This is a genomic window from Sphingobium sp. FG58 (assembly GCF_057809055.1).
Genome location: NZ_JBMDJF010000001.1, coordinates 279006 through 333643 on the forward strand (window position 1 = coordinate 279006; position 54638 = coordinate 333643).

The window sequence follows — 54638 nt, forward strand, 5'->3', positions numbered from 1 at the left end:
TCACGGGGCTTGAGAAGAACATGCTGATCGCGCAAGAGGCGGTTCAAGAATGACGCTCTTTTTTCCGTCATTCCCGCGCAGGCGGGAATCCATCTCCCAACCGCAGCGCTTAATGCTATGCCGGGAGATGGATCCCCGCCTTCGCGGGGATGACGATGATGGATGACTATGACTGAAACATCCTGGCGCGATCGCCTGTTCGGCGGGCTTCGGCGCACATCCGACAAGCTTGGCGAAAATCTCACCGGCCTGTTCGGCAAGGCGGCGCTCGACAACCAGACGCTGGACGAGATTGAGGAAGCGCTGATCGTGTCCGATCTTGGCCCGGCCATGGCGGGTCGGGTGCGCGAACGGCTGGCCGAAGGGCGGTTCAACAAGGAACTGACCGAGGAATATCTGCGCGAGATCATCGCGGAGGAGATCGAGAAGGTGCTGGCCCCGGTCGCCCGCCCGCTGGAGATCGAGGCCTTTCCGCGCCCGCAGGTCATCCTCGTCATCGGCGTCAACGGGTCCGGCAAGACCACCACCATCGCCAAGCTGGCGCATAATTTCCTGGAGCAGGATTATGGCGTGATGCTGGCGGCGGGCGACACGTTCCGCGCGGCAGCCATCGGCCAGCTCAAGGTCTGGGCCGACCGCCTTGGCATCCCCATCGTCGCGGGCAAGGAAGGCGGCGACGCGGCGGGCATCGTGTTCGACGCGGTCAAGCAGGCGACCGCCACCGGCATCGACGTGCTGATCGTCGACACCGCAGGCCGCCTTCAGAACAAGAGCGAGCTGATGGACGAGCTGGCGAAGATCCGGCGCATCCTTGGCCGATTGAACCCGGCGTCCCCCCACGACGTTGTGCTGGTGCTGGATGCCACCACGGGACAGAATGCGTTGAGCCAGATCGAGGTTTTCAAGGAAGTCGCCCATGTCACCGGCCTGGTCATGACCAAGCTGGACGGCACCGCGCGCGGCGGCGTGCTGGTCGCGGCGGCGGAAAAATATCGCCTGCCGATCCATGCCATTGGCGTTGGCGAAAAGATCGAGGATCTGCGCCCCTTCGATCCGGGCGACATGGCGCGCGCGATCGCCGGGACCGCTTATGCGCGGTGAAATCGCCGTCATGCCGGACTTGATCCGGCATCCAGAGTCCCCCACGCAGCGCTTCGACGCCCTGGATCCTGACTTTCGTCAGGATGACGATAGGAAAAACAGCCATGGCTGACGCCAAACCCGCCGCAAGCCCCGCCCACAGCGGAACGCTCAGCCTGGCGCTCGATTTCGGGCCGCTGCTGGTGTTCTTCCTGGGTTACAAATTCCTGGGCATGATCGTCGGCACCGGCGCCTTCATGGCGGCCATCATCGTCGCGGTGATCGTGTCGAAATGGAAGCTGGGCAAAGTGTCGCCGATGCTGTGGCTGTCCGCCGCGCTGGTGCTGTTTTTCGGTGGCCTCACCATCTATTTCCACGACCAGAGCTTCATCCAGATCAAGCCGACGATCATCTACAGCTTCTTCGCGCTGATGCTGTTTGGCGGGCTGCTGCGTGGCAAGCCTTTGCTCAAATATCTGCTCCAGGCCGCCTATGATGGTCTGTCCGAAACCGGCTGGCGCAAGCTGTCGCGCAACTGGGCGATCTTCTTCGTCGCCATGGCGATCGCCAATGAAGTGATGCGCCGCACGATGAGCTTCGACAGCTGGCTGGCGGTCAAGGTGTGGGGCGTGACCATCGTGTCGGTGGTCTTTGCCGCCGCCAATATCCCGATGCTGATGCGCCACGGCCTCAATCTGGGCGACAAGCTCGACAGCGACGAGATTGGCGGCACCTCCCCGCCACAGGGTTGACGGACATGCCGGGGCGGAAACCCCGGCAGCCATCATTCCATCAACCGCCGTTGAAGTTGATCATGCAATAGAGCATCGCCAGCGACAGCAATGTGTTGGTGCGCGAGACGATCATCGCGGTGGTCGCGGCCTTCGCCTTCACCGCATCTTCGGCAGGGACCAGTCCCAGCGCCTTCTTCTGGTTCGGCCAGATCACGAACCACACATTGAACGCCATGATCAGCGCCAGCCACATGCCGATGCCGATCAGCACGAAGCCCGGCTTGAAGGTCAGCGCCTCGACCAGATAGAAGCTGCGCCAGGCGATGACCAGGCCGGTCAGCACGGTGAACGCAGCGGACCAGCGGAAGAAGAACAGCGCAGACGGCGCGATATATTTGGACACGCCCGGTTTCAGCTCGGCCGGCACTTTGGGCATGGTCGGGATCTGCACGAAGTTGAAATAATAGAGCAGGCCGATCCAGGTGATGCCGAAAAACAGATGGAGCCAGCGAAGGATCGCCTGCTCTGGTATCGTGTTCGCGGGAACCGCGAGAATGACCAGCAGCGCAAGGACAAGCCCCGCCGCCAGAACGAGATGCAGATTGCCGAAAAACTTCGCCATGACCCTACCCCCATTTTCCGGCCGCCGCATGTACCGGGCGACCTGACCCGAAAGTCTATGCCATCGTTACGGGGATGTCACATGGATATTTCCTCAATATAGAACGAAAATATCCTGTTTTCCGCAGCGCAATAAGCCTGCTAGGGCCGCGGAGCCTTAAGGTCGCAGCTTCGTTATGCGACCACCCCCATCAACGAACCGAGGAGTTCTTTCATGGCTTTCACCCTGCCTGCCCTGCCCTATGCCAAGGATGCTTTTGGCGAGATTTTGTCGGCCGAAACCTTCGACTATCATCATGGCAAACATCACAACGCCTATGTCGTAAAGGCCAATGAACTGGTCGCCGCCGACCCCGCCCTTCAGGGCAAGTCACTGGTCGAACTGATCAAATCGTCCAAGGGCGGTCTGTTCAACCAGGTCGGCCAGATCTGGAACCACAGCTTCTACTGGCTGTGCCTGTCGCCTGAAAAGAAGGCTCCCTCGGGCAAGCTGCTCGACCTGATCAACGAAGCCTTCGGGTCGGTCGATGCTCTGGTCGAAAAGCTTAAAGCCGAAGCCGTCGGCCATTTCGCCAGCGGCTGGGCCGCGCTGGTGCTCAAGGACGGCAAGCTGGAAGTCACCTCCTATCATGACGCCGACACGCCAGTCGCGCATGAAGGCCATGCGCCGCTGCTGATCCTCGATGTGTGGGAACATGCCTATTATATCGACTATCGCAACCTGCGCCCGGCCTATGCCGAAAAGCTGCTGAAGGAAGCGATCGACTGGGACTTCGTGGCGCTCAACCTCGACGGCGAAGGCGTCAGCCGCGCCGACCAGCCGGGCTGATCCCAGGGCTGTGGCCCTGCGTCATTGCGGCGCAGGGCCACGGCTTCGTTTCTCTACCGAAATAGCATCGGTCGCAACGCTTTATTAAGTCGCCTCCCGCATCATTGGCGCTCCGTAGGAACGGAAGGGTGAAGCGATGGACATGGCCGAATTGCGCCGGCAGCATGACGAGATCAGCCACACGGCGCACAGGCTGGCGCAAGCAACGGCTGACCGCGCCAACCCGCGCAGCGTCGGCGCCATACGCTGGCAGCTTGCGCGCCAGTTGATGGCCCATCTCGCCCTGGAGGACCGCATCCTCTATCCCGCGATGCAACGCGCCGCTGATGAGCGCACCCGCACCACCGCCGCCACGCTCCAGACCGAAACCGGCGCGCTCGCCGAAAGTTTTTCCCGCTACATGACCGCGTGGAGCGACGATCGCGTCGCGCGCGAATGGGCCGATTTCTGCGTCGAGACACAGGCCATCATCCGCGCGCTGAGCGAACGGGTCGACCGCGAAAATCGCACCCTCTATCCCCTCGCCGACAAGGTTGACGACAGCGCCGCACGGATCGCCCGCGCCGGCTAAACCGATCAGGCAGCTTCCAGCTGCGCCACGAACATGTCGGTGGCCCGCTGCAACTCCTGCGCCGTGCGGGACAGGCCGGTCGCCGCGCTCGACACCCGACCAGACAGGCTTTCGGTATCACGGGCAACGTCAGCCACCCCCTCCATCTGCCGCGTCATGATCGTGGCGTCGCGTGCCGTATCGCGGGCAGCCTGCTCGATCGCGCTGGTTGCGTCGCGCTGATCGGCGACGGCGCGCTGGATCGCATCGGCGGCCTCCGCCAGCTGTTCGACCGCGCCTGCCACGTCCGACAAAGCGCCCTGCGCTATTCCTGCGCCCTCGCGCGCGGACCAGGCCAGCGACTCGATCTCGCCGGTCGCGCTGGCCGTCTGGCTGGCCAGTTGCTTGACCTCGCCTGCCACGACCGCAAAGCCGCGTCCGACCTCACCCGCACGGGCCGCCTCGATCGTCGCATTGAGCGCCAGCAGGTTGGTGCGCGCAGCAATGCCGGTAATGGAGCCAGCAAAGCTGGTGATCGACGCCGTCCGTTCCTCCAAATCGCGCACGGCCTCATGCCCGGCGGTCGACACGCGCTGCGCCTCTCCGCCCAGCACCGCCTGCTGCTGCGCGGCCGATGCAATGGCGGTAATCGATGCAGACAAGGTCTCGATCCGGCGCGCCAGCAGCGCGGCACTGGCGGACGATTGTTCAGCGGCCGCCGCCGTTTCAAGCGTGCCGGTGCTGGCGTCTCGCGCCAGACCGTTCAGCAATCGCGCCGATTCTTCCAGATCATGGGTCGCGGCACCGACCGCCTCGACAATGCCGAACACAGACCTGCGGAAATCCTGCACCAGCGCCAGCGTCGCCGCGCGCCGATCGGTCGCCATGCGCGCCTTGTCCTGTTCCTGTGCATGACGTAGCGCCGCTTCGCGCAAATCCGCGTCCCGGCTGGCGGCCATCGCCGCCTCCGCCGCAGTCCGCCCGCTTTCCGCCGCGTCTGCCAGCTGCGCGGATTGCGCGATCTGGCCGTCCAGCGCCAGCAGCAGGGCGCGCAGCCGGATGGTAAGATAGCAAAGCACGGCGGTCAGCAGGACCACCGCGACCGCATGGATCGCGACCCGCTCCAGATCACCGCTGCCCGGGAAAACCCAGGCAGGCAGCAGGCTGTTGAGCAGAATATGGTGCGCCGCCGTCAGCACCGCCCCCAGCACGATCGGCCGCCAGTCATACAGCAGCACCAGCCCGGCCAGCGCCACGAAGAAGAACATATGCCCGTCCATCTGCCAGACATGGCCCGACAACAGATAGAGGCCGATGGCAGGCTGCACCGCCGCCAGCGTTCCCATGGCCAGCCGCGTTTCGATATCCAGCCTTTTGCGCAGGACCATGATCGTCGGCAGGGCATTGACCAGCACAGACAGCGCCATCGCCTGCCCGCCGCGCTCTACCCCCAGCAGCAGGGACATCGAACCCAGCGCAATCGTCCACAGCCAGCTGGCAAACAGCAGGACACGCAGCCCTTGGAGGCGCAAGCGCCCAAGGCTCGATTCGGCCTGCATCACGCGGCTCCTCCGCAACCGGTGCGGTTCGTCGCGACCGCGATGACGCCATGGCCCAGCATCGGCAGCGCCAGCCGGTCACGCCGTCCCTCGATCAGCAGCGATCCCGCCCATGGTCCCGCCGCCACCAGTCGCGCACCATGCGCGATGGCGACAGGCGCCAGCGCCACGCGGGCATGCGCCGTCAATGGCACCAGCAGCATCCGCCCGCTAACCGGCGGCGACAGGGTCAGCGCAATCAGGCCAAACAGGATCAGGCCGCACTGGCCCGCGATCGGCAGGACACGTCGCAAGGATGGGAAATCTATCATTCCAACCGATTAGGCTGGAATTGGTAAGGATTGCTTTAACGATGTTCCGTCGGCGCAAGCCCCAGCGCCTGCGCCAGTGCGTCCAGATCCGCGCCGGGCTGCACCAGCAGCCACTCCCGGCTGGCCGCACCGTTCACCACCGTCACCGCGCCCTTGGGACAGACGCCCAGGCAACTGACCTCGACAATCCCCGCCGCCGCCTTGCGCCCCTTCTTCAGCGACAAATGCCGCTTCAGCGCCTTGGCCAGCCGCGTGTCGCCATCGGGACCAAAGCCGCCATCCAGCTTCTTCTCACATTTGCGGCAGACGAGGACGGTATTCTGCCAGTTGGATCGGACCAGCGACTTCAATCCACTGCCCCGCGCGGCTTCCACGTTCGCCGCTCTTCGGCGGCGCGCAGCACTTCATAGGCGGCCTGGATCGTCTGGAAACGGGCGGCGGCCTGTGCGTCGCCGGGCTTGACGTCGGGATGATATTCCTTGGCCAGCGTGCGCCAGCTTTTCTTCACCGCCTCGAAATCGGCATCATCCTCCAGGTCCAGTGCCTTCAACGCATGAAGTTCGTCGCGCGACCGGCTGCCATCACCCGGCCCGCCCCAGCTATGATAGGCGCTGCCCTGATAGCCGCCAGCGTCGCGCCGCTCGTCCCGCTCGCGCTGTTCGCGTTCTTCCTGGTCCAGCCCCTGAAAATAGTCCCAGTTGCGGTTATATTCGCCCGCATGATCGGAGCAGAAATACCAGCGTTCCGGGCTGTTGGGGGATTTGGGCGCGGGGCAGTCGCCCGGCTTGTCGCAGCCAAAACGGTCGCACATGCGCACGCGCTGCGCCTCACGCGATGCACCATAGGCACGCCAGCGGGGAAAGCCCCAGTCATTGGATCGGCTGTTTCGTGCCATTTGCCCGAATTAGGGAAGGTGCGGGCGGAAAGCCACCCCATCGCGCCATATTTTGAAAATGCGCGAAGAGCGCATTTTGAAGCCCGCACCGGCCCGCTCCCCCACCCGGCCACCCACAGAATATCCTGAATGGGCGGCCGGGTGGGGGAGCGGGCCGGTGCGGAAAATATCTCAAATAAATGCCAGAGGGCCTGTAAGCCGGGTTCTGTCCACCCCGTCTCCAGGGATAGGCGACCATTCCTCTAGGGAACGGATTGCTCCGTTCCTCAAGCAACCAACCCGGACGGTCTCGGTCGAAACAGACCTAGCAGCATGACACTGCGCGCCGCCCCTATTCGGTCTTGCTCCCGGTGGGGTTTACCATGCCGCCTTGCGTTGCCGCAGACGCGGTGCGCTCTTACCGCACCCTTTCAATGTCACTGGGCCGAAGCCTTAGCGACCTGCTTTCTGTTGCACTGTCCCTTGGATCACTCCAGCCGGTCGTTAACCGGCACCGTCATTTCGTGGAGCCCGGACTTTCCTCGCCGTGGAAGTTACCCGCCACGCCGCGGCCGCCCGGCCCTCTGGCGGAACGGTCCCTAGCCAGCTTCGGGCCTTCCGTCACGCCCTTATTCATCACCGCGCGGCTTGGGCAGCAGCAACGCCAGCAGGATGGCGCGACATTCGCCGCAAATCACCCCGTCGATCAGTTCGGGGCGAAAGCGCCGCTGGAACGCCACCACCGCCGCCTGCGGATCGGCAATATCATAGCCAAACCGTTCGAGCGCCAGCATGAAGCCGCCGTCGGTCCAGTGCGGGTCCATCAGATTCTTGGTCGGGCGCGGCAGGGCCAGCCGCAACCGCGCCAGTTGCGCCCAGGGAAACAGCTCCCCCGGATCCTGCTTGCGCGCGGGCGCGATGTCGCTGTGGCCGACGATATTGCCGCGCGTGATGCGATGCCGCTGAACGATGTCATGCACCAGCGGGATCAGCGAACTCATCTGGGTTTGCGGAAAGGGCCGATAGCCCCATTCATGCCCCGGATTGACGATTTCTATGCCGATGCTGGCGCTGTTGATGTCATCCACCCCGCGCCAGTGGGATCGCCCCGCGTGCCAGGCGCGCTTGGCTTCATCGACCATGCGGATGATCTGGCCATCCTCGGTCACGACATAATGGGCAGAGACTTTGGATTCCGGGTTGGCCAGCCAGTTGATCGCACTCGCCGCGTCCGGCATCCCGGTATAATGCAACACCAGCATCGAGACCGGCAGGCTGCGCTCGTCGAAATTGGGCGACGGCGTTTCGATCATCGGCAGCTCGTTCATCATGCCCTTTCGGCCCGCCCGTGCAATCGCGCGGCCTGGGCGCGACAATGGCGCAGCCGGGCGCGGCAATCAAGCATGGTTAAGGATTGGCCCGAACCCTCAGCCCGTCCGCCGCACCCGTCCGATCGCGCCTTCGGGTAGTGCCGCCTGCCGCGCATAGCCGCCGCGAAATTCGGGATGGGCGGTGAAATCGTCGCCCTGCCCGATCACCGTTTCGCCCGCACCCAGCAGCAAAATCGACCCGGCATGACTGTGCCGGGCGAGCAGCGACAGCACCGCCTGCCGCCGTTCGGGTGTGAAATAAAGCAGGACATTACGGCACAGCAACAGGTCGTAGGCACCGGTCGGCACCTTGGCATCGAACAGATTGTCGTGGCGGAAATCGATCATGCGCCGCAATTCGGGGCTGGCGCGCCAATCCTCGCCCGACGGCTCGAACCATTTGAGCAGGTCGCCGACCGCCAGCCCGCGCTGCACATCCATTTGCGAAAATATGCCCGATCGCGCCTGGTCGATCGCGGCGGTCGAAATGTCGGTCGCCAATATCTCGATCCGCCATCCGCTCCAGCGCGCCGCGTCGTTGCGCAGGCGGATCGCCAGCGAATAGGCTTCCTGTCCGGTCGAACAGCCCGCGCTCCAGATGCGCAGCGTCCGGTCGGACTTGTCGGCATGAATGGCGGGCAATATCTGCCGGTGGATCATGTCGAAAATCTGAAGGTCGCGAAAGAAGCTGCTTTCATTGTTGAGCAGCGCATCGACCACTTCCTGCTCCAGCCGTGCGTCGCCCTTGCGAAGCAGCTTGGCGGCCAGTTCGTCCATGTCGGTCAGGCCATGATCGCGCAGCACGGGTCGCAGCGCGGTTTCCATCCGCCACGCTCGGCCTTCAGACAGGACTTGCCCGGTGCGCGCTTCCAGCAGCCCGGACAGGATGCGCGCCGCGCCCTGTAATGTCGATGCGGGCGAAGGGGGCATGACCATCAAACAAGCACCTTTCCGCGCCGGGACACGAAGTCCATAATAGCTAGCGGCTCCATCACGGCGCAGGTCAGCCCTGCCCCCGCGACCGATCCGGGCATCCCCCACACGACGCTGCTGGCTTCATCCTGCGCGACGATCCAGCCGCCCGCTGCGACAATGTCGCGCGCACCGACCGTGCCGTCGCGGCCCATGCCGGTCAGGACGATACCCACCGCGCCCGCGCCATAGACGTCCGCCATGCTGGCGAACATCGGATCGACACCGGGCAGGTTGCCGGCCGGTGTCCGCTCCGGGTTCAGCGTTATCGTCACCCGGCCATGCAGGCCACGGCGCAGTTGCAGATTGGCGTCGCCGGGCGCGACATAGACGGTGTCGGCCATCAACAGATCGCCGGTCTCGGCGACCTTGACCCGCAGGCTGGTCATGCGCGCCAGTTGCTGCGCGAAATAGACGGTGAAGCTGGCGGGCAGATGCTGGGTCAGCAGCACCGGCACGCCCAGCGGCGCGGCCAGACCTTCAAATAACTGCCCCAGCGCATGGATGCCGCCGGTCGACGCGCCGATACCCAGGCAGGCGAGCGGCTGCGCGGCAGGCTGGACCATGGGTGGCGCAAGCGGGCGCTGCGGCGGCGATGGCGCGGGACGATCGGTGAACAGGCGGTTCAAACGTTCGATCAGCGTCTGGGGAAAATGCTCGCCAAAACTGCCGCTGCCCGGCTTCGACAATATGTCGCTGGCGCCCAGCGCCAATGCCTCGATGGCAGCCGCGCTGCCCTCCTCGCACTTGCCAGACAGGATCGCGACCTTGACGTCGGGATTGGCGTGCAGGATGGCAGGCAGCGCCGCCAGCCCGCTCTGCCCCGGCAATTCGATGTCGAGCAATACCAGATCAACATCATGCCCCGTCAGATAGTGCAGCGCCTGTTCGGCACTGTTCGTCTTATGCACCACGGCATAGGCCGGGTCGGCATTGAGGATGCGTTCGATAACGGTGCGGACGACAACCGAATCGTCAACGACCAGCGTGCGAACCGACTTGGGCTCGCTCCTGTGACTGGTCATGATCGGCGCGATGAAGGTCATCACGGGACTTTCTGCACGAAAGATGAAGGAAAGGTCGGAATTCTCCCAAGGATGAGGACTATGTCCCGCCCGCTAGATAACCCCGACGATGACCAGCTTGCTTTCCAACGTTTCCCGGTCAAACGGCTTCATCACATATTCGTCGGCCCCGGCCTCCACGGCCGCCTTGATATGGCCAATGCCATTTTCGGTGGTGCAGAAGATGATCTTGGGCCGTGCCGTCATCTTCGCGCTCGACAGCGCCTGAAGAAACTCCATCCCGCTCATCACCGGCATGTTCCAGTCGAGCAGGACGACATCGGGCGCAGAGGCTTCGCACTGGGTCAGGGCATCCTGACCGTCCACCGCTTCGCTGACCGTCAGGTCCAGCGATTCGAGGATATGGCGCGCCACCTTGCGGATGACCTTCGAGTCGTCAACGACCAGGCAATTCTTCATGAGGCGTCCCTTTGGTTTTGCGTCCCGGCTGACGGTGTAACCGGCAAAGCCAAGCAATTGGTAAACAAGACGAGGATGATTTTTCGGTTGGTCGCAAATTCTGCCCGCCCGTCCTTACGCCGCCTGCGCCAGCGCCCCACCCTCGATAAACGCAGCAAGCGACACCAGCAGCCAGGGATGCCCTTCATGCTCCACAATCGCGCGCGCATAGGGCGCCCAGGCCGGGCCGATCTGGCCGCGCAGGGGCAGTTCGCCTTCCGGCACGCGGCAAATGTCGGTGACGCCATCGACCATCAGGCCATAGCTGTGGCCGCTAATGTCGGCGATGATGGCCAGCCCCCGCTCCACGCGCGGACTGGCGACGCCATGGATCAGCGCCGCGACGTCGATGATGGTCAGCACCCGGCTGCGCAAAGCGGAAAGCCCGGCAATATGCGCGCCCATGCCCGGCACGGGCGACACGTCGGTCAGGCGGACGACGGCCTCGACCTCGCCCGTCTCGACCGCGATGCGCGTGCCTGCCAGCGTGGCGAAAAGATAGAGTCTGTCCATGGCCTTACCCTTTTCCTCCGGCCATCTGGCCCCAGGCGATCGCCGCCATCAGCGCGTCCCGATCATAGCGATAGATGCTGCTGTCCTGCGGTCCCGCCGCGCGGGGCGAGGCACGCAGATGGACGATGCGGCATCCGATCATCCCGGCCATGACGCCCGCCGTCTGCGCGGCGTCATGGCCGGTCAGCAGCAGCACGTCGCGCGGATCGACCGCGGCATCATCGGGCAGGCCCATCACCACCTCTTGCCCCGCCTGGCGCAGCAGCGGCGCCAATATGTCGCGGGTCCAGCCATCGTCGCTGTCGGCCAGCAGGCAGCGACCCCGCGCGCGTTCGACAATGCCGCCATCGGGCAGGCCGGCAAACAGCGCAAAGGGATTGATCACTTCCAGATGCTCGCCGTCGATCACCGCGACGCCGCTGATATGGCCATGCATCGCCACCATGTCCGGCACCATCGGCATCTGGACAATGTCCAGCACGGCCGCGACCGGATAGCAGGCTTCCACCGAACCATCGCGCAGGCGCAGCGCGGAAATCTTGTCACGCCCGAAATCGGTCAGGCCATTGGCCACCGGCACCAGCCGACCGTCGAGCCGGACGAAGGCGTTGCCGCCCGACCGGCCGAACAGCGACGCATCGATATCCTCGACCCGCTCGATCAGCGAAAGTTGCAGCAGGCGGCGTTCGCCCGAACATTCCTCGAACCGCAGCGCCGCGACCATCTCGACCCCGCTTTGCGCATCGGCATCCTGGTCCGATTGCCGCGCGGCGCGGTCGTCGATCATCGTCGGCAGCCTGGCCGCGCTGGCGATGCCTGCCGCGTCGAGCAGCAGCATCGGCTTGCCATTGTCGGGCAGGGTCATGCCTGCATAGACGCCCGACGCCATCACCAGTGGCGAAGCGGGACGGATCACCAGTTCCTCATGATTGTCCACCGCCGACACCCCCATGGCAAAGGGTACGCCGGTCGCCGAACGCACCACCATGATGGCGCGCGGCCCGGTCTCGACCGGCTTGTCCATGCCCAGCACATCTTCCAGATCGATCATCGAATGGCGCAGGCCACGGATCGTCGCGATCTTCGCCCCGCCCACTTCGCTGATCTGGAGCGTGTCATTATTGTCGTGCAGAATCTCGACCACCGCCGCGCGCGGGATCGCAAAATGCAGGCCGCCTGCGCGGATGATCAGGCCGGGAATGATGGTCAGCGTCAACGGCACCCGCAAAGTGATGCACAGGCCGCGCCCCGGATGATTGTCCAGCGCGATCAGCCCCCCGATCCGCTCCACATTGGCGCGCACCACGTCCATGCCGACACCGCGCCCGGAAATCGCCGTCACCTGATTGGCGGTGGACAGACCGGCCTGGAAAATCAGCTCCAGCCTGTCCGCCTCGTTCATGCGGGCGGCGCCTTCCGGGGTCAGGCGGCCAGCGGCGATCGCCTTTTCGACCAGCCGCACCGTGTCGATGCCCGCGCCGTCGTCGGTGACGACGATAACGATCTGGTTGCCCGACTGGCGCGCTTCCAGACGCAACTGACCCGTTTCCGGCTTGCCCGCCGCGCGACGCTTTTCGGGGGTTTCGATGCCATGGTCGATGCTGTTGCGCACGATATGGGTGAGCGGGTCGACGACCATCTCCACCATCTCGCGGTCCATCTCGACGTCGCCGCCTTCCAGGGTCAGGTCGATCCGCTTGCCCAGATCCCGGCCCAGGTCGCGCACCATGCGCGGGATCGCGGCAAACAGCCGTTCGACCCGCTGCATCCGCGTCTTGCTGATCACGTCGCGCATGTCCGCGACGCAGGTCGACAGCCGCTCGAACACTGTGTCCAACTCAGCGTCGACCGAGCGTTCGCGCAGCTTGCGCGATAATTCGTTGCGCGCCAGCACCATGTCCGACACGCCGTTCATCAACTGGTCGATCAGGCTAAGCGGCAGGCGAATGGTGCGCGGCCCTGAATGGCTGCCTTGCCGAGCAACCGCGACGGGCGCGGCGGCCTTGCCATACTCCACCTCCACCGTCAGCGATGGGTCGGATGGGGTTGTCAGCGCGGCGATCAGAAATTCGTCATTCTCATTGGGCAACGCTGCGCCCATCGCCACCGCCTCGGCCAGTTCGCCGATCCGGTCCATCAGGCCCAGCACCGCGCTGACCGTCGAGGGATCAGCGACTCGCTTGCCTGCGCGAATGTCGGACAGCACATCTTCGGCCGCGTGGCTCAGCCGCTCGAACCGGGGCAGGTTCAGAAAGCCGCAGCTGCCCTTGACCGTATGGAAAAAGCGGAAGATCGCATCGAGCCGGTCCCGGTCCGACGGATCGGCTTCCCAGGCGACGACTTCGCCTGCCAGCGCCTCCAGCGTTTCCTGGGTCTCGGAAATGAATTCTTGTAACAGTTCGTCCATGCCCATGGTCCCACGGATGCGCGCAAACGGCACCATGGCGGGACGTGGTTAAGAGCGGGTTAAAGCGCAAACAAAAGGGACGCCGCGATCCAATCGCGACGCCCCTTTCGATATTGGTCGGCGAAAAGCGCTTACTGCTGCTTTTCGACCGCATCCTCGGCCTTGTCGCCCGCTTCGCGCGTGGCTTCAGCCTTGTTTTCCAGCGCGTCGGCGGCGTTTTCAGCCGCGTTTTCGGCGCTGCCGGTCAGATTGTCTGCCATGGCTTCCATATTGTCAGCCTGATTGTCGATCGCATCCGCCTTGTTTTCGTACGCATTCTCGACCTGATTTTCCTTGGCCGAATCGCACGCGGCGAGGGCGACAAGGCTGGCAAGGCCAAGGATTTTGACGAAGGTTTTCACGGCGTTTTCTCCTGTTGCGCCCCCTGGGGCAGACGGCATTGTTCAACGGGCGGAAACGGCCTCAGCCGCTCCCTACCCTGACCGCGATCAACCGGTCACGCCGCCGATGGTTCCCGCAAACCGCTCCGTTCGTCGCATAGCGCCTTATTTTTGCAGCGAATCGCGAATCTCGCGCAGCAGGATGATGTCCTCCGGCGTCGCCGCTGGCGCCTCCGGCTCCGGCTTGACCGTCAGCCGGTTGACCGCCTTGACCAGCAGGAAAATGATGAACGCCAATATGACGAAATTGACCATGACCGTCAGAAACTGGCCCCAGCCGAACATGGCGACGCCTGCGGCCTTCAGGTCGGCATAGCTTTGCGGGTTGCCTTTATAGTCGGCAGGCAGGTCGCCCAGCCGGATAAAATAGCCCGAAAAATCCGCCCCGCCGAACAGATAGCCCACCACCGGCATGATCAGGTCATCGGTCAGCGACTTGGTGATGGTGGCAAACGCCCCGCCGATGATGACGCCGACCGCCAGGTCGATCACATTGCCGCGATTGATGAAGGTCTTGAATTCGCTGATCAGTCCCATGTCCGCCTCTTGTCCAGCCAAAGATAATCACTGGATGGCCCGTTGCGCGGGGCAGGACAACCGCCTATTTCGTGACGCAGATAATAGCTTGAGGATCTTCCATGACGCTCCTGCGCCGCTTTGCCCCGTTCCTGCTGCCGCTGCTGGGGGTTTTCGCCCTGTCCGCCTGCGGCATCAACAGCGTCCCCACGGCCGAGGAAGAGGCCAAGGCCAAATGGGCCGACGTTCAGGCGCAATATCAGCGCAGGGCAAACCTGACCGACAACCTTGTAGCCACAGTGAAAGCTGCGGGGAAATTGGAGCAAGGTACGCTTATTGGTGTTGCCGAAGCGCGCGCCAAGGCAACCTCGGTGCAGATTAGCGCTGATGACCTTTCCGATCCGGCAAAGGTGGCACAATTCAAGGAATCACAAGCCCAATTGAGCCAGGGCTTAGGGAGACTGATTGCGTCGGTCGAAGCCTATCCTGAAATCAAGAGCAACGAGAATTTCAAAAACCTGCAATCGCAGCTGGAAGGCACGGAAAACCGCATAGCCGTCGCCATCCGCGATTATAATGAAGCGGTGCGCGCCTATAACACCCGCATCCGCACCTTCCCCGACGCGATCGGCGCCAAAATCATCCACGGCGCCAAGCCCATGACCCCGTTCCAGGCAACGACGCCCGGCGCGGAAGAAGCGCCGAAGGTCGATTTCGGCAATTGATCGGCCAGGACGATGGTCAGACTGTCCTTTCTGGCCATCCTGCTGCTGTGTGGGTGCGCGCGCGCTCAGCAGCCGAAGGCCGCGCTGGAACTGACAGGCAGGGTCGTTGACAAAGCAGGGTTAATCGACCCTGCGACTGAAATCGCCCTGACCGCGCGCCTCGTCCGGCTTGAGCGCGAAACCGGCGCGCAACTGGTCATCGCGACGACGCGGAGCCTGAACGGCAAGGATATCGCCGCTTATTCCCTGGAACTCGCGCGCGCATGGGGAATTGGCGACAAGGATCGCAATGACGGACTGTTGTTGCTGGTTGCCCCCAGCGAGCGAAAGGTCCGCATAGAAGTGGGTACGGGCCTGGAGAGCGTGATGAAAGATGAAATCTGCGCTGGCATCATTCAGCGTCTAATGCTCCCGCACCTTCGGGCAGGTGATGCGCAAGAGGCCATCCTTGCGGGAACCGGCGGCATATTGCGGGTGATGAATCACCGTCCCGCCAAGCGATCGGCTGCATGAAAATCATCCAAGCCTTGATCCTCCTCGCGCTGCTGGCCTTTGCGCCGGCAGCGCAGGCCCAATCCTTTCCCAAGCTGACCGGCCGGGTAGTGGATGCTGCCGCCCTGCTGTCCCCGGCGCAGGAACAGGCGCTGACCGACAAGCTCGCCGCACTGGAAACCCAAAGCGGGCGGCAACTGGTGGTCGCGACCATCCCCGATCTTCAGGGCTATGACATAGCCGACTATGGCTATCGGCTGGGGCGCGAATGGGGGATTGGCGACAAGGCGAAGAATGACGGCGCACTGCTGATCGTCGCGCCCAATGAGCGCAAGATACGGATCGAGGTCGGCTATGGCATGGAAGGCCTGCTGACCGACGCCCAGTCGTCCCAGATCATCCGCGACGCCATCACCCCGCGCTTCAAGGCAGGCGACATGCCCGGCGGCATCGACGCTGGCGTGGCGGAAATCGGCGCGATCATGACCCTGCCGCCCGAAGAGGCCAAGGCCCGCGCAGCGGCGGCGCAGGCCGCCGCGCGCAAGGGACCGGGCGGCCATGTCGGCGGCATGGCGATGATCTGGGTCATCATCATGGTCGTTGCCTTCATCGCGCTGGCATCGCGTCGGCGCGGCACGGGCAAACGCTATCGCAGCGGTTCTGGCATGCCGATCATCCTGTGGGGGCCGGGCGATTCCGACTGGGGCGGCGGTGGCTCCGGCTGGAGCGGCGGTGGAGGCTTTGGCGGCGGTGGTGGTGGATTTTCGGGTGGCGGCGGCAGCTTCGGCGGCGGCGGCGCGTCGGGGGACTGGTGATGCAGCTTCATCTTTCAGCAGCCGACCACGCCCTTGTGTCCGCCGCCGTGGCGGAGGCGGAGGCCCACACATCGGGCGAAATCGTGACGATCGTCACCCGCCGGTCGGACGCCTATCATGATGTCGGACTGCACTGGGCGATCGCGGCAGTGTTCATCGCTCTATCTGTGGCAGCGGCCTTTCCAGAGCATCTGCGCCATGTCCTGTCCGCCCTGCTGCGCGACTGGGACCATGAGCTGGCGGACTGGAAATTGCTGACCGGGCTGCTCGGCCTGCTGATCCTGAAATTCCTGGTCGTACGCTATCTGCTCGCCATCCCGGCGCTGCGCATATGGATGACGCCGCGCGCGACACGGGCGCGGCGGGTGCGGCGGCGCGCGATCCTGCTGTTCCGCACCGCTGCCGAAGCGCGCACCCAGGGCCGCACCGGCGTATTGATCTACCTCTCGCTCGACGAGCATCGCGCCGAAATCGTCGCCGACGCCGCGATCAATGGCAAGGTCGCGCCCGAAGAATGGGGCGCGGCGATGGCGGCGCTGATCGACGCCATTCGCGACGGTCGCGCGGGCGAAGGGCTGGCGCAGGCGGTGCGGCAAGTCGGACTGGTGCTGGCCGCCCATTTCCCGCGCGCCGATGACGATATCAACGAACTTCCCGACAGGCTGATCGAATTATGAGCGACCCGGATGCGTCTGCGCCTGAAGAAGTGATGTGGGCCGGACGCTTCATCACCGCCAAGCGGCGCGGCAAATGGGAATATGTCGGCCGCGCGCGCGGCATCAAGGCTGCGGTGATATTGGCGGTCGATGACGGGCATGTGCTGCTGGTCGATCAATATCGCGTGCCGCTGGGCAAGCGCTGCATCGAATTGCCCGCAGGGCTGGTCGGCGATCATGACGCGGACGAGGATGCCAGCATCGCCGCCAGCCGCGAACTGGAGGAGGAAACCGGCTATCGCGCCGCCCGCCTCGAATCGCTGGGCGAATTTTTCAGCTCGCCCGGCATGGTCGCGGAAAGCTTCACCCTGTTCCGCGCCCATGATCTGCAAAAAACCGGCGACGGCGGCGGCGTGGATGGCGAAGATATCCACGTCCACCGCGTGCCGCTTGCCGGGCTGGAGCGCCAAGTCACCGCCTGGCGCGAGCAAGGCTATGCCATCGACGTCAAGCTGCTGTTGCTGCTCGGCGCTGGCATGATCGGCTGACGAGTCACGCCCGATTTGGAGATACAGTCGAGCAGGTCGAAGGGTGGGCGACTCTCCCCTTGCCGACGATTTTTGCAAAATGGACAATTTAAGGATTTTCACGTCATCCCCGCGAAGGCGGGGATCCATCTCCTGAGCCAAAATCAAAACGATAAGGTGGGAGATGGATTCCCGCCTTCGCGGGAATGACGGCATTTTATAGGAGCATCCGACTTTCGCACTGATCCTCGTAAGCGCATGCTCGCCTCACCCGACCCGATACCAGCCCGCCACCCGATCGAGCGCCAGTGTCAACACCAGCTTGCCCGCGCGGCTCGGCCAGCCCAGCGCCCGCTCCGCCGCGACCAGCCCCTCGCCAGCACACACCACCCGCCATAATATATCCGCCAGTCCCGGACCCGCCGCGCGTATCGCCCCGTCGAAGCGTTCGCGCGCCGACAATTGCAGCAGCGTCGGGTCCGGCTGCCACCCCGGCATGGCCCGCCCACCCGCGCGCGGGGCCGCGTCCCAACGCATCGTGACCCGCGCGCCCAGCCCCGCTTTCTCCCAGTCAGTACGCAACCGGTCGCCCGCGACATAATGCCGTTCGCTTAAGTGGCCGCGCGCATGGAGCCAGGCGAGAGGCGATTCGCCGATATGGACCAACACGGTCTGATGGCGGCCATGGGGGTCCTCGATCGTCTGTTCGATATGGGTGGCGGTCATGCGGCCTTCTCCTTTTGACGATGGGAATCGGGAAATCAGCCTTGCCATGGCGGATAGTTTGTAGGAAAGAGAAAACCAAATAGGTTATTCAGCGAGGCAGATATGATCACCCGCATCCGCGAAGTCCGCAAGGTAAAGGGGCTGACGCTGGAACAGGTCGGCGCGCTGTGCGATCCGCCCACAACCGCTCAGACGATCGGCCGTCTGGAAACCGGCACCCGCACCGTGTCGATCAAATGGCTCAACCGCATCGCGCTGGCGCTCGGCGTCACCAGCGCCGAACTCGTCGCCATGCCGGGGCAGAGCGAGGTGCCGGTCGCCGCGCTGCTGGGGCCGGACGGCGCGCGCGCGCCCACCCGCCCGCTGGCCTTCCCCTCCCCCGTCGCCGCCGATGGCATGGTCGGCGTCCATGTCAGCGCCAGCATCGGCGACTATCGCAGCGGCGACGCCATCTGGTGCCGCCGCATCGCGCCGGAGGATTTCGCCAGCGCGCTCAACCGCGACATTCTCTTGCCCCGCCCCGCAGGACGCTTCCTGTTCGGACGCCTGATCGGGCGGGAGGGCGACCGTTTGCAACTGCTGCCGCTGGGTTCCGGTGCGCGCCAACTGGTGCTGACCGACCCGCCATGGGCCGCAGTCGCGGAACAGCTCGTCCGACGGCTCTAGTGGTCCGATTCTGACATTTGCTACCCTATGAGATAAGGCGTGTTCAAATGTCAGAATCTTTTCGGACCACTAGCATTCTTTTGATTCTAGTGGATTTTACGATTTTGACATTTGCAGACCCATCCCAGCCGCCAGGGGATGCAAATGTCAAAATCAATCCACTAGCCAAAAGGTTGGCCGCCTCTTAACCACTTGGCAAAGGCTCCTGCGCGAAAGAGAGACCATGACGCTCAACGTCCTCATGCTATCGACCCTCTTTCCCGACATCAGCCGTCCGACCTTTGGCGTGTTCGTGGAACGGCAGGCGCGCGAACTGGCGAGCCGCCCGGAAGCGAGCGTTACCGTCATCGCGCCGGTCGGCCTGCCGCCATGGCCCCTCTCGCTCGCCCCGCGCTACGCCCCGCTACGCGCGCTGCCGCGCCGTGAGAAATGGCGCGAACTGACCGTCTATCGCCCGACCTTCCCGATCATCCCCAAATTTGGCGGGCGGACCAATGTGTGGACCATGACCCGCGCCATCCTGCCGCTGGTCAAGCGGCTGCACGCGGAAAAGCCGTTCGACGTGATCGACGCCAGCTTCTTCTTTCCCGACGGTCCGGTAGCGCAGCGCCTGTCGCGCGCGCTCGGCATCCCCTATTCGGTCAAGGCGCGCGGCGCGGACATCCACCATTGGGGCAGCCAGCGCGGCACCCGCAAGCTGGTGCAGCGGGCTGGCGACGGCGCGGCGGGCCTGCTCGCCGTATCGGACGCCATGCGCCGCTCCATGGTCCGCATGGGCATGGATCAGGACAGGATCCGGGTCCATTATACCGGGGTCGATCTCGACACGTTCGAAATCGCCGATCGAGCGGAGGCCAAGGCGGCGCTCGATTTTAACGGGCCGGTCGTGCTGTGCGTGGGTGCCTTGATCCCGCGCAAAGGACAGGATTTGCTCGTCCGCGCCTTGCCTTTGCTGCCTGACGTCACCTTGCTGCTGGCCGGACAGGGGCAATATCGGCGAACGCTTGAAAATCTGGCGCAGGAACTGGGTGTCGACCGGCGGCTCGGCTTTCTCGGCTCCGTCCCCCACCATAAATTGCCACGCATCTTTGCCGCTGCCGATGTGATGGCTTTGCCGTCGGCCTCCGAAGGGCTGGCCAATGCCTGGGTCGAGGCGCTGGCCTGCGGCACCCCGATCGTGATCAGCGATGTCGGCGGCGCACGCGAATTGCTCGACCGGCCGGAAGCGGGGCAGATTGTCGATCGTGACCCCGAAGCGATCGCCAACGCCATTCGCGCGATATTGGACAATCCGCCCGACCGCGAAGCCGTGCGCGCCGCCGCGCTGCGTTTCACCTGGGCGGCCAATGGCGACGCCCTGCTCGCCCATCTTCAGGACATCGCAGCAATGCCCCGCTGACGGGCTGTCCTACATCGGCCCAAGGCGATAAGATCGCATGCCGGCATTCCGATAGGATCAGGGACGCGTAACAAAATGTCGCATTTACCGGGAAAAGTGCGAAGTTAAGCGAATCTCGCCCGTCCGTCCGGGGTCGGGAAATGCCCGCCATCGAACGGCACCTCGCCCCAGCGCCACGGCGTCAGCTCGTCATAGGCCGGGTTGGAAATCGGCGCGTGCCGCCGCAGGTTGAGCAGGCGCGCACCATCATTGCCATAAGCAGTCAACCGCGCATGTTCGCGATAAATGTCGGCGGGCCGCTCATAATGGAAAGCATCGCTCCATCCCATCGCCTGCGCCACTTTGGTCAGCATCCACCAGTCCGGCCGCGCCTCTCCGGCCAAGGGGAACAGCCGCCGCTGGCGACTGACCAGCCGGTCCATACCGGTCAGCGTCCCGTCCTTTTCGACCCAGGCGGCAGAGGGCAGCAGGACCGACCAGCCATCGCCCTGCTCCGCCAGCATGTCGGTCGACCGGATCGCCAGCGGGACCAGGCCTCGCGCCTCGCCCAACCAGGCCGCCGCCGCCGGGTCCGCGCCGATGCTCCACAGCGCCTTGACCTGCCCGTCGCGCATCGCCCGCAGCAGCGCCTCCCCCTCCAGCCCCGGCCCGTCCGCCAGCAGTCGCGCGCCCCAAAAGCGGGCAGTGCTGGCGCGGGCATCAGCCGTGAAATCGCGATGGGCGGCCAGACTGTCCGCCACGCAACCGGTTTCGTGCGCCCCCATGCCATTGGCCGCACCGGTCATGGCAAAGGGTGTCGCGCCGGGCCGCCCGATCCGTCCGCTGGCGAGATGAAGGTTGATGACCGCAGCGGCCAGATCGGAAGATTGGCTACCATCAAACAGGGTGACGACCCGCTCGGTCGCCGCCCATTCCTCGCAAAAAGCCCGGATCGCCGTCGGCGTCAGCCCCGTGGCGCGGGCGACCGACCAGATATCATGCCCCGGCCGCAACCCGTCCCAGAAGCCTTCCGGCACCGCGACGCTCCGCGCCAGAAAATCCGCATCATGCCGCCCCTTGTCATGACCATGCAACAGCGCGCCAGCCAGCAAGGACGCAGCACTGCCTGGCTTCACGTTCAGATGCAGGTCCGCCTCGATCGCAGCCCCCTCGCCCGCCAGCAGGACCAGCCGCACACCCGCCAGCCGCGCCGCCTGCACCCGTTCCAGCAAGACCGGATGCGCCATGATCCCGTCGCCCACCAGCAGGATCGTCGCCGCGCGATCAATATCCTCATAGGCGGCAGGCATCACATCTTCGCCGAACGTCGCCCGTTGCGCCGCGCTGTTTCCGCCTCGCCACGGCGTATGGATATGGGCCGACCCGAAAAAGCCCTTCATCAGCTTGTTGGCGACATAATAATCCTCGGTCAGCAGGCCGCCGCCGACATGCAGCGCAAGGCTGCCCGGACCATGGCGGGTCAGGATGGCAGACAGCCGCCGCGCAACCTGCGCGATCGCCCGCTCCCATCCGACGGGCCGCCCATCAACCAAAGGCTGGAGCAACCGCCCCTCCAGCGTCATCGCGGCATCGCCCAGCGCCTGCCCCCGATCGCACAGCAGCCCGCCATTGGCGGGGTGCAGTCGATCGCCCTCTATAATGACGCGACAATCCGTGTCGGTGATCGCGCGGATACCGCAGCCGACGCCGCACTGGCCGCACTGGCTTCTGACGATCGCCATGTCAGCGCGGGTTCCTGATCATGCGACCTCCTCTAGCCGATTGATCCGCGCGACAAAAGCATGGTGCGACGCTTGCATAGCCAATGGGCCGAGGGCAGACAGACGGCATGATCCAACGCTTCCTCTGCGCCATCGCGCTGCTCCTGCTTCTGGCGCCGACGGCACAGGCCGCCCCGGGCGATCGTGGCCCGCTGGTGCTGGCGGCGGCCAGCATGCAGGAGGCGATGACCGCCGCCGCCGACGCATGGGCCAGGCAAGGCCATGCCCGACCCGTCCTGTCCTTCGCCGGTTCCTCCGCGCTGGCGCGGCAGATCCGGGCAGGCGCGCCCGCCGACCTCTTCCTGTCGGCGGACGAGGACTGGATGCGCGATGTGGAGCAGGCCGGGTTCGTCGTGCGCGGCACCCGCACCAATATGGTCGGCAACCGGCTGGTGCTGGTGACGCCCAAGGCCAGGCCAGTGCGCCTGCGGATCGGTCGCGCCATGCCGATCACGCGGGCGCTCGGCAACGGGCGGCTGGCCATGGCAGACCCCGACAGCGTGCCGGCGGGCAAATATGGCAAGGCGGCGCTTACCAGCCTTGGCGTATGGCCCAGCGTCGCTGGCAGGATCGCGCGCGGCGACAATGTCCGCGCGGCGCTCGCGCTGGTGGAACGGGGCGAGGTGCCGCTGGGGATCGTCTACGCCACCGACGCGCGGGTTGCCAGCGGCGTTGCGATCGTCGGCGCTTTTCCGGCGCGCAGCCATCCGCCGATCCGCTACCCGATCGCGCGCCTGACCGGCAGCCGCCACAAGGAGGCCGAAGCGTTCCGCCGCTTCCTGCTCTCGTCAACCGGCAAGGCCATCTTCACCCGCTACGGCTTTACCGTCCCTTGAAATCAGGGTGCTGTGTTCGACGCGATGAAATCGCTGACCTTGGGCGTAACCAGTTTCAGATGGCCGCGAGTTGACCGCTTAACCGGCGCCAGCCGATCCGCCGCATTATCGACCAGCATCTGCAACCCTTCGTCGCTCAACAACCCGCCACGAATCAGGCAGCGATCGGCCAATACCTGCCGGAAGGCCGAATAGAGCGCCATGTCGGGTGGGGAGGGATCGGTCCAAAAAGCGTCCAGACCCTTCACACTGACCATGCCCGGCACCTTGTAGACCGCATGACCAAGGACCACGACCGGCTTGCCGCTGTTAAGCGCCAGCGTGCCGACCGTGCTGTTGACCGTGACCACGCCGATCGCCTTTTCAACGACCTCGGCAATGTCCCAGTCCGACAAATAATGAATGCGATCCGCGACGCCATAATCGGTCGCCAGACGCCGGATCAGCCGATCCCAGGCGACCAGGCCGGAATCGAGCGGATGTTGCTTGATGACCAGCAGCACGTCGGCGGGGGCATGATGGGCAAAGCTTTTGATGACGAAGCGCAACGCCGCGCGCATGTCACCAAAGGGCGAGTGGATGCGCAGTTGATAATCCGAATTGAGCTGCAACGGCAGGGTGAAATAGCGCTTCCCTTCGACCTTGGCCCAGGCTTTCGCCGACTGATGCATGTCGCGGCGGCGCATCATCAGTTTGCGCCCCCAGGACAGCGATTCCATCAGGAAGCTGTGCGGCCGGTGCGTGCGGTAGAAGGGGAACAAAGGCCGCAACACCGCCGCAGCGAGACCAGTGCGCATGGTATTGCGGGCGCGGGTGCTGAAGTTGGACGGGATCGTCGGTTGATTCTCGTCCAGCGGGGGCAGGCCGCGCGCCTGGTCGCGATACCATTGCGGGTCGAGCGGCAGGGTGGAATTGCCATTCACGCCATCGGCCTGAAGCGTCAGGAAATCGGGGCGGATATAGCCTTCCTCCACCACATGGACGCGCAGGTCGCGCAGCCGGGCCATGCCATGCGCGCTGGCATGATAGGGGCGGCAATCGCCGTAGAGGATCAGGTCGGTGACGCCATGGGTGACGACGAAATCATCGAAGAAGAGCGGCCAGTTGCGAAATGTGCCGCGATAGTCGGTCGCATCGTCGGGCCAGTCGACCTTGTCGCCACCATTGATGTTGATTCGCAGCGCAGCATGGCCGCGCGCCCGCAATGCGTCGGCCAGCATCGCGAAATAGGGACCATGCGGTCCTTGCAGGAATAGAAACGTCTTGGATGGGCGGTTAGCCATGTAGAAACTCAGCGGACAAGGTCATAAAACGTCGAAACTTCCCCTGTAGCGCCCGCAACGCGATGAGCCATGTCATCGGCGGCGTCGATCCATCCGCCATGCGATCCACCATGATTTCTGGACCGCACGGCAACCGCGTTACCGGATCTAGATAGCGAGGATAGAGAATGAGAGCGGCCGCGACAAGCTGATCCACGCTGAGTTGACGCCCCCGCCGCGCACTGGGCTGGGCCAGATCGCGCGTCAGCCCCCACCCGGCATAGAAGGGCATACCGTGAACCGTTACGGAACGGCCGCGCATCAGCGCCTCGAAACCGGTGAGGGAGGAGAGGACATGCAGCTCATCAATTGCCTGGACCAGCTCCATCAAAGGCGCGCCCGTGTCGATCGCATCGGCATGGGTGAGAACGACAGCGTCAGGCAAATGCCCCTTGCGATGCCCCGCCTGCACGTCGGGATGGGGCCGATAGACTATCCACGCGTCCGGTTCGGCACGACGCACCCGCATCAGAAAATCGAGATTGCCATCGACCCCGGCTCCACCCAGCCGCACCGACAGGTCGTCATCGACCTGGCCGATCGCCAATACCGTGCGCCTGCCCGCTGGCAGGTCGATCATCCGCCCCGCTTCCGGCCCATATTTGGTCACACCGGTCGCGCAAACCCTTTCACGCAGGCGGCGGGCGCGATCGACCAGCGCGGGCAGAAAGTCGTGCGTTGCCAGTAGCGTTTCCAGGTCATTGGCAGCGCGTGAATTATAATAGATGCCGGTCCGATCGACCACGACGGAGCCGGGCGGATGCAGCCCCGCCCCCAGTCCGCGCGATCGCAGAAATCCATCCTCCACTCGCGCCAGTGCGACGCCCTGATCGGCTGCATCCTGCGGTATGGTGACCGGGACGCGCGATGGCCAGACCGCCAGCGCACCCTTGTCCCGCCGGGCGCGGCGCAGGCCCCGCTCGGCGGACAGGAAGGGGGGAGACGACTTGCCATCCCACAAAAAATGACGGATCGCGTCGCGCTTCCAGAAGGCCATGCCGCTGGCCGCGACGATGCCGCGATTGCCGTCGAGATGCCGTCGCCAGTCGGCAAGCTGCGTCACAGCCTGCATGGCATCGACCGGCTGGCCGGTGAAACAGTCGCGATAGCGGGCAGCAGCGATTCGCGCCTTGAGGATAGCGCGCAGCTGATCGGGGTCGATGGCCGCGCTATCGGGACCGATGACAGGAACGCCCAGCAGACCCGCGATCAATGCCAGTTCGTCATCGGCCTGCGCCTGGATAGACTGCGCCTGCGCGACCAGCGCCCAGGGATCGCACTCGCCTCCATGGGACTGGCCTTGCTCATCAGGTCGCGCGCCCCAGAATGTGCCGCCAACCCGCGCCGCAACGATCGCGTCCAGCACCGCGTCGTCAACCGGCGCACCCACCTCGCCCGCGTCGCGCAACAGGCTGACAGCGGCGAGAGACGTGTCGATTCCGGGAAAGGGCGGGGACCGCAGGAATGGCGTGGACATCATGATGGCAATCAGTTCATGGGCTTGGGCCGATGCAAGGTCAAGAAACAGAGCTTGTCACATCTTCCAGCAGATCGGTCACGATGTCGAAATAGTCGCGCCAGGTGGGCGCACGCCAGACCGACAGCCGGGCAAGTTGGGCCGCGCGATCAGGCGAAACCGGCTGACTATAGTTGCGAATCGCCTTCATCCAGCCCAGCCCGTCGAGCGGATCGAGATAATCGGGCGCGTCGCCGCCCACTTCGCGATGGGCCATGATGTCGCTGCATATCACCGGCACGCCAGCGGCCAGCGCCTCGACCACCGGCATCCCGAAGCCCTCGGCAAAGGAGGGCATCAGCATCGCGCGCGCATTGGCGACCAGCGCCTGCATCCGCGTATCGGACACTTCACCCGCTTCGATCACATGGCCGCGCAACGCTTCGGCACGATCGAGCAGGTCGACGACATTCTCATTTTCCCAGCCGCGCCGGCCGATCAGCACCAGCACCGGGGCTGCATCGCCCAATTGCTCGACCAGCCGCCGCCAGATGGTGAGCAGCAGCAGGTGATTCTTGCGCGGTTCGATGGTCGAAATATAGACGAAATAAGGGCGGTCGGGCAGCACTTCGCCCCGGCCGCCAAATATGTCCGGGGCATCCGCGCCGAAATGGGCGACGCGGACCACCCGCCCCGCCAGGCCGTGCGCCATGTGCGGTTCCAGTGCATCGATCGTCGCCTGGCTGTTGCCGATGATGCCGCTGGCGAAGCGGTCGATCGTGCCTACCCGCCGTCGATGTTCGTCCGCACCCTGCGGCCGGGCATATTCGGGGTGACTAAGCGGGATCACATCATGCACCAGCGTCACGAATTTCGCGCCCTCGGCACGCAGGATCGCCCCGACCTGATCGGCATCGTCCAGATGGTGCGGCGACACCTGCAAATAGAGGCGCGGCCCGGTCGCGCGTGGGACTGGGCGGGGGCGCAGCGCGAACATGTGCCGCACCGTCGCCGCCCGGCTCTCCCGCGCGTCGGCAACCCCGGCATTGCGCCATTTGGCCGCCGTGAAGGCCAAAAACTGCCGCACCGCCGCACTATCGAGCCGGCCATAATAGCCGCCAGCCGGGTGGACCGCGGCAAAAGACAGCCGATCGGGAATCCGCTCCAGCAATTCGCGGGCATAGACATATTCGACCCGGTCGATGCCAGTCGGCGCGGGGTGGAAGGAACGCGACAGCAGGCGCGACAGGTCGAGAATGACCTCGCTTTCGCCGCGCTGGCCCTGAAACAGCGGGCTGGCCCGCTTGGTGCGGAGCGCCAGCCGCGCGCCGGGCACATTGAAGGGACGCAGGCCCATATCAACGTCCGCCGGCAAAAAAGGGCGCGCGCCCCGCAAAGCGATGGAGGCGCATCAGAGGTGCGCGCGAATCTCTTGCGCCAGCGCTTTGAGCGCATCGGCGTCCGCGAACCCGCCCTGCCCGTGCGCGGCAAAGCCGGGCGCCTGCCCTGCCCAGCGCGGCACGATATGGACGTGGAGATGGAACACGGTCTGCCCTGCCGCCGCGCCGTTAAACTGGGCGATATGCAGGCCGTCGGGGTTGAGCGCGGCGCGGATGGCAGTCGCGACCTTGCGGGTCGTCGCCATCACCTGCGCCAGCGCATCATCCTCAATCTCCAATATGTTACGCGCCTTCGACCATTTGGAAATGACCAGCGCATGCCCCTTCGACTGGGGCTGGATATCCAGGAAGCAGAGCGTATCGGCATCCTCATACAGGGTGACCGAGGGGATCTTGCCCGCAAGGATGAGGGCAAAGACATTGCCCTCATCATAGACGCCGTCGAGGCTCATGACGCTGTCAGACCAGATAATGAGCGGTGGTCTTGGCGGCGACTTCCTCCGCCGTGACGCCGGGCGCCATTTCGACCAGCGTGAAGGGGCTGTCATGGTCGGGGCGCTGGAACACGCACAGGTCGGTGATGATCATGTCGACCACATTCTTGCCGGTCAGCGGCAGGGTGCAGGCCGGGATGAATTTGGGATCGCCGTTCTTGGACGTATGTTCCATCACGACGATGATCTTCTTCACACCCGCGACCAGATCCATCGCGCCGCCCATGCCCTTGATCATCTTGCCGGGGATCATCCAGTTGGCGATGTCGCCATTTTCGGCAATCTCCATCGCGCCCAGGACGGTGAGGTCGATATGCCCGCCGCGGATCATCGCAAAACTGTCGGCCGAACTGAAATAAGCGGTCTGCGGCAATTCGCTGATCGTCTGCTTGCCCGCATTGATGAGGTCAGCATCCTCTTCGCCCTCATAGGGGAAAGGACCGATGCCCAGCATCCCGTTTTCCGACTGAAGCGTCACTTCAACCCCAGCCGGAATATGGTTCGCGACCAGCGTCGGGATGCCGATACCGAGGTTGACGTAGAAACCGTCTTTCAGTTCCTTGGCCGCGCGCGCAGCCATCTCATCACGGGTCCAGCCCTTGGCGATGCCATCATGCGATGTCATTATGCGGCTTCCTTCTGACGAACGGTGCGGAATTCGATCTTCTTGTCATAGGGCGCGCCAATGATCATGCGCTTGACGTAAATGCCGGGCAGGTGGATCGCGTCCGGGTCCAGGCTGCCGGTCGGCACCACTTCCTCGACCTCGGCGACGCAGATTTTGGCAGCGGTCGCCATCGGCTGGTTGAAGTTGCGCGCAGTCTTGCGGAAGATCAGGTTGCCGCTCTCATCGGCCTTCCACCCCTTGATGACGGCCACGTCGGCAAAGATGCCCCGCTCCAATATATAGTCCTGTCCGTCGAAATTCTTGACTTCCTTGCCTTCGGCCACGGCAGTCCCAACGCCAGTCTTGGTATAGAAGCCAGGAATGCCCGCCCCGCCAGCACGGCAGCGTTCGGCCAGCGTTCCCTGCGGACTGAACTCCACCTCCAGCTCGCCCGCCAGATATTGGCGTTCAAATTCCTTATTCTCGCCGACGTAGGAGGAGATCATTTTCTTGACCTGCCGCGTGCGCAGCAGCTTGCCCAGCCCCTCGCCGTCGATACCGGCATTGTTGGACGCGATGGTCAGATCCTTGACGCCCGAATCGCGGATCGCATCGATCAGCCGTTCGGGAATACCGCACAGGCCAAAGCCACCCGCGCATAAATGCATACCGTCAAAGAGGAGTCCCTCCAGCGCGGACGCTGCATCGGGGTAGAGCTTGTTCACCATCGCTTATTCTCCTCCTCAACTTGCCCCAGCCCATAGGCGACAAGATGGGCAATGGTCAATTTGCTGCGTTGGCGAAAAGCCACCCTCCGTTCGTTTCGAGCCTGGTCGAGAAACACGAACACTATGCTATCGGCTTCTCGACTTCGCTCGAAGCGAACGGTGGTAGGTTAGATCAACCCTGCCAAAGGGCTGGACGGATCGGCATACATACGCTTGCCCATGCGCCCGGCGCGATAGGCCATACGGCCCGCTTCCACACCCGCCTTCATCGCGGCGGCCATCAGCACCGGGTCTTTCGCTTCGGCAATCGCGGTGTTCATCAGCACGCCGGTGCAACCCAGCTCCATCGCCTGTGCCGCTTCGGACGCGGTGCCGACCCCTGCATCGACCAGCACCGGCAGCTTGGTGCCTTCCACGATCAGGCGGATGGTTACCCGGTTCTGAATGCCCAGCCCCGACCCGATCGGCGCGCCCAGAGGCATGATCGCGACCGCGCCGACATCCTCCAGCCGCTTGGCCGCGATCGGATCATCGACGCAATAGACCATCGGCTTGAAGCCTTCCTTGGCCAGGATTTCGGTCGCACGCAGCGTTTCGACCATATCGGGATAGAGGGTCCGCGCCTCCCCCAGCACTTCCAGCTTCACCAATTCCCAACCGCCCGCCTCGCGCGCCAGCCGCAGCGTGCGGATCGCATCCTCGCCGGTGAAGCAGCCCGCCGTATTGGGCAGATAGGTGATGACCTTGGGGTCGATATAATCGGTCAGCATCGGCGCCTTGGAGTCCGACACATTGACGCGGCGCACCGCGACGGTGACGATCTCCGCCCCCGACGCCGCGACCGCTGCCGCATTCTGCTCGAAACTCTTATATTTGCCCGTGCCCACGATCAGGCGCGATCGGAAAGTCTGACCTGCGACGGACCAGCTATCGTCGGCAAGCGAAGCAACGTCGCCGCCACCGACAAAATGCACGATTTCCAACTCGTCACCATCCTCGACCATGACCTGCGCCAGTGTCGATCGCGGCACGACCTCCAGATTGCGCTCCACCGCCACCTTTTCCGGCACGAAGCCCAGTTCACTGGCCAATTGGGCCAGTGTCAGCCCGTCGCGCACGCGCCGATGTTCGCCATTGATGTGAATGGATATGGTGCCGTCGACGCTCACGATATGCGGTCCCGTTCATGCAAGATGGAAACGTGTCTCGACTTGGCGCGACACGAAAGGCTAAAGATCGTCGCCGCATATAGGGGCGCTTGTCCCCTGCTCGCAACAACCAAGGGGAACGCCGTGGCGGATACGCGCAAAATCTATGTGCTGAACGGTCCCAACCTGAACATGCTGGGGACGCGCGAGCCGGAAATATACGGCTATGACACGCTGGATGATATTGCCGAGCGGATGGAGGATGCGGCGACACGCGCCCATGTCGCGATCGATTTTCGCCAGTCCAACCATGAAGGTCATCTGATCGACTGGTTGCAGGAAGCCAATCAGGAGGCTGCCCATGCCGTCATCCTGAATCCCGGCGGACTGACCCACACATCGGTAGCGCTGCACGACGCGATCAAGGGCATCACCGTGCCGGTGATCGAGGTCCATCTGTCCAACCCGCACAAGCGTGAGCCATTCCGCCATAAAAGCTATGTCGGGATGGCCGCCAAGGGGACGATCGCGGGCTTTGGCCCGATGTCCTATATGCTTGCGCTGGAAGCGGCGCTGGAACTCTAGCGGCCATTGCGCTGCTTCGGGCCGACGCTACAAAGTTGCGCTTTGGCGCAAATCGGCATAGGCGCTGGCCGCCAGAACAACGTCTAAGATGCGAAACAAGGGTCAACCATGAACGACAAGCAGGAAAAGGGCGCAATGCAGGTGGATGTCGCGCTGGTGCGCGAACTGGCCGCACTGCTCGACGATACCCACCTGACCGAGATCGAGGTCGAGGATGGCGATCGCAAGATCCGCGTCGCCCGCAAGGCTGGCGGCGGCGCGCCCATCTATGCGCCATCCTACGCCCCTGCCCCCGCCGCTCCGGTTGCGGCCCCCACGTCCGCGTCCGCCGCTGAACCAGCAGCACCCGCCGGAAACATGGTCCGCTCGCCCATCGTCGGCACCGCCTATCTGTCGGCGGAGCCGGGCGCTGCGCCCTTCGTCCGCGTGGGCGCGCAGGTCGCCGCTGGCGAAACGGTCGTGATCATCGAAGCGATGAAGGTCATGAACGCGATTGCCGCGCCAACGTCCGGCACGATCAAGGCGGTGCTGGTCGATAATGGTCAGCCGGTCGAATATGACCAGCCGCTGATCGTCATCGAATAAGGCCGCGCAGCCCATGACCATTGAAAAGCTGCTGATCGCCAACCGGGGCGAGATCGCGCTGCGCATCCATCGCGCCTGCCATGAAATGGGGATCAAGACGGTCGCGGTCCATTCGACCGCTGACGCCGACGCCATGCATGTGCGACTGGCCGACGAAGCGATCTGCATCGGGCCGCCCGCCGCGCGCGACAGCTATCTGAACATCGCCGCGATCATCTCCGCTGCCGAAATCTCCGGCGCGGACGCGATCCATCCGGGCTATGGTTTCCTGAGCGAAAACGCCAAATTCGCCGAAATCGTCGAAGCCCATGGCATCGCCTTCGTCGGCCCCAAGCCCGAACATATCCGCACCATGGGTGACAAGATCGAGGCCAAGCGGACCGCTGGCGCGCTGGGCCTGCCGCTGGTTCCCGGTTCCGACGGCGCGATCAGCGATCTGGAGGAAGCCAAGGCGATAGCGGAAAAGGCCGGTTATCCGGTCATCATCAAGGCCGCGTCCGGCGGTGGTGGTCGCGGCATGAAAGTCTGCACCTCCCCCGACGATCTGGAAACGCTGATGCAGCAGGCCGGGTCGGAAGCAAAGGCCGCGTTCGGCGACGCCACCGTCTATCTCGAAAAATATCTGGGCAATCCGCGCCATATCGAAATCCAGGTCTTTGGCGACGGCAAGGGCAATGCCATCCATCTGGGCGAACGCGATTGCTCGCTCCAGCGCCGCCACCAGAAGGTGCTGGAAGAAGCCCCCTCCCCGATCCTGGGCCAGGCCGATCGTGAGCGAATCGGCGGCATCTGCGCCAAAGCCATGGCCGATATGGGCTATCGCGGCGCGGGGACGATCGAGTTCCTCTGGGAAGATGGCGAATTCTACTTCATCGAGATGAACACGCGGCTTCAGGTCGAGCATCCGGTGACCGAAATGATCACCGGGGTCGATCTGGTCCGCGAACAGATCCGTATCGCGGAGGGCAAGCCGCTGTCGGTCGCGCAGGAAGATCTGCGCTTCACCGGTCACGCCATCGAATGCCGCATCAATGCCGAAGATCCCCGGACCTTCGCGCCATCGCCCGGCACCGTCACCCGCTATCATGTCCCCGGCGGGATGCATGTCCGCGTCGATAGCGGCCTGTATCAGGGCTATAAGGTGCCGCCCTATTATGACAGCATGATCGGCAAGCTGATCGTCTATGGCCGCACCCGCGAAGGCTGCATCATGCGCCTGAAACGCGCCCTGCAGGAATATGTGATCGAGGGGATGAAAACCACGATCCCCCTGCATCAGGCGCTGCTGGAGGACCCGGAGTTCCTGAACGGCGATTATAGCATCAAATGGCTGGAAGAGTGGTTGGCGCGGGACGGAAACTGATGAGCGACGGTTGCAAAATTATACCATTTTGGTAATATGCTGATGTTCGAATTTGATCCCGCCAAGAGCCAATCCAATCGGGAGAAGCACGGGATCGATTTCGTCGCGGCGCAAAATCTGTGGCTCGACGAACGACTTCTGGTCGTTCCGGCGCGGGATGGTGAACCACTCGAACGGCGCTGGCTGGCGATCGGACAGATCGACGGACGCCATTGGTCGGCGATCTTCGCCGAGCGAGGTGAGCGCATCCGCATCATATCGGTGCGGCGGGCAAGGCGGGAGGAGATAGACGTCTATGACCGGGAAGAGCCTTGAGGATCGTTTCGATGATGGCGAGTCCGTCCTGCAGGATTTTGACCTGTCAGCAGCGACCCGTCCCAATCTGACGCTGCGCCGGGTCAATGTGGATTTCCCCAGTTGGATGATCACCCGGCTGGATCAGGAAGCACGCCGACGCGGCGTTTCGCGGCAGGCGCTGATCAAGACATGGCTTTCAGATAAATTGGATAGCGCTGCATGAAGGCCACCATCTGGCATAATCCCCGCTGCTCCAAGTCGCGCGCGGCGCTGGCGATCTTGCAGGAGACGCCGGGCGTCGACGTGAGCGTGGTGGAATATCTCAAGACGCCGCCAAGCCGCGCTGAAATCGCGGCAGTGCTGGCCAAGGCCGGGCTGACGCCTCGCGACGCGCTGCGCAAGGGCGAGGGGGTGGTGAAGGAGATCGGCCTCGACACCAGCGACGACGCCGCGATCCTCGATGCGATGGCCGCGCACCCGATCCTGATCGAGCGCGCCATCGTGATGACCGACAAGGGCGCGGTCATCGCCCGGCCCCCGGAAAAGGCGCGCGACGTCCTGTAACGTCACCACAGCGTAACATTGCCATGATTGAGGGCTTGCTTTGGCGGGAGGAAGCCGTAGCCTTCACCCCATGGCAAAGGAACCGGCATTGGCGACCATCGCCGTTTACAGCCTCAAGGGCGGGGTCGGCAAAACCACCTTCGCGATCAACCTCGCCTGGGCCTCGGCGACCATTTCGAAACGGCGGACCTTGTTGTGGGATCTGGACCCGCAGGCGGCGTCAAGCTGGCTGATTTCCACCGACAGCAAGAGCCGCGACGCGGCGCAAGCGATCTTCAGCAAGGATGTCGAGGTCCGCAAGCTGATTCAGCCGTCGACTGTGCCGGGGCTGGACCTGATCGCCGCCGACACATCGCTGCGCAGCCTGGACCATCTGTTCCGCGAGATGGACAAGAAGAAACGGCTGTCCAAGCTGATCGAGAGCCTGGGCAAGGATTATGACCGCATCATCCTTGATTGCCCGCCGGGCCTCACCGAAACCAGCGAGCAGGTGCTGCGCGCCGCCGACCTGATCGTCATTCCCGTGATCCCGTCGCCCCTGTCGCAGCGGGCGATGGGCGAAGTCGCGCGCTATCTGGTGCAACGCGGCGGCAGCCATGCGCCGATCCTGCCGGTCTATTCGATGGTCGATCGCCGCCGAACCCTGCATCGCAAGGCGCTGGACGAACAGCCCGACTGGCCCGCCATCCCGATGGCCAGCACGATCGAGCAGATGACGGTGCGTCGCAAGCCGCTCGGCGCCTTTGCCCCCGCATCGCCCCCAGCCAAGGATTTTGCCGCGCTGTGGACCATGGTGGAACGACAGTTGCTGGGTAATTAGAGTGGGATGACTTTACCTTGACCCGTTCGTTTCTCGACTTCGCTCGAAACGAACGGAGGTTGGGGGTTCCAACCTGAGGCCATCCGACTTTAGGCCCGCGCCCGCTCCTGCTGCGACGGGAACAGGCCAATCGCGTCCTGCGCAGCCATGGGGCGGCCGAAATAATAGCCCTGTACCTTCGTGCAGCCCAGCCGCCGCACCATCTCCAGCTCGACCTCGGTCTCCACCCCTTCGGCCGTGGTCGCCATGCCGAGGCTATCGGCCAGCGTGACGACGGCGCGGATGATCGCCAGGCTTTCGGGCGTATTTTTCGACGCGCCGACCACGAAGCTGCGGTCGATCTTGATCGTGTTGAAACGGGTGCGGCTGAGATAGCCGAGCGAGGAGTAGCCGGTGCCGAAATCATCGAGCGACAACTGGATGCCAAGGCCAAGCAACTGGTCGAGCACCCGCAACGCGCCCGCATCCTCGTTCATGAACACGCTTTCGGTGACTTCCAGTTCCAGCCGCCGCGCCTCCAGTCCGCTTTGCGCCAGCGCCGATATGACCGCCGACACGAAGCTGGGATGGGTCAATTGTTCGGCCGACACGTTGACGGCAATCCGCACATCATCGGGCCAGCGCATCGCTTCCATACAGGCGGTGCGCAGCACCCATTCGCCGATCGGTGCGATCAGGCGCGCCTCTTCGGCGACCGGCACGAATTTGACTGGCGAAATCGGCCCCATTTCCGGGTGGGTCCAGCGCACCAGCGCCTCAAAACCCAAAACCGCGCCGCTGATCGCATCCACCACAGGCTGGTAAAGGACATGAAGTTGATCCTTGGCCAGCGCCTCGCGCAATGCCAGTTCCAGCAGCCGCCTTTCTTCCGCCTTGGCATGGAGTTGCGGTTCATAGGCGCAATGCAGCCCGCCGCCCTCTCCCTTCGCACGATAGAGCGCAAGGTCCGCACTACGGATCAGGGATTCCGATTCGCGCCCGTCCATGGGCGAGATCGCCGAGCCGACCGATGCCCCGACATAGAGCATATGCTGATCGACCTGATAGGGCGCGGACAGCGCGCCGATGATCGCAGAGGAGAGCTGTTCGATCCGATGGCTGTCAGCGACGGTGGGAATGACGACGCCAAATTCGTCACCGCCGATGCGCCCGCAAAATTCCGGGCCTGAACAAATTTGCCGCAGACGGCGCGCGACCTGGCTGAGCAGCTTGTCGCCGGTCTGATGCCCCAGCGTGTCGTTGATCGCCTTGAACCGATCGAGGTCGATCATCAGAAAGCCGCAGCCCGACGTTCGCCCCTGCGTCGCTGCCATCGCCTGATCCAGCACTTCACGCAGATGGCTGCGGTTGGGCAGGCCGGTCAGCGGATCGAAGCGCGCCAGCATGGCGATCTTGTCCGCCGATTCGCGCTGCGTGGTGACGTCCGACGCGACACCGCGGAAGCCCAGAAATATGCCGTTTTCATCATGGCGGGGAGAGGCGGACAATTCCCACCAGCGGGTCTGGCCCTGAACCTCGACCGGAAGGACCAGATTGCTGAAGCTTTCGCGCCGCTTGAGATGGTCGGCCAGACTGTGCAGACCGGCAGCGAAACGACCGCTTTCCCAGCCGCTGCCAGCCAATATCTGGACCAGCGGCTCTCCTTCCAACTGGGCAGGCTCCAACCCCATGGTTTCGGCAAAGCGCGCAGAAACGCTGCTGATCCGACGCAGCGGATCGGTCTGCCACAACCAGTCGGCCCCGCCGCCCTCATATTCGCGCAGCAGCAGGCTGACGACTTCGCTCTTTTCCTCCAGCTGCACCGTGGTGCTGTGCTGACGCGCGAAGGTGCGGGCATAGATGACGCAGCCGACCAGTAGCGACAGCGCATAGCTGGTCGCCAGCGCGCGCAACGGTAACTGGCCACCGTCATGGAACATGGCGAACAGCCCCGCGATGCAGGGCAAGAGGAAGGCGGTAGCGGACAGCGGCGTTGCGGCATAGCTGATGGCGCCGCACACCATGATGCAGCTGATTACCGTCCAGAGCGCAACCAGCTCCTCCGTTTCGCCCGATTGCGAAACAAGGACCATGCAGGTCGCCCATACGATGCCCTGCAACAGCGCGCCAAAGCCGTGTCGGCGCAGATCGCGGGCCGTGAGGCCGATATTATTGGCTTTACGGCGGTCACGGTCGATCACGACGCCGACCAGAGTGCAGCCGATCAGCGCGACGCTCCACAGCCCCAGCATGACCGGCGAACAGCAATGGACAAAAACCTGCCAGATGAACAGCAGGGCGCACAGGTTCATGACCTGCCGCAGCAAGGCCACGCTGTCCGCGGTGCGCAGCTGCGATTCCAGCACCCGCGTTCCGGCGTCGCCACTTACACAGCAAAGGCCCATCATCGCGCGCAGTGATGCACGCGCCTGACGGTCCGGTTCGGCAATATGGTCCTGTTTGCTACCCACGGTCCCGCGATAGCAGCCATGGGTTATGATTTGGTAAGCCCGACGACCGCGAAGCGATCAGTCTGTCACGCTGCTATGTCGTAGGGTCTGATTTCACCGGTCAGATAGAGGTTGCGCGCCTTGGACCGGCTCAATTTGCCGGAGCTGGTGCGCGGCAGGGTGCGCGGCGGCACCAATTCGACGACGCAGTTCATGCCGGTGATCGCCCGCACCCGCTCGCGGATCTGGTCGCGCAGACGGGAGCGTTCGTCATTGTCGGACGTGCGGCAATGGACCAGCACGGCGGGCGCTTCTTCCCCGCCCGGCGTGGTGATGGCGAAGGCGGCGATGTCACCCTGCTTGAAGCCGGGCAGCTGCTCCACCGCCCATTCAATATCCTGCGGCCAGTGATTCTTGCCGTTGATGATGATCATGTCCTTGGCGCGGCCGACAATGTAGAGATAGCCGTCGCTGAGATAGCCCATATCGCCGGTATCGAGCCAACCGTCCGCCATGCAGGCGTCGGTCGCGGCCTGGTCCCGGAAATAGCCGACCATCAGCGATGGCCCGGTGGTCCAGACCTTGCCAATCTGGCGCTCGTTCAGCGGGCCGCCATCCTCGTCACGGATTTCCACGGTCATGCCGCGCGCGGGCCTGCCGCAATTGACGATGGAGCGGAAGCGCTGCGGGCGACCTTCGGTCGCGTCGCCGCCCGACAGGTCGGTTTCCTCGACCAGTTCGACGATGATCCCCTCGCCCGGCGGCATGATGGTCACGGCCAAGGTCGCTTCGGCCAGGCCGTAGCTGGGCAGGAAGGCGTTGGGCGAGAAACCGGCGTCGGCAAAGGCATCGACGAAGCTCTGCATCACATCAGGGCGAATCATGTCCGCGCCATTGCCCGCCAGTCTCCACCGGGACAGGTCGAACCGGTCCTGCGCCTTGGTCTGGCTGGACATGCGACGGGCGCAAATATCGTAGCCGAAGGTCGGCGAGTAGCTGATCGAGGTGCCCTCGTTCCGGCTGATAAGGTCCAGCCAGGCCAACGGACGGCGGGCGAAATCCTCGGTTTTCATGTAATCGGTCGACACCTGATTGGCGACGACCGACAGGAAGCAGCCGACCAGCCCCATGTCATGATACCAGGGCAGCCAGCTGATGCAGCGGTCGCTGTCCTGCACTTCCATGCCATGGCTGTGCGCGGCCAGATTGCTGAGCAGCGCATGATGCGTCACGGCGACGCCATGGGGGAAGCGGGTCGATCCGCTGCTATATTGCAGATAGGCGACGTCCTGCGTCTGCGCCTGCGGCAGATCGGCGGGGATCACGTCGCGGGCGATAAAATCCTCGAACGCGATGCTTTCGACATTCTTCTGGCGACCGGATTTGCCTGCCATCTCGGCCAGTTCCTGTGGAAACAGGAACAGCATCGGGTCGCAGCTGGAAAGCTGGACGTTGAGCTGGTCGATATAGCTTTCCTTGCCGCCAAAGCTGGTCGGCAACGGCAGCGGCACCGGCCAAGCACCCGCATAGATGATACCGAAAAACAGTTGGGCGAAATCGACGCCGGTTTCGGCGACCAGTGCGACCCGGTCCTGCGGCTTGACCCCATGAGCGATCAGGCGATGGGCGCAGGCGATGGCATCGCTGCGCAGCTCGCTGAACGGATAGGGCCGCGCCAGATTGCCACGGGCATCGTGGAAATTGAGGCCGCGAACGCCCTGCGCCGCATAGTCGAGCGCCTCGCCCAGCGTCTCGAAGTCCGAGAAGCGGCGCGGCAGATCATCAGTGGTCGGCGTCGGTGCCATCATCTCTTGCGAACCCGTCATATTGGTTTCACCCAATGTCATAAATTATGTGATCGGCGCGGCCGCTATCATCTTTGACCGCGACATGCACCGGATATTCCATTCCAGTCCGCCCTTGTAGCGCATAAGGCACGGTGAAATTCCGGCCCGACTGTGGCATAAACATGGCGGCTGGCGCATGATGGTCCAACATGACCAGCAAACGCCCCCGCCCACCGCTTGACGAGGACAGCCTGCGCGAAGCCGCGCTGCGTTATGTCAGCCGGTTCGCGACCAGCCGGGGCAAGTTGCTCGCCTATCTGCAACGCAAGGTCAAGGAACGGGGCTGGGGCGGGGAACAGCCTGCGGACCTGCCCGCTTTGGTCGAACGGCTGGCGGCGCTCAGCTATGTCGATGACAGCCAATATGCGGTGATGAAGAGCGCGGCGCTGGGCCGCCGGGGCTATGGCGCGCGCCGGATCAACGAAAGCCTGCGCGCGGCGGGCATTGCACCGGCCGACCGGACGGATGCCGATGCGCAGGTAGACGCCGAAACCTGGATCGCGGCGGAACGCTATGCCCGGCGCAAACGGGTCGGCCCCTATGCCAGCGTGATGCCGGACCCAAAGCAGCGGGAAAAAGCGATCGCCGCCTTCCTGCGCGCCGGCCATAGCTATGCGATCGCACGGCGCTGGGTCGATGCCGCGCCGGGCGAAGTACCGGAGGCAGAGGAATGAGGGTTAATCCCCTCCCCATGAGCCACGAATCGCATTAGGCAAGCGGGATGACGCGCCTTCCTGCCCCGATCGCTCTGGCCCTGCTCGCCGCCTGTTCGGCCGACCCGCAAGCCACCAACAACAGCGCTACCGCAGCGCAGGCCCCTGCCGCGCTGCTGCCTTTGGTGATCCAGACCGAAAAGGGCGCGCGGCGCTTCACGGTGGAGGTTGCCGAAACTCCGCAGCAGCAGGAAGCGGGCCTCATGTTCCGCAAATCACTGGCGGACAATGGCGGGATGCTCTTCCCCATGGACCCGCCGCGCACGGCGAGTTTCTGGATGAAGAATACACTGATCCCGCTCGACATGCTGTTCATCCGCACCGACGGGACGATCGCCTTTATCGGCGCGAACACCGTCCCTTATTCGCGCGAACCGGTGTCGGCAGGGGTGCCGGTCGCCGCCGTGCTGGAGCTGCGCGGCGGGCGCGCGGCGGAACTGGGGATCAGGGAGGGCGACGTCGTGCAGTGGGGTCCATGCACGCAGGCCGCACCGCGCAAGCAAGGCACGGTGGGCGGCTCCGATTTTTGCCCGCCAGTCCTTTAGGGGAGCATCCAATAACATCCGTTCGGGCTGAGCCTGTCGAAGCCTTGTCCTTCTTCTCAAGAAGTGCGGCCCTTCGACAGGCTCAGGGCGAACGGAGATGTGGTGAATTGGTCCGGCTCGTTGCATCCCAATCCGACGTGCAATTCTCGCATATCCACCTTGCCAATCCCCCGTCGCAGCGGCTAAGCGCGTGGGCCATGGGAATTCTCGGCAAGATCTTCACCTGGTGGGATGGCGCGACCATCGGCACCTCGCTGTTCACCGCTCGCAAGGGCCGGAAGATCGGCGAGGATATCCAGGGCAATGTCTATTATGAAGGCGGCAGCGACGTCCATGGCGTGCCGCGCCGCTGGGTGATCTATAACGGCGCGAACGACGCCAGCCGCGTGCCGGCCGAATGGCATGGCTGGCTGCATCACTCGATCGAAGGGACGCCCCAAAGCTTCCTGCCGCCGCCGCGCATCTGGGAACGGGAATTCACCCCCAACGCCACCGGCACCGCGCTAGCCTATCGCCCATCCGGCGCGATGGAAAAGGGCGGCCTGCGCCAGAAGGCGACCGGCGATTATGAGGCATGGAGCCCCGACGCATCATGATCCGCCGTCCGGCGGGGGCTTGCCTGTCGATCCTGTTTGGCGCGCCGCTGCTGGCGCTGACCGCCTGTGGCGACAATGACGTGCCTGCCGCCAACCAGACCGGTCCGGTCCGGGTGCAGGGGACGCCGATCCGTTCGGGCGACGCCGCCACTCTGCCCGGTACGCCGATGGCAGAGCGCACGGCCGTGATCGGCCTGCTCAACAAGCGCAACGGCCTGACCCGCGACCTGACGATGAAGCCGGGCGAAGCGATGCGGGTGGGCGACGCAATCGTGCGCTTGCAAGCCTGCGAAACCAGCGCGCCATGGGAAAATGTGCAGGAAACCGGCGCCTTCGTGCAGCTGGACGTGCGCAGCAGCGCCGACGGCAAATGGCGGCGCAATTTTTCCGGCTGGCTGTTCCGCGAACGGCCCGACCGTAATGTCGTGCAGCACCCGGTCTATGACGTGTGGGTCAGAAGCTGCGCGATGGCATGGCCCGAAAGCGGCCCCGATTCGGTCAAGATCGGCGGCAAGGGCGAACCGGTCGCCGCCTCCCCTGCCAGCGGCGCGAACGCCAGCTCCGCCGCGACGCCAGCGCCTGCCGACAGCACGCCCGCCCCTGCCCCCAGCGGCACGCCCTCGACCGCTGCCCCCAGCAACTGAAGATAGTCGCGCTGGCCGATCTCCACCGCACCGAGCGAGTGGAGATGATCGGTCATGAACTGACAGTCGAGCAGGGTGAAGCCGCCAAAGCGCAGCCGCGCCACCAGCCAGGCCAGCGCAACCTTCGACGCATCGGTGCGGCGTGACACCATCGATTCGCCAAAGAAGGCGCGGCCCAGCGACACGCCATAAAGGCCGCCGACCAGTTCCTCCCCTTCCCACACCTCTATCGAATGGGCAAAGCCATGGGCGTGGAGCTGGCGGTAGGATTGTTCGATCGGGCCGTTGATCCAGGTCGATGGCCGATCCGGCGCGGCCTGCGCACACAGCGCCACGATCCCGGCGAAATCGCGGTTGGCGGTGACGCGAAAACGGTCGCGCCGCAGCGTTCTCGACAGTGAGTGCGACATATGAAAGCCGTTGAGCGGCAGGATCGCCCGGCGCTTGGGTTCGACCCAATAGACTTCCTCCGCCTCCCGATCGTCGGACATGGGGAACACGCCGATGGCATAGGCTTGCAGCAGGAGCAGCGGGTCGATCGTCATCACGCTACGCTCTAGCGTGAAGCATCCCGCCGGTCATCAGCGGACTCGACAGCGACGCGCAAAAGCGCCACCACTATGCAGGCTTCGGGGGGAAGCAGGGACCATGGCACAGGACCGGACGGGCAGCGACGCCGCCAGCCTCTTTGCCTCGCCAGCGCGGCTGCTGGTGGGGACGCTGATCTTTGTCGGCATCGTCTTTGTCGCGGCGGTATCGGCCTATGTCGCGGCGGGCTGGCCGGTCGCAGACGCCGCTTATATGGTAACTTTAACAATATTTTCAGTTGGTTATGGCGAAGTCCGGCCGATCGCCACGCCCTATTTGCGCGCCGTCACGATCGCCACGATGGTGCTGGGCTGCACCGGGATGATCGTGCTGACCGGCGCGCTGGTGCAGATGTTCGCGGCCATTCAATTGCGCCGATTGCTGGGACTGGATCGTATGCAGACTTTGATCGAACGGCTGAGCGGCCATGTGGTGATTTGCGGCTTTGGCCGGATCGGCGTGCAACTGGCCAAGGAGTTACACGCGGCGGGTACGCCCTTTGTCATATTGGAGCGCGACGGCGGCAAGATCGCCGAGGCGCAGGCGCTGGGCTATCTGTGCCATCGCGGCGACGCGACCGAGGAAAGCGCGCTTCGCACCGTCCGCATCGACCGGGCGAAAATATTGGCGACGGTCCTTCCCGACGATGCGGCCAATGTGTTCATCACCCTGTCGGCCCGCAACATGAATCCGGGCCTGGAGATCATCGCGCGCGGCGAGGCGCCGACCACGGAAAGCAAGCTGCTACACGCGGGCGCGGACAAGGTGGTGCTGCCCACCCATATCGGCGCGGAGCGGATTGCCGAGATGATCCTCTATCCCTCGACCGCCGGGTTCGTCGCCAATTCCGCCGAGATGGGCCAGATGAAGCGCGGCCTGCACGAATTCGGGCTGGAACTGGAAATGGTGGTCGTGTCGGACAAGGGCGCAATGACCGGCGTGACCGTGGGAGAGGCCGAACGGCGCGGTCGGGGCGCTTTCTTCGTCGTCCAGATCGACCATGCCAATGGCAAGAGCATCCAGCACCCCGGTGAGGAAGTGCGGCTGGAGGCGCAGGATCAGGTGCTGCTGGTAGTGCGCGGCAGCCGCGTGTCTGCGGGCGCGATCTTCACCGCCCCGGCGCAGCGTCAGCGCACCGGGCGCACCTTCTTCGGCTGACGCACCGGCGATTGACTTGGGCGCGCGCGCGCCTACCCTCTCGCCCATGAAAAGCCTTTGCCTCGCGGCGCTGCCGCTGCTCCTCGCTGCCCCGCCCGTCCAGGCCGCGCCTGATCCCTATGCCGCGCGGATCACCCGCGTCCTGAAAGCCACCCCCTTGATCGACGGCCATAATGACTGGCCCGAAGCGCTGACGGAGAAAGCGAAGGACGCGCGCTGGACGATGGACCTGACCCAGCTGGACCCCAAGCAATATCATACCGATATCAAGCGGTTGAAGGCAGGCGGCGTCGGCGGGCAGTTCTGGTCGGTCTGGGTGTCGGCGGATCTGCCGCAGGTGCAGCAGGTAAAGGATACGCTGGACCAGATCGGCATGGTCCATGCGCTGGCCGAACGCTATCCGCGCGATTTTACGCTGGTGACGACGGCGGCGCAGCTGCGCGCCGCGCACAAGGCGGGGCGGATCGGGTCACTGATCGGGGTAGAGGGTGGCGGGCAGATCGACGGCAGCCTCGCCGTCCTGCGCGCCTATCGCGGGCTGGGCGCGGCCTATCTGACCCTGACCCACAGCCGCACGATCGACTGGGCCGACAGCGCGACCGACAACCCGACGCATGACGGGCTGACCCCCTTTGGCGAGGATGTGGTGCGCGAACTCAATCGCCTCGGAATGCTGGTGGATCTGAGCCATGTCAGCGAGGCGACGATGCTGGACGCGCTGCGCGTGACGAAGGCGCCGGTGATCTTTTCCCACTCCAACGCCCGTGCGCTGTGCGACACGCCGCGCAATGTGTCGGACGCGGTGCTGAAACAGGTGGCGGCCAATGGCGGCGTGGTGATGGTCAATTTCGCCGCCCAATATGTGTCCGAAGCCCGCCGCGTCTGGGGTGCGGACCGCAGCGCCGAAATCGCCCGCTATAATGCGCCGCCCTTTGGCGGGCTGTATATCGGCAACCCGGACGGTGCGGCAAAGGCATTGGCGGCATGGGAGGCGGCGCACCCGGAGCCGGTGGCGACGATCGGACAGGTGGCCGACCATATCGAGCATATCGTCAAGATCGCTAGACACGACCATGTCGGCATCGGCAGCGATTTCGACGGGGTCGGCGATCTGCCCGAAGGGTTGAGCGGGGTGGAAACTTACCCGGCGCTGCTGGCGGAACTGATGCGGCGCGGCTGGAGCGACGCGGATGTCGCCAAGCTGGTGGGCGGCAATGTGCTGCGGGTGATGGCGGCGGCGGAGAAGGTGAGTAGCTCCCTTACCCCTCTCCCTTGAGGGAGAGGGGTGCGGAGACTTGGCTGCTTGCAGCCTTAGTCGCAGCTGGGTGAGGGTGTAGCGGCGTCAGAGGGGCGCGCACGATCCGCGTCGAACCCCCTCTTCCAACTTCGCCTAACCCGCTACGCGGGTAAGGCTTCGTATCCTTCTCCCCCAAGGGAGAAGGGTTATGCCGCCTGCACCTGCGCCACCAGGGCCAGGACCTGTTCCGCATGCTCCTTACGGCAGATCAGCAGGTCGGGCATATAGACGTCGCGCTGGTTGTAGATCAGCGGGCTGCCGTCGATGCGGCTGGCGTGCAGGCCGTGGGCCAGGGCAACGGCGGCGGGGGCCATGCTGTCCCATTCATATTGACCGCCCGAATGGAGGTAGATGTCCGCCTGCCCCAGGATGATCGCCATGGCCTTCGCCCCGGCGCTGCCCATCGGCACCAGTTCTGCACCCAGTTTCTCGGCCACCGCCACCGCTTCAGCAGCGGGGCGGGTGCGGCTGACGACCATGCGCAGCTGATCGGGTGCGGGCGGCACGACGCGCGGCTGGTCGGTGCGGATGACGACGCCGCCATCCAGCCCCGGCAGCGCCACTGCGCCAATCGCCGCCTGCCCGTCGATCGCCAGGCCGACATGCACCGCCCAGTCGGCGCGGGCCTCGCCATATTCGCGGGTGCCGTCGACCGGATCGACGATCCAGACCCGCGACTGGCTGAGCCGGTCCTCATTGTCCTTTTCCTCTTCGGACAGGAGGCCGTCCTGCGGCCGCACCTCCCGCAGGGCATGGCACAGGAACTGGTTGGCGGTCTGGTCGCCCGCCTTGCCCAGCGCCTTGGGACTGAACAGCCCCGATTCCCGCACGTCGAGCAGGATTTTTCCAGCAACCTCTGCCAGATGGGCCGCCAGCGCGGCGTCGATCATGCCGCCGCTCATGGGATCAGCCTCGCGACGATGGCGTCGGCAGCTTCTTCGGCGCTCATCGCCACGGTATCGACGCGGATTTCCGGGTCGAGCGGGGCTTCATAGGGGCTGTCGATCCCGGTGAAGTTTTTGAGCTGCCCCGACCGTGCCTTCTTGTAGAGACCCTTGACGTCGCGCGCTTCGGCATCGGCCAGCGGCGTGTCGATATGCACCTCGATAAACTCGCCCGGCTGCATCATCTGCCGCACCATGTCGCGTTCCGAACGGAAGGGCGAGATGAAGGCGGTGATGACGATCAGCCCCGCATCGGTCATCAGCTTGGCGACTTCGCCCACGCGGCGGATATTTTCCACCCGGTCGGCATCGGTAAAGCCCAGATCCTTGTTCAGGCCATGGCGGACATTGTCGCCGTCGAGCAGGAAGGTGTGACGGTTCATCCGCGCCAGCTTCTTTTCGACCAGATTGGCGATGGTCGACTTGCCCGCGCCCGACAGCCCCGTGAACCACAGCACGGCTGGCTTCTGGTTCTTGAGACCCGCATGGAAATCCCGGCTGACGTCGGTGGCCTGCCAATGGACATTCTGCGCCCGGCGGAGCGAGAAGTGCAGCATCCCCGCCGCGACCGTGGCGTTGCTGATCTTGTCGATCAGGATGAAGCCGCCCAGCGTCCGGTTGTCGGCGTAAGCCTCAAACACGATCTGCTTGTCGGTGGACAGGTTGGCGACGCCGATGGCGTTCAGATCCAGCGTCTTGGCCGCCAGATGCTCCATCGTGTTGACGTTGACCTGATATTTGGGCTGCTGGACGGTCGCGGTGACCATCTGTGTGCCGATCTTGAGCCAGTAGGAGCGGCTCGGCAGCATCTCCTCATCCGCCATCCACACGATGGTCGCTTCGAACTGGTCGGCGGCCTGGGGCGGATTGTCGGCGAGCGCGATGACATCGCCGCGCGAACAGTCGATTTCATCCTCAAAACAGAGCGTAACCGACTGGCCAGCGACCGCCTGATCCAGATCGCCATCCATCGTCACGATGCGGCTGATGGTCGAGGTCTTGCCCGATGGCAGGACGCGGATGGTGTCGCCGGGCTTGACCGTGCCGGTGGCGATCAGGCCGGAAAAGCCACGGAAATCCAGGTTCGGGCGGTTGACCCACTGCACCGGCATACGGAAGGGCTTGTCGGCATCGACCGCGCTGTTGACCTCGACCGTTTCAAGATGCTCGATCAGCGCCGGACCGGTGTACCAGGGCGTGTTTTCCGACGGGCCGGTGATATTGTCGCCCTTGAACCCGGAAATCGGCATCGGCGTGAAGGCGGCAATGCCGATGCTGGCGGCGAACTCGGTATAATCCGCGACGATCTTGTCGAAGATCGCCTGATCATAGCCGACCAGATCCATCTTGTTGACGGCCAGCACGATGTTGCGGATGCCGATCAGGTGGGCGAGATAGGAGTGGCGGCGGGTCTGCGTCAGGATGCCCTTGCGCGCGTCGATCAGGATGACGGCCAGGTCCGCAGTGGATGCGCCGGTCACCATGTTGCGGGTATATTGTTCGTGGCCGGGCGTGTCGGCGACGATGAACTTGCGCTTTTCGGTGGCGAAGAAGCGATAGGCGACGTCGATCGTGATGCCCTGCTCCCGCTCGGCGGCGAGGCCATCGACGAGGAGCGCGAAGTCAATCTCCTGCCCCTGCGTGCCGACGCGCTTGGAGTCGGCCTGCAAGGCTTCGAGCTGATCCTCGAAGATCATCTTGCTGTCATAGAGCAGGCGACCGATCAGCGTCGACTTGCCGTCATCCACCGACCCGCAGGTGATGAAGCGCAGCATCGTCTTGTGCTGATGCACGTCCAGATAGGCGTCGATATCCTCGGCAATGAGGGAATCGGTCTTGTAGATGGGGTCTGTGAGGGTGTCGGTCATATCGCTACCTCGTCATCCCAGCGAAGGCTGGGATCTCGTTGATCTTGGGGAGAGTCAGGCGGCCTGGGGCCCCGGCCTGCGCCGGGGTTGACGCTTCGGAACGCTACGCATTCCGTGGCGCGTCAAAAATACCCTTCCTGCTTCTTCTTCTCCATGCCCGCGCCGCCGGCATCCTTGTCGATCGCGCGGCCCTGCCGTTCCGACGTGGTAGTCAGCAGCATTTCCTGGATCACTTCAGGCAGGGTGGCAGCCTCGCTCTCCACCGCGCCGGTGAGCGGATAGCAGCCCAAAGTGCGGAAGCGGATCGAGCGTTCGACCGGCACTTCGCCCGGTTCGAGGGGGAAGCGGTCGTCATCGACCATCAGCAACATGCCGTCACGCTCCACCGTCGGGCGCTTGGCCGAGAAATAGAGCGGAACGATCGGAATGTCGTTCAGGTGGATATATTGCCAGATGTCCAGCTCGGTCCAGTTACTGATCGGGAAGATGCGGATGCTCTCGCCCTTGGCTTTGCGGGCGTTGTAGAGGTTCCACAGTTCGGGGCGCTGGTTCTTGGGGTCCCAGCCGTGGGAGGCGGTGCGGAAGGAGAAGATGCGCTCCTTGGCGCGGCTCTTTTCCTCGTCACGGCGCGCGCCGCCAAAGGCTGCGTCGAAGCCGTAGAGGTTGAGCGCCTGCTTCAGCCCTTCGGTTTTCCACATGTCGGTGTGCAGCGCGCCGTGGTCGAACGGGTTGATGCCCCGGTCCTTGGCTTCCTGATTCTGATAGACCAGCAATTCCATGCCGCTTTCCTGCGCCATCCGGTCGCGCAGCTTGTACATTTCCTGGAATTTCCAGGTCGTGTCGACATGCAGCAGCGGAAAGGGCGGCGGCGAAGGATAAAAGGCCTTGCGCGCCAGATGCAGCATCACGGCTGAATCCTTGCCGACGGAATAGAGCATTACCGGCTTTTCTGCCTCCGACACCACTTCCCGCAGGATGTGGATGCTCTCGGCTTCGAGTCGCTCCAGATGGGTCAGGGTTTTTGCGTCTACCATGCGGTCCTCAGCTTGTTTGTGCGCCTGTTATGGCAGCAAAGCCAATTCACTGGACCTCCCATATGGGAGGATGTATGAGCATCACTCATGCGACTGGATGATGGCGGATTATTGGCGGCCCTGCACGAAGGGATGTTCCAGCAACCGCTGTGGCAGGACTTCCTGGAAAAGCTGCGGCTGCGCACTGGCGCGGTCTATACCACGCTGATTTTCCGCCCGGTCGATGAGGATGCGATCGTCGAATTACACGCCGGCCCGCCGCCGCCGACCCATTTGCACAGTTTATTCGTCGAAAAATACGGGCGCGACCCTTTCCCCTACCGCCATATGCGCGACGGGCGGGTCTATGCCCTCGCCGAACTGCTGGAAGAGAGCAATCCGGTCCATCGCGCCTTCAACAGTGAATTGCTGGTGCCGCAGGGGATCACCGACATGCGCTCCATCCGCATCACGGAACCCAGCGGTGTGGATGGCTGGCTGGCCTGCGCGGGCGGGCGGTCCATCGGGCCGGCGGTCAGCGCACTCCTGACCGCGCTGGCCCCGCATTTGCGTATCGCGCTGCGCGCCTTCGTCGCGCTGGAGCGGGAGAAATTGCGATCGACTCTGACCTCCGAAGCGTTCGGGCGGCTCAATTTCGGCTGGCTGACGCTCGACGCGCGCTGCCGCATCATCGACATGACCGCCCATGTGGAACAGTTATTCCAGCGCACCAGCGTGCTGCGGCGCGGGCGCTACGACCGGCTGACCCCGGCCTCGCCGCTGATCGACCGGGAACTGACCGCGCTCGTGCGACACATGGCCGACGATCCCGACAGCCGCCCGCGCGCCATTAACCTCAGCCGTGATCCCTGGATGGACATATTGGTCGCGCCGATCCGCGGACGGTCGGTGTCGGCGGGATCGACCCCGGTGGCGATTGCCTATTTGAGCGGCGATCGCTGGTCACAGGCGGACCGGTGCGAGCAATTGGTCGAACTGTTCGGCCTGTTGCCCAGCGAAGCGCGACTCGCCTGGGCGATCGCGCAGGGCATCCCCATCAGCGAGGCCGCCGGAAACCTGGGCATCACGGTGGAAACCGCACGCAATTACAGCAAGAAAATCTATGCCAAAACGGGTGCGCGGGGCCAGGCGGAACTGGTGCGGATCGTGCTGACCAGCGTGCTGGCGATTGCTTGAGGGACTCATTCCTCCTCGCAAGGGGACCGTTACGACATTCATCGTCAGCGGATTCGTCATCCCCGCGAAGGCGGGGATCCATCTCCTGACGTAAATCACGACGATAAGGTGGGAGATGGATTCCCGCCTTCGCGGGAATGACAACAGGTTGTGCGGCTATCTCAATTTTTACAACGGTCTCCAGCAAACGAGACCATTTAACTAACTCCCGCCTCCAGCAACCGGATCGTTCCCGCCCCCGCATCGATCTCCGCCTGCACGCCCACTGGCAGGCTATACTGGTTGGCCACATGGCCAAACAGCGCGCCCTGAAAGGCCGGGACGCCCAGCGGCTCCAGATGCTGTTGCAGCACTTCCGACAGAGTGAAGCCGCCATAGGAGGGGCCAGCGGCGGTGCAGCCGCTGCACTGGCCGAACACTACGCCCGCCAGTTTGCCCAGCACGCCGCCCAGCGCCAGTTGGGTCAGCATCCGGTCGATGCGATAGGGGGCTTCGTCAATATCCTCGATAAACAGGATCGCGCCGGTGAAGTCGGGCAACCAGCCCGTCCCCATCAGCGCCGCCAGCACGGTGAGGTTGCCGCCCAGCAGCCGCCCGCGTGCCACGCCGGGGCGGAAGGTGCGGATGCGGCCGCTGCGCTGGACCAGCCGGTCCTCCATGCCCGGCGGATTGGCGAAAGTCGGGGTTGCCCCCTCGAACGCCACGGCGCGGAAAGCGTCCCAGGACAGCTTGCCCCAGCTGCTCGCGGCATTGGGTCCATGGATGGTGGTGAAGCCCGCCTTCGCCGCGAAGGCCAGATGCAGCGCGGTGATATCGGAAAAGCCGACCAACAGCTTGGGATGGGCGCGGATCGTCGCGAAATCCAGATAGGGCAGCAGCCGCGCACAGCCCCAACCGCCGCGCACCGCGAACAGCGCCTTGACCGTGGGATCGGCATACATGGCGTTGATGTCCGCCGCCCGATCCGCGTCCTTGCCCGCCAGATAGCCATGGCGCTGCGCCAGATGCGGGGCGTCCCTGGGCTTCAGTCCCATGGCGACGATGGTTTCGCGCACCAGATCCAGATCGAACCCGTCATCGGTAAAGCCCGCCGGTTCGATCAACCCGACCGTGTCGCCGGGGCGCAGGCGCGGTGGCTTGACCAGCGCTGGCGGCGCAACCGGGGGTGCCTTGGCGGCGACCAGCAATGCGCCCATCCCGCCCATCAATGCGCGGCGATCCATGGCAATCGTCAAAAGCTGCTCCTGTCCTTGCGCCGATAGCCGCCACCCGTCCACAACAGGTCTATGTCGGGATAATGGCAATCCCCCGTTGGCAGCCGCCCAAAGGCCAGAAATACGCAATCGCCATCGCTTTCGTTCAGCAGATGATGGCCATTTGGTTCGCCCTTGGGAAAGGCCGCCATATCGCCTGCGCGCATGAGCGTGCGGGCGTCATCCTCGACCAGCACCGCCTCCCCTGCCAGCATGACGACGAACTCATCCTCATCCTCATGCCAGTGGCGCTGGGCGGAGGCGCCGCCGGGTTTCAGCACGACATGGCTGACGCCAAAGTCGGTCAGGCCATGGGCCGGTCCCAGCCGCCGGACCCATCGTTCCGCCACCGCGCTGTTGTGCGGAGGGGGATAGCCTGTGGCATTGGTCTGCGCGATTGTCTCTGGATCGATCCGGGGCATGGCCTCTTCTCCTGCTGCTGCTGGCCAAGCGGCATGGCTTTCGCTAACGCACGGGCATGACCATGACCAGAGCCAATGATGATGTGGTGGCGCTCGCCCAGCGCCTGCTCGCCTGCCCGTCCGTAACCCCCGCGACCGGCGCGGTGTTCGCCGCGCTGGAGGATATGCTGCTGCCTTTGGGTTTTACCGTGGACCGTTTCATCGTGGGCGAAGCGCCCGACGGGCCGGTCGAAAATCTGCTGGCGTGGCGCACCACCGGCGCGGGGCCGCATTTCGCCTTTGCCGGGCATCTGGACGTGGTGCCGCCCGGCCCCGGCTGGACCAGCGATCCGTTCGTGCCGGAGATTCGCGGCGACCTGCTCTACGGACGCGGCGCGGTGGACATGAAGGGATCGATCGCCGCCTTCGTCGCGGCGCTGGCCACCCTGCCCGACGATCTGCCCGGCACGATCAGCCTGATCATCACCGGGGACGAGGAAGGGCCTGCCGTCTATGGCACGCTGGCGCTGATGGAACGGATGGCGGCGCGCGAATTGCGCCCGGACCTGTGCGTCGTGGGAGAGCCGACATCGTCCGCGCGGCTGGGCGATGTGGTGAAGATCGGACGGCGCGGGTCGGTGAATATGTGGATCAGCGTCGCAGGCACGCAGGGCCATGTCGCCTATCCGCATCTGGCCGACAATCCCGTGCCTCGCCTGGTCCGCATCCTCGCCGCGATCGACGCGCTGGTGCTGGACGAAGGGACCGATTGGTTCCAGCCCAGCAATATCGAGATTACCGACATGGAGGTCGGCAACCCGACCACCAATGTCATTCCGGGTGCTGCAAATGCGCGCATCTCGATCCGCTTCAACGACCAGCATAGTGGCGCGTCGCTGGTAGAGCGGATCAGCGCGATCGCGGCTACCGAAGGCGGAACGGTGATGGCCAAGATCAGCGGCGAACCCTTCCTGACTGCGCCCGGTACATTGTCCAGCTTGGTGTCGGGCGCGATTCGGCAGGTAACGGGCGTGGACACCGAACTGTCCACGACGGGCGGCACATCCGACGCCCGCTTCCTCTCGCGCCTGTGTCCGGTGGTCGAGTTCGGCCTGAACAACGCGACCATGCACAAGCTGGACGAGGCCGTCGCGGTGCAGGATCTGCATGATCTGGTGCAGATTTACCGGCTGGTCTTGGAGCGGGCGTTGGGCTGAGGGAGAGCGGGTAAACCATCCTCCCCTGTAAGGGGAGGGGGACCGTTCGCGTAGCGAATGGTGGAGGGGTGTCGCCCTATCGGGAGGGTGACACCCCACCGTCTGGCCTACGGCCATCCACCTCCCCTTGCAGGGGAGGATCAATCAGCCCGCCCCCCGCTCCAGCGCGGCAGGCTGCGCCGTGTAACGGCTGAGATAATCCTCTTCCCCCGTCGGCATCGCCAGATGATAGCCCTGGAACAGGGTGCAGCCGATGACGCGCAGCATGTCCATCTGCGCCTGGTTCTCAATGCCTTCGACAACCACTTCCATGCCCAGCCCCTGAATAAGGCCCACGACGGCGGAGCAGATGGTGCGCGCTTCGGCCGATGTCGCGATGTCGCGCACCAGGCTGCGGTCGATCTTGACCCGGTCGACCGGCAGTTCCTTCAATCGCGACAGGTTGGAATAGCCGGTGCCGAAATCGTCGATGGCGATGCGCACCCCGTCGCGGCGCAGCGCGGCGAGCTGGTCCAGCACGCGCGGCTCCATCTCCATTGCCAGCGATTCGGTGATTTCCAGCTCCAGCATCCCGTCTGGCACCTGATGCGTGGCGATGGCGTGACGCAGGCGCAGGAAGAAATCGGCCTGCCCCAGTTCGCGGGTCGAGATATTGACGGCGATCCGCTGATGGATGCCTGCGCGGGACCAGCGGGCAGCGGTTTCGCACACCCGGTTCATCACCCAGTCGCCCAGCGCGACGATCGCGCCGCTTTCCTCCGCCACCGGCACAAACGCGCCGGGCATGACGATATTGCGTTCGGGATGCGCCCAGCGCACCAAAGCTTCGGCGGTGACCGCGCGGCCAGTCAGGACGTCGATCTGCGGCTGGAACTCCAGCAGAAATTCGTCGCGCTCCAGCGCCAGCAGCAGGTCGCGCTCCAGATCGGCACGATCGGATGCCTCCAGCGCCAGCGCGTCGCTATACATTTCCGCACGGCCACGCCCTTCATGCTTGGCATGATACATGGCGATGTCGGCCGCGCGCAGCAGGGTGGATAGCGTGTCGCCATGGTCGGGATAGCAGGCGATGCCGATCGATGCGCCCAGATCGACATGCTGGCTGCCCAGATCGAACCGTTCGCCAAGTGCGAACTGAATGGCGCGGGCGATCCGCGCGGCGGCGTTGTGGCCCGACAAGGTGGGGAAGAACATCGTGAATTCGTCACCGGCCAGACGACCGATGACCGCGTCGCCCATCCCTGCGCCGATCTGCGCCATCACCACTTCGCGCAGGCGCCCCGCGACACGCGCGAGCAATTGATCGCCTGCGGCATGGCCCAGCGTGTCGTTGACGCTTTTGAACCCGTCGAGATCGATGAAGAACAGGGCGGCCATGCCCCCCTCCTCGCGCTCGGCCAGCTGGCGTTCGACCTGGCGACAGAAGCTGGTGCGGTTGGCAAGGCCCGTCACCTGATCAAACAGCGCAAGCGCCTGGACATGGTCGAGATTGGTGCGGACCTGGCTGAACAGGCTTTCGAGCGCGACCGACAGATCGGGCAGTTCCAGCCCGATTTCGCGTGGCACGCGCGACTGGAGATCGCCATGGGCGGCGGCAAGCAGGCGTTCGGTGGCGGCGTCGATCGCGGCGGCAGTCGTCGCAATGGTGCGGCTTGCCGACGCCCAGCTCATCGTGCCGCAAAGAATGGCGATGATCAGCGCGCGGCCGATCTGGACAATGTCATCCTGCGCGCCCGGCGTGTAACCCAGCACCAGCGACAGAATGAACACCAGCGCCCCTGCGGCGCAGGCAAAGGCAGCAGCGCGGCTTTTCAACGTAACGCCGTGCATCTGCCTCCTTACCCCCGCAAGTGATCCCGAAAGAGGATCATGATCCGCTGGATATGAAGGACGGTGGTTAAGAAAAGATCAGCGAAAGCCGCGAAAGCCGTTATTTTTTCCGGCGTAAAACAAGGTAGAGCGCGCCGTCGCCGCCATGGCGCGGATGGGCGACGCGGACGCTGGCGATTCGGTCGGCATAGGGGCTGGTTTCCAGCCAATGGCCGATTTCCGCGCGGATCGCGCCGCGCCGTGATGCCCCGTCCGCCGCGTTTTTGGGCGGCTTGCCGGTCACGACGAGGAGGACGCGAGCGTCCCGCGCCAGCCCCGACGCGATCGCCTGATTGAGCCGGACATGCGCCGCTGACAGGCTGTGGCCGTGCAGGTCGATGCTCATGTCCGGGCTGATCGTGCCGCCGCGAATCCGCTTTTCCCAACCGCTATCCAGCACCGCCGCGGGGGTGCGGATGGGTGCCGGGGCCGGGGTCAAGCGTGGGGGCGGCGTTAACCCTGTTTTGACGGCGACAGCCACCGGTTGGGTCGGCAGCGCCGGAGTCACACGCCCATGCGGGCGGATCGGCCGGACCGATCGGGTCAGCGCGGTCCAGAGCGCGGCTTCATCGGGGGACAGGTGCCGCCGCGCCATCGAACGGCCGGTCAGGGCCGGACGAGGCGCGCCGCCGAGCCGATCGGCAGCAGCACCAGCGCGCTGCCGCGTGCCGACATGCCGCCCGCGATGCCCCGCGCCCGCGCGCCCGCGCCCCAGAAACTGTCGAAGCGATTGGCCCCCTTGATCGCGCCGCCCGTATCCTGCGCGATCCACACGCCATTGGGTTCGGC

At 64.3% G+C, this 54638-nt stretch carries 60 protein-coding genes, 1 other RNA gene and 1 pseudogene (2 of these 62 cut by a window edge); 28 read left to right on the plus strand and 34 right to left on the minus strand.

Going from position 1 to position 54638, the window contains the following annotated elements:
• The 3 genes from mtaB to ispZ all read left to right on the plus strand — a co-directional run.
• Positions 1 to 53, plus strand: partial view of a tRNA (N(6)-L-threonylcarbamoyladenosine(37)-C(2))-methylthiotransferase MtaB gene (gene mtaB, locus ACODR8_RS01455; RefSeq protein ID WP_489005651.1) — the end only. It extends 1327 nt beyond the left edge of the window; only the last 53 of its 1380 coding nucleotides appear in the window; its start codon lies off the left edge, out of view; it ends in the stop codon at positions 51 to 53.
• A 109-nt stretch (positions 54 to 162) separates the two neighbouring features.
• Positions 163 to 1101: a signal recognition particle-docking protein FtsY gene (gene ftsY / locus ACODR8_RS01460; protein WP_489005652.1), complete on the plus strand. Its 939-nt coding sequence runs from the start codon at positions 163 to 165 to the stop codon at positions 1099 to 1101.
• Positions 1102 to 1205: 104 nt separating this feature from the next.
• Entirely contained in the window at positions 1206 to 1832 is a 627-nt protein-coding gene (gene ispZ / locus ACODR8_RS01465; RefSeq protein ID WP_489005653.1) for a septation protein IspZ, read from the plus strand.
• A 40-nt stretch (positions 1833 to 1872) separates the two neighbouring features.
• Here the strand turns inward: ispZ and ACODR8_RS01470 are convergent, their stop codons facing one another.
• On the minus strand, positions 1873 to 2436 hold the full coding sequence (locus tag ACODR8_RS01470) for a urate hydroxylase PuuD (RefSeq protein WP_294135929.1): 564 nt from the start codon (positions 2434 to 2436) through the stop codon (positions 1873 to 1875).
• Between the two features lie 213 nt (positions 2437 to 2649).
• On the opposite strand from ACODR8_RS01470, the gene ACODR8_RS01475 reads away from it, so the two are divergent.
• Together ACODR8_RS01475 and ACODR8_RS01480 are read left to right on the plus strand one after the other, a co-directional pair.
• Positions 2650 to 3264 carry a superoxide dismutase gene (locus ACODR8_RS01475; protein WP_489005654.1) on the plus strand — a complete coding sequence of 205 codons (615 nt, stop codon included), beginning with the start codon at positions 2650 to 2652 and terminating at the stop codon, positions 3262 to 3264.
• Between the two features lie 136 nt (positions 3265 to 3400).
• Positions 3401 to 3835, plus strand: coding sequence for a hemerythrin domain-containing protein (locus ACODR8_RS01480; RefSeq protein WP_489005655.1), 435 nt, complete (start codon positions 3401 to 3403; stop codon positions 3833 to 3835).
• 5 nt (positions 3836 to 3840) lie between these two features.
• On the opposite strand, the gene ACODR8_RS01485 is transcribed toward ACODR8_RS01480, so the two are convergent.
• The 13 genes from ACODR8_RS01485 to mscL all read right to left on the minus strand — a co-directional run bounded on the left by ACODR8_RS01485 (position 3841) and on the right by mscL (position 14320).
• Positions 3841 to 5373, minus strand: coding sequence for a methyl-accepting chemotaxis protein (locus tag ACODR8_RS01485; RefSeq protein ID WP_489005656.1), 1533 nt, complete (start codon positions 5371 to 5373; stop codon positions 3841 to 3843).
• Positions 5373 to 5666 (minus strand): hypothetical protein, encoded by a 294-nt coding sequence (locus ACODR8_RS01490; protein ID WP_489005657.1) that lies wholly within the window; start codon positions 5664 to 5666, stop codon positions 5373 to 5375. The genes ACODR8_RS01485 and ACODR8_RS01490 overlap by 1 nt, the downstream gene beginning before the upstream one ends.
• Positions 5667 to 5719: 53 nt before the next feature.
• Positions 5720 to 6034, minus strand: a complete 315-nt coding sequence (locus ACODR8_RS01495) for a (2Fe-2S) ferredoxin domain-containing protein (protein ID WP_489005658.1) — start codon at positions 6032 to 6034, stop codon at positions 5720 to 5722.
• Positions 6031 to 6579 carry a J domain-containing protein gene (locus ACODR8_RS01500; protein ID WP_489005659.1) on the minus strand — a complete coding sequence of 183 codons (549 nt, stop codon included), beginning with the start codon at positions 6577 to 6579 and terminating at the stop codon, positions 6031 to 6033. Before ACODR8_RS01500 ends, ACODR8_RS01495 begins: the two co-directional genes overlap by 4 nt.
• Positions 6580 to 6757: 178 nt before the next feature.
• An RNA gene (rnpB, locus tag ACODR8_RS01505) (RNase P RNA component class A) lies at positions 6758 to 7146 on the minus strand.
• A 41-nt stretch (positions 7147 to 7187) separates the two neighbouring features.
• Positions 7188 to 7886 carry an N-acetylmuramoyl-L-alanine amidase gene (locus ACODR8_RS01510; RefSeq protein WP_119747904.1) on the minus strand — a complete coding sequence of 233 codons (699 nt, stop codon included), beginning with the start codon at positions 7884 to 7886 and terminating at the stop codon, positions 7188 to 7190.
• A 99-nt stretch (positions 7887 to 7985) separates the two neighbouring features.
• A complete protein-coding gene (locus tag ACODR8_RS01515) occupies positions 7986 to 8864 on the minus strand; it encodes a CheR family methyltransferase (protein ID WP_489005660.1) in 879 nt (292 codons plus the stop codon).
• Entirely contained in the window at positions 8864 to 9946 is a 1083-nt protein-coding gene (locus ACODR8_RS01520) for a chemotaxis protein CheB (RefSeq protein ID WP_489005661.1), read from the minus strand. The genes ACODR8_RS01515 and ACODR8_RS01520 overlap by 1 nt, the downstream gene beginning before the upstream one ends.
• A gap of 72 nt (positions 9947 to 10018) precedes the next feature.
• Complete coding sequence (locus ACODR8_RS01525; RefSeq protein ID WP_006958812.1) at positions 10019 to 10384, minus strand: response regulator; 366 nt, start codon at positions 10382 to 10384, stop codon at positions 10019 to 10021.
• Positions 10385 to 10498: 114 nt separating this feature from the next.
• Entirely contained in the window at positions 10499 to 10936 is a 438-nt protein-coding gene (locus tag ACODR8_RS01530) for a chemotaxis protein CheW (RefSeq protein ID WP_294135956.1), read from the minus strand.
• Between the two features lie 4 nt (positions 10937 to 10940).
• Positions 10941 to 13343: a chemotaxis protein CheA gene (locus ACODR8_RS01535; RefSeq protein WP_489005662.1), complete on the minus strand. Its 2403-nt coding sequence runs from the start codon at positions 13341 to 13343 to the stop codon at positions 10941 to 10943.
• 131 nt (positions 13344 to 13474) lie between these two features.
• Positions 13475 to 13744: a hypothetical protein gene (locus ACODR8_RS01540; protein WP_119747796.1), complete on the minus strand. Its 270-nt coding sequence runs from the start codon at positions 13742 to 13744 to the stop codon at positions 13475 to 13477.
• Between the two features lie 144 nt (positions 13745 to 13888).
• Positions 13889 to 14320 carry a large conductance mechanosensitive channel protein MscL gene (gene mscL / locus ACODR8_RS01545; protein WP_489005663.1) on the minus strand — a complete coding sequence of 144 codons (432 nt, stop codon included), beginning with the start codon at positions 14318 to 14320 and terminating at the stop codon, positions 13889 to 13891.
• 101 nt (positions 14321 to 14421) lie between these two features.
• On the opposite strand from mscL, the gene ACODR8_RS01550 reads away from it, so the two are divergent.
• Genes ACODR8_RS01550 through ACODR8_RS01570 form a run of 5 tightly spaced genes read left to right on the plus strand, consistent with a single transcriptional unit; the run spans position 14422 to position 17535 of the window.
• Positions 14422 to 15024: a LemA family protein gene (locus ACODR8_RS01550; RefSeq protein WP_489005664.1), complete on the plus strand. Its 603-nt coding sequence runs from the start codon at positions 14422 to 14424 to the stop codon at positions 15022 to 15024.
• 12 nt (positions 15025 to 15036) lie between these two features.
• Entirely contained in the window at positions 15037 to 15537 is a 501-nt protein-coding gene (locus ACODR8_RS01555) for a TPM domain-containing protein (protein ID WP_489005665.1), read from the plus strand.
• Positions 15534 to 16331 carry a TPM domain-containing protein gene (locus tag ACODR8_RS01560; protein ID WP_489005666.1) on the plus strand — a complete coding sequence of 266 codons (798 nt, stop codon included), beginning with the start codon at positions 15534 to 15536 and terminating at the stop codon, positions 16329 to 16331. The genes ACODR8_RS01555 and ACODR8_RS01560 overlap by 4 nt, the downstream gene beginning before the upstream one ends.
• A complete protein-coding gene (locus tag ACODR8_RS01565) occupies positions 16331 to 17008 on the plus strand; it encodes a TPM domain-containing protein (protein WP_489005667.1) in 678 nt (225 codons plus the stop codon). The genes ACODR8_RS01560 and ACODR8_RS01565 overlap by 1 nt, the downstream gene beginning before the upstream one ends.
• Complete coding sequence (locus tag ACODR8_RS01570) at positions 17005 to 17535, plus strand: NUDIX hydrolase (protein ID WP_489005668.1); 531 nt, start codon at positions 17005 to 17007, stop codon at positions 17533 to 17535. Before ACODR8_RS01565 ends, ACODR8_RS01570 begins: the two co-directional genes overlap by 4 nt.
• A gap of 246 nt (positions 17536 to 17781) precedes the next feature.
• On the opposite strand, the gene ACODR8_RS01575 is transcribed toward ACODR8_RS01570, so the two are convergent.
• On the minus strand, positions 17782 to 18240 hold the full coding sequence (locus ACODR8_RS01575; protein WP_489005669.1) for a DUF6456 domain-containing protein: 459 nt from the start codon (positions 18238 to 18240) through the stop codon (positions 17782 to 17784).
• A 102-nt stretch (positions 18241 to 18342) separates the two neighbouring features.
• On the opposite strand from ACODR8_RS01575, the gene ACODR8_RS01580 reads away from it, so the two are divergent.
• Both ACODR8_RS01580 and ACODR8_RS01585 read left to right on the plus strand, forming a co-directional pair.
• Entirely contained in the window at positions 18343 to 18906 is a 564-nt protein-coding gene (locus ACODR8_RS01580; protein WP_217673537.1) for a helix-turn-helix domain-containing protein, read from the plus strand.
• A 223-nt stretch (positions 18907 to 19129) separates the two neighbouring features.
• Positions 19130 to 20305, plus strand: coding sequence for a glycosyltransferase (locus tag ACODR8_RS01585; protein ID WP_489005670.1), 1176 nt, complete (start codon positions 19130 to 19132; stop codon positions 20303 to 20305).
• A 104-nt stretch (positions 20306 to 20409) separates the two neighbouring features.
• Here the strand turns inward: ACODR8_RS01585 and ACODR8_RS01590 are convergent, their stop codons facing one another.
• A complete protein-coding gene (locus tag ACODR8_RS01590; RefSeq protein WP_489005671.1) occupies positions 20410 to 22026 on the minus strand; it encodes a molybdopterin oxidoreductase family protein in 1617 nt (538 codons plus the stop codon).
• A 107-nt stretch (positions 22027 to 22133) separates the two neighbouring features.
• On the opposite strand from ACODR8_RS01590, the gene modA reads away from it, so the two are divergent.
• The gene (gene modA, locus ACODR8_RS01595; RefSeq protein WP_489005672.1) at positions 22134 to 22901 is read left to right on the plus strand and encodes a molybdate ABC transporter substrate-binding protein; all 768 of its coding nucleotides are present in this window, start codon (positions 22134 to 22136) and stop codon (positions 22899 to 22901) included.
• A gap of 2 nt (positions 22902 to 22903) precedes the next feature.
• On the opposite strand, the gene ACODR8_RS01600 is transcribed toward modA, so the two are convergent.
• The 7 genes from ACODR8_RS01600 to thiS all read right to left on the minus strand — a co-directional run bounded on the left by ACODR8_RS01600 (position 22904) and on the right by thiS (position 30077).
• A complete protein-coding gene (locus ACODR8_RS01600) occupies positions 22904 to 24184 on the minus strand; it encodes a capsule polysaccharide biogenesis protein (protein ID WP_489005673.1) in 1281 nt (426 codons plus the stop codon).
• Positions 24177 to 25703: a capsular polysaccharide export protein, LipB/KpsS family gene (locus ACODR8_RS01605; protein WP_489005674.1), complete on the minus strand. Its 1527-nt coding sequence runs from the start codon at positions 25701 to 25703 to the stop codon at positions 24177 to 24179. The genes ACODR8_RS01600 and ACODR8_RS01605 overlap by 8 nt, the downstream gene beginning before the upstream one ends.
• Before the next feature lie 37 nt (positions 25704 to 25740).
• Entirely contained in the window at positions 25741 to 27036 is a 1296-nt protein-coding gene (locus tag ACODR8_RS01610) for a glycosyltransferase family 4 protein (RefSeq protein WP_489005675.1), read from the minus strand.
• A 54-nt stretch (positions 27037 to 27090) separates the two neighbouring features.
• Positions 27091 to 27531, minus strand: coding sequence for an HIT family protein (locus ACODR8_RS01615; RefSeq protein WP_489005676.1), 441 nt, complete (start codon positions 27529 to 27531; stop codon positions 27091 to 27093).
• Between the two features lie 7 nt (positions 27532 to 27538).
• Positions 27539 to 28198, minus strand: coding sequence for a CoA transferase subunit B (locus tag ACODR8_RS01620; protein WP_302849099.1), 660 nt, complete (start codon positions 28196 to 28198; stop codon positions 27539 to 27541).
• Positions 28198 to 28908: a CoA transferase subunit A gene (locus tag ACODR8_RS01625; protein WP_489005677.1), complete on the minus strand. Its 711-nt coding sequence runs from the start codon at positions 28906 to 28908 to the stop codon at positions 28198 to 28200. The genes ACODR8_RS01620 and ACODR8_RS01625 overlap by 1 nt, the downstream gene beginning before the upstream one ends.
• A 167-nt stretch (positions 28909 to 29075) precedes the next feature.
• Entirely contained in the window at positions 29076 to 30077 is a 1002-nt protein-coding gene (thiS, locus tag ACODR8_RS01630; protein WP_489005678.1) for a sulfur carrier protein ThiS, read from the minus strand.
• Positions 30078 to 30200: 123 nt separating this feature from the next.
• On the opposite strand from thiS, the gene aroQ reads away from it, so the two are divergent.
• The 7 genes from aroQ to ACODR8_RS01665 all read left to right on the plus strand — a co-directional run bounded on the left by aroQ (position 30201) and on the right by ACODR8_RS01665 (position 34270).
• Positions 30201 to 30641 carry a type II 3-dehydroquinate dehydratase gene (gene aroQ, locus ACODR8_RS01635; protein WP_489005679.1) on the plus strand — a complete coding sequence of 147 codons (441 nt, stop codon included), beginning with the start codon at positions 30201 to 30203 and terminating at the stop codon, positions 30639 to 30641.
• Between the two features lie 108 nt (positions 30642 to 30749).
• Positions 30750 to 31226 carry an acetyl-CoA carboxylase biotin carboxyl carrier protein gene (gene accB / locus ACODR8_RS01640; protein ID WP_489005680.1) on the plus strand — a complete coding sequence of 159 codons (477 nt, stop codon included), beginning with the start codon at positions 30750 to 30752 and terminating at the stop codon, positions 31224 to 31226.
• A 13-nt stretch (positions 31227 to 31239) separates the two neighbouring features.
• On the plus strand, positions 31240 to 32589 hold the full coding sequence (gene accC, locus ACODR8_RS01645) for an acetyl-CoA carboxylase biotin carboxylase subunit (RefSeq protein ID WP_489005681.1): 1350 nt from the start codon (positions 31240 to 31242) through the stop codon (positions 32587 to 32589).
• A gap of 36 nt (positions 32590 to 32625) precedes the next feature.
• Positions 32626 to 32904, plus strand: a complete 279-nt coding sequence (locus ACODR8_RS01650; protein ID WP_489005682.1) for a BrnT family toxin — start codon at positions 32626 to 32628, stop codon at positions 32902 to 32904.
• Entirely contained in the window at positions 32885 to 33109 is a 225-nt protein-coding gene (gene brnA / locus ACODR8_RS01655; RefSeq protein ID WP_294136019.1) for a type II toxin-antitoxin system BrnA family antitoxin, read from the plus strand. The genes ACODR8_RS01650 and brnA overlap by 20 nt, the downstream gene beginning before the upstream one ends.
• On the plus strand, positions 33106 to 33450 hold the full coding sequence (gene arsC / locus ACODR8_RS01660) for an arsenate reductase (glutaredoxin) (protein ID WP_489005683.1): 345 nt from the start codon (positions 33106 to 33108) through the stop codon (positions 33448 to 33450). Before brnA ends, arsC begins: the two co-directional genes overlap by 4 nt.
• 70 nt (positions 33451 to 33520) lie before the next feature.
• Positions 33521 to 34270, plus strand: a complete 750-nt coding sequence (locus ACODR8_RS01665) for a ParA family protein (RefSeq protein ID WP_489005684.1) — start codon at positions 33521 to 33523, stop codon at positions 34268 to 34270.
• A gap of 89 nt (positions 34271 to 34359) precedes the next feature.
• Here ACODR8_RS01665 and ACODR8_RS01670 read toward each other — a convergent pair whose 3' ends face one another.
• Both ACODR8_RS01670 and ACODR8_RS01675 read right to left on the minus strand, forming a co-directional pair.
• Positions 34360 to 36720, minus strand: a complete 2361-nt coding sequence (locus ACODR8_RS01670; RefSeq protein WP_489005685.1) for a putative bifunctional diguanylate cyclase/phosphodiesterase — start codon at positions 36718 to 36720, stop codon at positions 34360 to 34362.
• A gap of 65 nt (positions 36721 to 36785) precedes the next feature.
• Complete coding sequence (locus ACODR8_RS01675) at positions 36786 to 38546, minus strand: fatty acyl-AMP ligase (protein WP_489005686.1); 1761 nt, start codon at positions 38544 to 38546, stop codon at positions 36786 to 36788.
• Positions 38547 to 38695: 149 nt separating this feature from the next.
• On the opposite strand from ACODR8_RS01675, the gene ACODR8_RS01680 reads away from it, so the two are divergent.
• The 4 genes and pseudogenes from ACODR8_RS01680 to ACODR8_RS01695 form a co-directional block, all read left to right on the plus strand.
• Complete coding sequence (locus tag ACODR8_RS01680; RefSeq protein ID WP_489005687.1) at positions 38696 to 39220, plus strand: regulatory protein RecX; 525 nt, start codon at positions 38696 to 38698, stop codon at positions 39218 to 39220.
• Between the two features lie 47 nt (positions 39221 to 39267).
• Positions 39268 to 39804 (plus strand): DUF192 domain-containing protein, encoded by a 537-nt coding sequence (locus tag ACODR8_RS01685; RefSeq protein WP_489005688.1) that lies wholly within the window; start codon positions 39268 to 39270, stop codon positions 39802 to 39804.
• Positions 39805 to 40001: 197 nt separating this feature from the next.
• Positions 40002 to 40400: an NADH:ubiquinone oxidoreductase subunit NDUFA12 gene (locus ACODR8_RS01690; protein WP_489005689.1), complete on the plus strand. Its 399-nt coding sequence runs from the start codon at positions 40002 to 40004 to the stop codon at positions 40398 to 40400.
• Between the two features lie 233 nt (positions 40401 to 40633).
• A pseudogene (locus tag ACODR8_RS01695) lies at positions 40634 to 40804 on the plus strand (DUF2155 domain-containing protein); the annotation flags it as partial.
• Between the two features lie 35 nt (positions 40805 to 40839).
• On the opposite strand, the gene aat reads toward ACODR8_RS01695, so the two are convergent.
• Complete coding sequence (gene aat / locus ACODR8_RS01700; RefSeq protein WP_489005690.1) at positions 40840 to 41589, minus strand: leucyl/phenylalanyl-tRNA--protein transferase; 750 nt, start codon at positions 41587 to 41589, stop codon at positions 40840 to 40842.
• 103 nt (positions 41590 to 41692) lie between these two features.
• Here aat and ACODR8_RS01705 point away from each other — a divergent pair, with 103 nt between their 5' ends.
• Both ACODR8_RS01705 and ACODR8_RS01710 read left to right on the plus strand, forming a co-directional pair.
• On the plus strand, positions 41693 to 42790 hold the full coding sequence (locus ACODR8_RS01705) for a potassium channel family protein (protein ID WP_489005691.1): 1098 nt from the start codon (positions 41693 to 41695) through the stop codon (positions 42788 to 42790).
• Between the two features lie 46 nt (positions 42791 to 42836).
• Entirely contained in the window at positions 42837 to 44066 is a 1230-nt protein-coding gene (locus tag ACODR8_RS01710; RefSeq protein WP_489005692.1) for a dipeptidase, read from the plus strand.
• A 167-nt stretch (positions 44067 to 44233) separates the two neighbouring features.
• On the opposite strand, the gene ACODR8_RS01715 is transcribed toward ACODR8_RS01710, so the two are convergent.
• From ACODR8_RS01715 to cysD, 3 genes are all read right to left on the minus strand, one after another.
• Positions 44234 to 44989 (minus strand): 3'(2'),5'-bisphosphate nucleotidase CysQ, encoded by a 756-nt coding sequence (locus tag ACODR8_RS01715; protein ID WP_489005693.1) that lies wholly within the window; start codon positions 44987 to 44989, stop codon positions 44234 to 44236.
• Positions 44986 to 46899 (minus strand): sulfate adenylyltransferase subunit CysN, encoded by a 1914-nt coding sequence (gene cysN, locus ACODR8_RS01720; RefSeq protein ID WP_489005694.1) that lies wholly within the window; start codon positions 46897 to 46899, stop codon positions 44986 to 44988. The genes ACODR8_RS01715 and cysN overlap by 4 nt, the downstream gene beginning before the upstream one ends.
• A 122-nt stretch (positions 46900 to 47021) precedes the next feature.
• Positions 47022 to 47933 (minus strand): sulfate adenylyltransferase subunit CysD, encoded by a 912-nt coding sequence (gene cysD, locus ACODR8_RS01725; protein WP_294136054.1) that lies wholly within the window; start codon positions 47931 to 47933, stop codon positions 47022 to 47024.
• An 87-nt stretch (positions 47934 to 48020) separates the two neighbouring features.
• Here cysD and ACODR8_RS01730 point away from each other — a divergent pair, with 87 nt between their 5' ends.
• Entirely contained in the window at positions 48021 to 49109 is a 1089-nt protein-coding gene (locus ACODR8_RS01730; RefSeq protein ID WP_489005695.1) for a helix-turn-helix transcriptional regulator, read from the plus strand.
• 197 nt (positions 49110 to 49306) lie between these two features.
• On the opposite strand, the gene ACODR8_RS01735 is transcribed toward ACODR8_RS01730, so the two are convergent.
• Positions 49307 to 50332, minus strand: coding sequence for a S66 peptidase family protein (locus tag ACODR8_RS01735; RefSeq protein WP_489005829.1), 1026 nt, complete (start codon positions 50330 to 50332; stop codon positions 49307 to 49309).
• 8 nt (positions 50333 to 50340) lie between these two features.
• Positions 50341 to 50784: a cupin domain-containing protein gene (locus tag ACODR8_RS01740; RefSeq protein ID WP_489005696.1), complete on the minus strand. Its 444-nt coding sequence runs from the start codon at positions 50782 to 50784 to the stop codon at positions 50341 to 50343.
• A gap of 56 nt (positions 50785 to 50840) precedes the next feature.
• Between ACODR8_RS01740 and dapE the strand changes: the two genes are divergently transcribed.
• Positions 50841 to 51980: a succinyl-diaminopimelate desuccinylase gene (gene dapE / locus ACODR8_RS01745; protein WP_489005697.1), complete on the plus strand. Its 1140-nt coding sequence runs from the start codon at positions 50841 to 50843 to the stop codon at positions 51978 to 51980.
• A gap of 144 nt (positions 51981 to 52124) precedes the next feature.
• Here dapE and ACODR8_RS01750 read toward each other — a convergent pair whose 3' ends face one another.
• The 3 genes from ACODR8_RS01750 to mltA form a co-directional block, all read right to left on the minus strand.
• Entirely contained in the window at positions 52125 to 53810 is a 1686-nt protein-coding gene (locus ACODR8_RS01750) for a putative bifunctional diguanylate cyclase/phosphodiesterase (RefSeq protein ID WP_489005698.1), read from the minus strand.
• Between the two features lie 100 nt (positions 53811 to 53910).
• Positions 53911 to 54444, minus strand: coding sequence for a Smr/MutS family protein (locus tag ACODR8_RS01755; protein ID WP_489005699.1), 534 nt, complete (start codon positions 54442 to 54444; stop codon positions 53911 to 53913).
• Between the two features lie 11 nt (positions 54445 to 54455).
• Positions 54456 to 54638, minus strand: the 3' portion of a protein-coding gene (gene mltA, locus ACODR8_RS01760; RefSeq protein WP_489005700.1) for a murein transglycosylase A. The gene runs 1071 nt beyond the window's last position; 183 of the gene's 1254 nt are visible here — the last part of the coding sequence; the start codon falls outside the window, past its right edge — the gene reads right to left on this strand; it ends in the stop codon at positions 54456 to 54458.

What these genes read in the sequence shown, in the direction of transcription:
- accB (WP_489005680.1), top strand. Translation starts at nt 30,750, where the DNA reads ATGAACGACAAGCAGGAAAAGGGCGCAATGCAGGTGGATGTCGCGCTG.
- ACODR8_RS01560 (WP_489005666.1), top strand. Translation starts at nt 15,534, where the DNA reads ATGAAAATCATCCAAGCCTTGATCCTCCTCGCGCTGCTGGCCTTTGCG.
- ACODR8_RS01650 (WP_489005682.1), top strand. Translation starts at nt 32,626, where the DNA reads ATGCTGATGTTCGAATTTGATCCCGCCAAGAGCCAATCCAATCGGGAG.
- aat (WP_489005690.1), bottom strand. Translation starts at nt 41,589, where the DNA reads ATGACGATCGACCCGCTGCTCCTGCTGCAAGCCTATGCCATCGGCGTG.
- ACODR8_RS01715 (WP_489005693.1), bottom strand. Translation starts at nt 44,989, where the DNA reads ATGAGCGGCGGCATGATCGACGCCGCGCTGGCGGCCCATCTGGCAGAG.
- ACODR8_RS01485 (WP_489005656.1), bottom strand. Translation starts at nt 5,373, where the DNA reads ATGCAGGCCGAATCGAGCCTTGGGCGCTTGCGCCTCCAAGGGCTGCGT.
- ftsY (WP_489005652.1), top strand. Translation starts at nt 163, where the DNA reads ATGACTATGACTGAAACATCCTGGCGCGATCGCCTGTTCGGCGGGCTT.
- modA (WP_489005672.1), top strand. Translation starts at nt 22,134, where the DNA reads ATGATCCAACGCTTCCTCTGCGCCATCGCGCTGCTCCTGCTTCTGGCG.
- ACODR8_RS01590 (WP_489005671.1), bottom strand. Translation starts at nt 22,026, where the DNA reads ATGGCGATCGTCAGAAGCCAGTGCGGCCAGTGCGGCGTCGGCTGCGGT.
- ACODR8_RS01610 (WP_489005675.1), bottom strand. Translation starts at nt 27,036, where the DNA reads ATGGGCCTGCGTCCCTTCAATGTGCCCGGCGCGCGGCTGGCGCTCCGC.
- brnA (WP_294136019.1), top strand. Translation starts at nt 32,885, where the DNA reads ATGACCGGGAAGAGCCTTGAGGATCGTTTCGATGATGGCGAGTCCGTC.
- ACODR8_RS01550 (WP_489005664.1), top strand. Translation starts at nt 14,422, where the DNA reads ATGACGCTCCTGCGCCGCTTTGCCCCGTTCCTGCTGCCGCTGCTGGGG.
- ACODR8_RS01515 (WP_489005660.1), bottom strand. Translation starts at nt 8,864, where the DNA reads ATGGTCATGCCCCCTTCGCCCGCATCGACATTACAGGGCGCGGCGCGC.
- ACODR8_RS01480 (WP_489005655.1), top strand. Translation starts at nt 3,401, where the DNA reads ATGGACATGGCCGAATTGCGCCGGCAGCATGACGAGATCAGCCACACG.
- ACODR8_RS01710 (WP_489005692.1), top strand. Translation starts at nt 42,837, where the DNA reads ATGAAAAGCCTTTGCCTCGCGGCGCTGCCGCTGCTCCTCGCTGCCCCG.
- ACODR8_RS01620 (WP_302849099.1), bottom strand. Translation starts at nt 28,198, where the DNA reads ATGACATCGCATGATGGCATCGCCAAGGGCTGGACCCGTGATGAGATG.
- ACODR8_RS01565 (WP_489005667.1), top strand. Translation starts at nt 16,331, where the DNA reads ATGCAGCTTCATCTTTCAGCAGCCGACCACGCCCTTGTGTCCGCCGCC.
- ACODR8_RS01530 (WP_294135956.1), bottom strand. Translation starts at nt 10,936, where the DNA reads ATGGACAGACTCTATCTTTTCGCCACGCTGGCAGGCACGCGCATCGCG.
- ACODR8_RS01705 (WP_489005691.1), top strand. Translation starts at nt 41,693, where the DNA reads ATGGCACAGGACCGGACGGGCAGCGACGCCGCCAGCCTCTTTGCCTCG.
- ACODR8_RS01730 (WP_489005695.1), top strand. Translation starts at nt 48,021, where the DNA reads ATGCGACTGGATGATGGCGGATTATTGGCGGCCCTGCACGAAGGGATG.
- ACODR8_RS01675 (WP_489005686.1), bottom strand. Translation starts at nt 38,546, where the DNA reads ATGACATTGGGTGAAACCAATATGACGGGTTCGCAAGAGATGATGGCA.
- ACODR8_RS01525 (WP_006958812.1), bottom strand. Translation starts at nt 10,384, where the DNA reads ATGAAGAATTGCCTGGTCGTTGACGACTCGAAGGTCATCCGCAAGGTG.
- ACODR8_RS01555 (WP_489005665.1), top strand. Translation starts at nt 15,037, where the DNA reads ATGGTCAGACTGTCCTTTCTGGCCATCCTGCTGCTGTGTGGGTGCGCG.
- ACODR8_RS01510 (WP_119747904.1), bottom strand. Translation starts at nt 7,886, where the DNA reads ATGAACGAGCTGCCGATGATCGAAACGCCGTCGCCCAATTTCGACGAG.
- ACODR8_RS01685 (WP_489005688.1), top strand. Translation starts at nt 39,268, where the DNA reads ATGACGCGCCTTCCTGCCCCGATCGCTCTGGCCCTGCTCGCCGCCTGT.
- ACODR8_RS01520 (WP_489005661.1), bottom strand. Translation starts at nt 9,946, where the DNA reads ATGACCTTCATCGCGCCGATCATGACCAGTCACAGGAGCGAGCCCAAG.
- ACODR8_RS01535 (WP_489005662.1), bottom strand. Translation starts at nt 13,343, where the DNA reads ATGGACGAACTGTTACAAGAATTCATTTCCGAGACCCAGGAAACGCTG.
- arsC (WP_489005683.1), top strand. Translation starts at nt 33,106, where the DNA reads ATGAAGGCCACCATCTGGCATAATCCCCGCTGCTCCAAGTCGCGCGCG.
- ACODR8_RS01615 (WP_489005676.1), bottom strand. Translation starts at nt 27,531, where the DNA reads ATGAGCCTCGACGGCGTCTATGATGAGGGCAATGTCTTTGCCCTCATC.
- ACODR8_RS01585 (WP_489005670.1), top strand. Translation starts at nt 19,130, where the DNA reads ATGACGCTCAACGTCCTCATGCTATCGACCCTCTTTCCCGACATCAGC.
- ACODR8_RS01600 (WP_489005673.1), bottom strand. Translation starts at nt 24,184, where the DNA reads ATGGCTAACCGCCCATCCAAGACGTTTCTATTCCTGCAAGGACCGCAT.
- ACODR8_RS01680 (WP_489005687.1), top strand. Translation starts at nt 38,696, where the DNA reads ATGACCAGCAAACGCCCCCGCCCACCGCTTGACGAGGACAGCCTGCGC.
- ispZ (WP_489005653.1), top strand. Translation starts at nt 1,206, where the DNA reads ATGGCTGACGCCAAACCCGCCGCAAGCCCCGCCCACAGCGGAACGCTC.
- ACODR8_RS01475 (WP_489005654.1), top strand. Translation starts at nt 2,650, where the DNA reads ATGGCTTTCACCCTGCCTGCCCTGCCCTATGCCAAGGATGCTTTTGGC.
- ACODR8_RS01500 (WP_489005659.1), bottom strand. Translation starts at nt 6,579, where the DNA reads ATGGCACGAAACAGCCGATCCAATGACTGGGGCTTTCCCCGCTGGCGT.
- ACODR8_RS01580 (WP_217673537.1), top strand. Translation starts at nt 18,343, where the DNA reads ATGATCACCCGCATCCGCGAAGTCCGCAAGGTAAAGGGGCTGACGCTG.
- dapE (WP_489005697.1), top strand. Translation starts at nt 50,841, where the DNA reads ATGACCATGACCAGAGCCAATGATGATGTGGTGGCGCTCGCCCAGCGC.
- ACODR8_RS01755 (WP_489005699.1), bottom strand. Translation starts at nt 54,444, where the DNA reads ATGGCGCGGCGGCACCTGTCCCCCGATGAAGCCGCGCTCTGGACCGCG.
- cysN (WP_489005694.1), bottom strand. Translation starts at nt 46,899, where the DNA reads ATGACCGACACCCTCACAGACCCCATCTACAAGACCGATTCCCTCATT.
- mscL (WP_489005663.1), bottom strand. Translation starts at nt 14,320, where the DNA reads ATGGGACTGATCAGCGAATTCAAGACCTTCATCAATCGCGGCAATGTG.
- ACODR8_RS01740 (WP_489005696.1), bottom strand. Translation starts at nt 50,784, where the DNA reads ATGCCCCGGATCGATCCAGAGACAATCGCGCAGACCAATGCCACAGGC.
- ACODR8_RS01665 (WP_489005684.1), top strand. Translation starts at nt 33,521, where the DNA reads ATGGCAAAGGAACCGGCATTGGCGACCATCGCCGTTTACAGCCTCAAG.
- ACODR8_RS01735 (WP_489005829.1), bottom strand. Translation starts at nt 50,332, where the DNA reads ATGGATCGCCGCGCATTGATGGGCGGGATGGGCGCATTGCTGGTCGCC.
- ACODR8_RS01690 (WP_489005689.1), top strand. Translation starts at nt 40,002, where the DNA reads ATGGGAATTCTCGGCAAGATCTTCACCTGGTGGGATGGCGCGACCATC.
- cysD (WP_294136054.1), bottom strand. Translation starts at nt 47,933, where the DNA reads ATGGTAGACGCAAAAACCCTGACCCATCTGGAGCGACTCGAAGCCGAG.
- ACODR8_RS01750 (WP_489005698.1), bottom strand. Translation starts at nt 53,810, where the DNA reads ATGCACGGCGTTACGTTGAAAAGCCGCGCTGCTGCCTTTGCCTGCGCC.
- ACODR8_RS01575 (WP_489005669.1), bottom strand. Translation starts at nt 18,240, where the DNA reads ATGACCGCCACCCATATCGAACAGACGATCGAGGACCCCCATGGCCGC.
- ACODR8_RS01570 (WP_489005668.1), top strand. Translation starts at nt 17,005, where the DNA reads ATGAGCGACCCGGATGCGTCTGCGCCTGAAGAAGTGATGTGGGCCGGA.
- accC (WP_489005681.1), top strand. Translation starts at nt 31,240, where the DNA reads ATGACCATTGAAAAGCTGCTGATCGCCAACCGGGGCGAGATCGCGCTG.
- ACODR8_RS01470 (WP_294135929.1), bottom strand. Translation starts at nt 2,436, where the DNA reads ATGGCGAAGTTTTTCGGCAATCTGCATCTCGTTCTGGCGGCGGGGCTT.
- ACODR8_RS01605 (WP_489005674.1), bottom strand. Translation starts at nt 25,703, where the DNA reads ATGATGTCCACGCCATTCCTGCGGTCCCCGCCCTTTCCCGGAATCGAC.
- ACODR8_RS01625 (WP_489005677.1), bottom strand. Translation starts at nt 28,908, where the DNA reads ATGGTGAACAAGCTCTACCCCGATGCAGCGTCCGCGCTGGAGGGACTC.